This is a genomic window from Pseudomonas sp. H1_F01 (genome assembly GCF_054681425.1).
Genome location: NZ_CP162823.1, coordinates 6,368,208 through 6,424,584, shown reverse-complemented (window position 1 = coordinate 6,424,584; position 56,377 = coordinate 6,368,208). Strand labels below are relative to the sequence as shown.

At 61.0% G+C, this 56,377-nt stretch carries 50 protein-coding genes, 1 tRNA gene and 1 pseudogene (1 of these 52 running past the window's edge); 26 read left to right on the top strand and 26 right to left on the bottom strand.

Annotated elements, in window-relative coordinates; genetic code table 11:
* Positions 1–252: 252 nt before the first annotated feature.
* Positions 253–552 (bottom strand): hypothetical protein, encoded by a 300-nt coding sequence (locus tag AB4O09_RS28890; RefSeq protein ID WP_050516625.1) that lies wholly within the window; start codon positions 550–552, stop codon positions 253–255.
* A gap of 420 nt (positions 553–972) precedes the next feature.
* Between AB4O09_RS28890 and AB4O09_RS28885 the strand changes: the two genes are divergently transcribed.
* Positions 973–1,422: a carboxypeptidase regulatory-like domain-containing protein gene (locus AB4O09_RS28885; protein WP_003196797.1), complete on the top strand. Its 450-nt coding sequence runs from the start codon at positions 973–975 to the stop codon at positions 1,420–1,422.
* A 9-nt stretch (positions 1,423–1,431) separates the two neighbouring features.
* On the opposite strand, the gene AB4O09_RS28880 is transcribed toward AB4O09_RS28885, so the two are convergent.
* From AB4O09_RS28880 to panM, 11 genes and pseudogenes are all read right to left on the bottom strand, one after another.
* A complete protein-coding gene (locus AB4O09_RS28880; RefSeq protein ID WP_003196799.1) occupies positions 1,432–1,878 on the bottom strand; it encodes a hypothetical protein in 447 nt (148 codons plus the stop codon).
* A gap of 40 nt (positions 1,879–1,918) precedes the next feature.
* A complete protein-coding gene (locus AB4O09_RS28875; RefSeq protein ID WP_003196801.1) occupies positions 1,919–4,153 on the bottom strand; it encodes an ATP-binding protein in 2,235 nt (744 codons plus the stop codon).
* Positions 4,150–4,755 carry a biliverdin-producing heme oxygenase gene (locus AB4O09_RS28870; protein ID WP_003196803.1) on the bottom strand — a complete coding sequence of 202 codons (606 nt, stop codon included), beginning with the start codon at positions 4,753–4,755 and terminating at the stop codon, positions 4,150–4,152. The genes AB4O09_RS28875 and AB4O09_RS28870 overlap by 4 nt, the downstream gene beginning before the upstream one ends.
* A 161-nt stretch (positions 4,756–4,916) precedes the next feature.
* A pseudogene (locus AB4O09_RS28865) lies at positions 4,917–5,432 on the bottom strand (PDDEXK nuclease domain-containing protein); the annotation flags it as partial.
* Between the two features lie 126 nt (positions 5,433–5,558).
* Positions 5,559–5,966, bottom strand: coding sequence for a hypothetical protein (locus AB4O09_RS28860; protein WP_003196808.1), 408 nt, complete (start codon positions 5,964–5,966; stop codon positions 5,559–5,561).
* A 61-nt stretch (positions 5,967–6,027) separates the two neighbouring features.
* Positions 6,028–6,357: a DHCW motif cupin fold protein gene (locus tag AB4O09_RS28855; RefSeq protein ID WP_003196810.1), complete on the bottom strand. Its 330-nt coding sequence runs from the start codon at positions 6,355–6,357 to the stop codon at positions 6,028–6,030.
* 116 nt (positions 6,358–6,473) lie between these two features.
* Positions 6,474–6,549, bottom strand: a tRNA-Phe gene (locus AB4O09_RS28850).
* A 102-nt stretch (positions 6,550–6,651) separates the two neighbouring features.
* The gene (locus AB4O09_RS28845; RefSeq protein WP_003196814.1) at positions 6,652–6,924 is read right to left on the bottom strand and encodes an oxidative damage protection protein; all 273 of its coding nucleotides are present in this window, start codon (positions 6,922–6,924) and stop codon (positions 6,652–6,654) included.
* Positions 6,921–7,988 carry an A/G-specific adenine glycosylase gene (gene mutY / locus AB4O09_RS28840; protein WP_003196816.1) on the bottom strand — a complete coding sequence of 356 codons (1,068 nt, stop codon included), beginning with the start codon at positions 7,986–7,988 and terminating at the stop codon, positions 6,921–6,923. The genes AB4O09_RS28845 and mutY overlap by 4 nt, the downstream gene beginning before the upstream one ends.
* Positions 7,985–10,216: an AsmA family protein gene (locus tag AB4O09_RS28835; RefSeq protein WP_003196818.1), complete on the bottom strand. Its 2,232-nt coding sequence runs from the start codon at positions 10,214–10,216 to the stop codon at positions 7,985–7,987. Before AB4O09_RS28835 ends, mutY begins: the two co-directional genes overlap by 4 nt.
* Before the next feature lie 183 nt (positions 10,217–10,399).
* Entirely contained in the window at positions 10,400–10,798 is a 399-nt protein-coding gene (gene panM, locus AB4O09_RS28830) for an aspartate 1-decarboxylase autocleavage activator PanM (RefSeq protein WP_003196819.1), read from the bottom strand.
* Between the two features lie 262 nt (positions 10,799–11,060).
* Between panM and AB4O09_RS28825 the strand changes: the two genes are divergently transcribed.
* The 7 genes from AB4O09_RS28825 to AB4O09_RS28795 all read left to right on the top strand — a co-directional run bounded on the left by AB4O09_RS28825 (position 11,061) and on the right by AB4O09_RS28795 (position 16,845).
* Entirely contained in the window at positions 11,061–12,722 is a 1,662-nt protein-coding gene (locus tag AB4O09_RS28825) for an OFA family MFS transporter (protein WP_003196821.1), read from the top strand.
* A gap of 267 nt (positions 12,723–12,989) precedes the next feature.
* Positions 12,990–13,583, top strand: a complete 594-nt coding sequence (gene hisB / locus AB4O09_RS28820; protein ID WP_003186751.1) for an imidazoleglycerol-phosphate dehydratase HisB — start codon at positions 12,990–12,992, stop codon at positions 13,581–13,583.
* Positions 13,583–14,221, top strand: a complete 639-nt coding sequence (gene hisH / locus AB4O09_RS28815; protein ID WP_003196824.1) for an imidazole glycerol phosphate synthase subunit HisH — start codon at positions 13,583–13,585, stop codon at positions 14,219–14,221. Before hisB ends, hisH begins: the two co-directional genes overlap by 1 nt.
* Entirely contained in the window at positions 14,221–14,475 is a 255-nt protein-coding gene (locus AB4O09_RS28810) for a DUF2164 domain-containing protein (protein WP_003196826.1), read from the top strand. Before hisH ends, AB4O09_RS28810 begins: the two co-directional genes overlap by 1 nt.
* 42 nt (positions 14,476–14,517) lie before the next feature.
* Entirely contained in the window at positions 14,518–15,255 is a 738-nt protein-coding gene (gene hisA / locus AB4O09_RS28805; protein ID WP_003196828.1) for a 1-(5-phosphoribosyl)-5-[(5-phosphoribosylamino)methylideneamino]imidazole-4-carboxamide isomerase, read from the top strand.
* 9 nt (positions 15,256–15,264) lie between these two features.
* Entirely contained in the window at positions 15,265–16,035 is a 771-nt protein-coding gene (gene hisF / locus AB4O09_RS28800; protein ID WP_003196830.1) for an imidazole glycerol phosphate synthase subunit HisF, read from the top strand.
* Positions 16,036–16,098: 63 nt separating this feature from the next.
* Complete coding sequence (locus tag AB4O09_RS28795; protein ID WP_013692067.1) at positions 16,099–16,845, top strand: substrate-binding periplasmic protein; 747 nt, start codon at positions 16,099–16,101, stop codon at positions 16,843–16,845.
* Between the two features lie 23 nt (positions 16,846–16,868).
* Here AB4O09_RS28795 and AB4O09_RS28790 read toward each other — a convergent pair whose 3' ends face one another.
* From AB4O09_RS28790 to gpmI, 4 genes are all read right to left on the bottom strand, one after another.
* The gene (locus tag AB4O09_RS28790; protein WP_013692068.1) at positions 16,869–17,651 is read right to left on the bottom strand and encodes a divergent polysaccharide deacetylase family protein; all 783 of its coding nucleotides are present in this window, start codon (positions 17,649–17,651) and stop codon (positions 16,869–16,871) included.
* Between the two features lies 1 nt (position 17,652).
* Positions 17,653–18,969 carry a S41 family peptidase gene (locus AB4O09_RS28785; protein ID WP_003196836.1) on the bottom strand — a complete coding sequence of 439 codons (1,317 nt, stop codon included), beginning with the start codon at positions 18,967–18,969 and terminating at the stop codon, positions 17,653–17,655.
* A 32-nt stretch (positions 18,970–19,001) separates the two neighbouring features.
* Entirely contained in the window at positions 19,002–20,294 is a 1,293-nt protein-coding gene (locus AB4O09_RS28780; protein ID WP_003196837.1) for a murein hydrolase activator EnvC family protein, read from the bottom strand.
* Between the two features lie 241 nt (positions 20,295–20,535).
* Positions 20,536–22,065 (bottom strand): 2,3-bisphosphoglycerate-independent phosphoglycerate mutase, encoded by a 1,530-nt coding sequence (gene gpmI, locus AB4O09_RS28775; RefSeq protein WP_013692069.1) that lies wholly within the window; start codon positions 22,063–22,065, stop codon positions 20,536–20,538.
* A gap of 152 nt (positions 22,066–22,217) precedes the next feature.
* Between gpmI and AB4O09_RS28770 the strand changes: the two genes are divergently transcribed.
* From AB4O09_RS28770 to secB, 3 genes are read left to right on the top strand one after another with little or no spacing between them, the layout of a single operon-like run.
* Entirely contained in the window at positions 22,218–22,631 is a 414-nt protein-coding gene (locus tag AB4O09_RS28770) for a rhodanese-like domain-containing protein (RefSeq protein ID WP_003196840.1), read from the top strand.
* 1 nt (position 22,632) lies between these two features.
* Positions 22,633–22,887 (top strand): glutaredoxin 3, encoded by a 255-nt coding sequence (gene grxC, locus AB4O09_RS28765; protein WP_003196844.1) that lies wholly within the window; start codon positions 22,633–22,635, stop codon positions 22,885–22,887.
* Between the two features lie 41 nt (positions 22,888–22,928).
* Positions 22,929–23,411 carry a protein-export chaperone SecB gene (secB, locus tag AB4O09_RS28760; protein ID WP_003196846.1) on the top strand — a complete coding sequence of 161 codons (483 nt, stop codon included), beginning with the start codon at positions 22,929–22,931 and terminating at the stop codon, positions 23,409–23,411.
* 177 nt (positions 23,412–23,588) lie between these two features.
* Here secB and trmL read toward each other — a convergent pair whose 3' ends face one another.
* On the bottom strand, positions 23,589–24,044 hold the full coding sequence (trmL, locus tag AB4O09_RS28755; RefSeq protein ID WP_003196848.1) for a tRNA (uridine(34)/cytosine(34)/5-carboxymethylaminomethyluridine(34)-2'-O)-methyltransferase TrmL: 456 nt from the start codon (positions 24,042–24,044) through the stop codon (positions 23,589–23,591).
* Here trmL and AB4O09_RS28750 point away from each other — a divergent pair.
* Positions 24,043–24,483 carry a hypothetical protein gene (locus tag AB4O09_RS28750; protein WP_460107782.1) on the top strand — a complete coding sequence of 147 codons (441 nt, stop codon included), beginning with the start codon at positions 24,043–24,045 and terminating at the stop codon, positions 24,481–24,483. The genes trmL and AB4O09_RS28750 overlap by 2 nt on opposite strands.
* A 541-nt stretch (positions 24,484–25,024) precedes the next feature.
* Here the strand turns inward: AB4O09_RS28750 and ntrC are convergent.
* The 6 genes from ntrC to glnA form a co-directional block, all read right to left on the bottom strand.
* Positions 25,025–26,461, bottom strand: a complete 1,437-nt coding sequence (gene ntrC, locus AB4O09_RS28745) for a nitrogen regulation protein NR(I) (protein ID WP_013692071.1) — start codon at positions 26,459–26,461, stop codon at positions 25,025–25,027.
* Positions 26,458–27,543 carry a nitrogen regulation protein NR(II) gene (glnL, locus tag AB4O09_RS28740; RefSeq protein ID WP_003196853.1) on the bottom strand — a complete coding sequence of 362 codons (1,086 nt, stop codon included), beginning with the start codon at positions 27,541–27,543 and terminating at the stop codon, positions 26,458–26,460. Before glnL ends, ntrC begins: the two co-directional genes overlap by 4 nt.
* A gap of 253 nt (positions 27,544–27,796) precedes the next feature.
* Positions 27,797–28,420, bottom strand: coding sequence for a DUF4124 domain-containing protein (locus tag AB4O09_RS28735; RefSeq protein ID WP_003196855.1), 624 nt, complete (start codon positions 28,418–28,420; stop codon positions 27,797–27,799).
* The gene (locus tag AB4O09_RS28730) at positions 28,417–28,929 is read right to left on the bottom strand and encodes a DUF4124 domain-containing protein (protein WP_460107781.1); all 513 of its coding nucleotides are present in this window, start codon (positions 28,927–28,929) and stop codon (positions 28,417–28,419) included. The genes AB4O09_RS28735 and AB4O09_RS28730 overlap by 4 nt, the downstream gene beginning before the upstream one ends.
* Before the next feature lie 323 nt (positions 28,930–29,252).
* A complete protein-coding gene (locus AB4O09_RS28725; RefSeq protein ID WP_028237803.1) occupies positions 29,253–29,816 on the bottom strand; it encodes a chorismate mutase in 564 nt (187 codons plus the stop codon).
* A 121-nt stretch (positions 29,817–29,937) separates the two neighbouring features.
* Complete coding sequence (glnA, locus tag AB4O09_RS28720) at positions 29,938–31,344, bottom strand: type I glutamate--ammonia ligase (protein ID WP_003196860.1); 1,407 nt, start codon at positions 31,342–31,344, stop codon at positions 29,938–29,940.
* Positions 31,345–31,672: 328 nt separating this feature from the next.
* On the opposite strand from glnA, the gene thiI reads away from it, so the two are divergent.
* Positions 31,673–33,127, top strand: a complete 1,455-nt coding sequence (gene thiI, locus AB4O09_RS28715; RefSeq protein WP_003196863.1) for a tRNA uracil 4-sulfurtransferase ThiI — start codon at positions 31,673–31,675, stop codon at positions 33,125–33,127.
* 138 nt (positions 33,128–33,265) lie between these two features.
* The gene (typA, locus tag AB4O09_RS28710) at positions 33,266–35,086 is read left to right on the top strand and encodes a translational GTPase TypA (protein ID WP_003186725.1); all 1,821 of its coding nucleotides are present in this window, start codon (positions 33,266–33,268) and stop codon (positions 35,084–35,086) included.
* Positions 35,087–35,292: 206 nt separating this feature from the next.
* On the opposite strand, the gene AB4O09_RS28705 is transcribed toward typA, so the two are convergent.
* Entirely contained in the window at positions 35,293–35,730 is a 438-nt protein-coding gene (locus AB4O09_RS28705) for a YkgJ family cysteine cluster protein (protein WP_003196865.1), read from the bottom strand.
* A 253-nt stretch (positions 35,731–35,983) separates the two neighbouring features.
* Here AB4O09_RS28705 and AB4O09_RS28700 point away from each other — a divergent pair, with 253 nt between their 5' ends.
* The 5 genes from AB4O09_RS28700 (at position 35,984) to AB4O09_RS28680 (ending at position 45,609) form a co-directional block, all read left to right on the top strand.
* Positions 35,984–38,434, top strand: coding sequence for a glycogen/starch/alpha-glucan phosphorylase (locus AB4O09_RS28700; protein WP_003196867.1), 2,451 nt, complete (start codon positions 35,984–35,986; stop codon positions 38,432–38,434).
* 318 nt (positions 38,435–38,752) lie between these two features.
* Positions 38,753–42,391 (top strand): DUF2339 domain-containing protein, encoded by a 3,639-nt coding sequence (locus AB4O09_RS28695; RefSeq protein WP_460107777.1) that lies wholly within the window; start codon positions 38,753–38,755, stop codon positions 42,389–42,391.
* A complete protein-coding gene (locus AB4O09_RS28690; RefSeq protein ID WP_042956372.1) occupies positions 42,388–43,764 on the top strand; it encodes a DUF3999 domain-containing protein in 1,377 nt (458 codons plus the stop codon). Before AB4O09_RS28695 ends, AB4O09_RS28690 begins: the two co-directional genes overlap by 4 nt.
* A 234-nt stretch (positions 43,765–43,998) precedes the next feature.
* A complete protein-coding gene (locus AB4O09_RS28685) occupies positions 43,999–45,009 on the top strand; it encodes a class 1 fructose-bisphosphatase (RefSeq protein WP_003196872.1) in 1,011 nt (336 codons plus the stop codon).
* 3 nt (positions 45,010–45,012) lie between these two features.
* The gene (locus AB4O09_RS28680; protein WP_003196874.1) at positions 45,013–45,609 is read left to right on the top strand and encodes a DUF924 family protein; all 597 of its coding nucleotides are present in this window, start codon (positions 45,013–45,015) and stop codon (positions 45,607–45,609) included.
* A 132-nt stretch (positions 45,610–45,741) separates the two neighbouring features.
* Here the strand turns inward: AB4O09_RS28680 and AB4O09_RS28675 are convergent, their stop codons facing one another.
* On the bottom strand, positions 45,742–47,634 hold the full coding sequence (locus AB4O09_RS28675) for a methyl-accepting chemotaxis protein (RefSeq protein ID WP_013692077.1): 1,893 nt from the start codon (positions 47,632–47,634) through the stop codon (positions 45,742–45,744).
* A gap of 282 nt (positions 47,635–47,916) precedes the next feature.
* On the opposite strand from AB4O09_RS28675, the gene AB4O09_RS28670 reads away from it, so the two are divergent.
* Positions 47,917–48,171, top strand: coding sequence for a hypothetical protein (locus AB4O09_RS28670; RefSeq protein WP_003196877.1), 255 nt, complete (start codon positions 47,917–47,919; stop codon positions 48,169–48,171).
* A gap of 189 nt (positions 48,172–48,360) precedes the next feature.
* Entirely contained in the window at positions 48,361–48,930 is a 570-nt protein-coding gene (locus AB4O09_RS28665; RefSeq protein WP_027911769.1) for a lipocalin family protein, read from the top strand.
* Positions 48,931–49,050: 120 nt separating this feature from the next.
* Here the strand turns inward: AB4O09_RS28665 and AB4O09_RS28660 are convergent, their stop codons facing one another.
* Positions 49,051–50,415, bottom strand: coding sequence for a formimidoylglutamate deiminase (locus AB4O09_RS28660; protein WP_027911768.1), 1,365 nt, complete (start codon positions 50,413–50,415; stop codon positions 49,051–49,053).
* A gap of 143 nt (positions 50,416–50,558) precedes the next feature.
* On the opposite strand from AB4O09_RS28660, the gene hutC reads away from it, so the two are divergent.
* The 5 genes from hutC to AB4O09_RS28635 form a co-directional block, all read left to right on the top strand.
* Positions 50,559–51,269 carry a histidine utilization repressor gene (gene hutC, locus AB4O09_RS28655; protein WP_170845945.1) on the top strand — a complete coding sequence of 237 codons (711 nt, stop codon included), beginning with the start codon at positions 50,559–50,561 and terminating at the stop codon, positions 51,267–51,269.
* Positions 51,266–51,835 carry a HutD/Ves family protein gene (locus AB4O09_RS28650; RefSeq protein ID WP_038857119.1) on the top strand — a complete coding sequence of 190 codons (570 nt, stop codon included), beginning with the start codon at positions 51,266–51,268 and terminating at the stop codon, positions 51,833–51,835. The genes hutC and AB4O09_RS28650 overlap by 4 nt, the downstream gene beginning before the upstream one ends.
* A 396-nt stretch (positions 51,836–52,231) precedes the next feature.
* A complete protein-coding gene (hutU, locus tag AB4O09_RS28645; protein ID WP_003196887.1) occupies positions 52,232–53,920 on the top strand; it encodes a urocanate hydratase in 1,689 nt (562 codons plus the stop codon).
* 149 nt (positions 53,921–54,069) lie between these two features.
* Positions 54,070–55,536 carry a purine-cytosine permease family protein gene (locus AB4O09_RS28640; RefSeq protein ID WP_003196889.1) on the top strand — a complete coding sequence of 489 codons (1,467 nt, stop codon included), beginning with the start codon at positions 54,070–54,072 and terminating at the stop codon, positions 55,534–55,536.
* Positions 55,537–55,606: 70 nt separating this feature from the next.
* On the top strand, positions 55,607–56,377 hold the 5' portion of the coding sequence (locus tag AB4O09_RS28635) for an ABC transporter substrate-binding protein (protein ID WP_003196892.1). It continues 198 nt past the right edge of the window; 771 of the gene's 969 nt are visible here — the first part of the coding sequence; its start codon is at positions 55,607–55,609; its stop codon lies beyond the right edge, outside the window.

Below are 56,377 nucleotides of genomic sequence, written 5' to 3'. Positions count from 1 at the left end.
CGAGGCGGCCAAGCTAGCATGCGTCCGAATGGCCGCCAACAGCGCTACGGGCGGTAAACCGGTGATGTGCGGCAGGTTGTCGCATCGGCGCAGCAGACTGTCGCGCCATCAACAACCTAACGGCCGTTTGAACCTGGTTTACCGGTGAAAAGTCCGGGGAGTCGCGTAAAAAAAGGCGCGATGGTGCCAGCTTTGGGCGGGGGTTGGAAGGGTTAAACGGATGAGCGTTGCCGCGATCAAAAGTCTGTTGGGTTATTCGGGCGCGTCCCACAGTATTTTGAGAACCTCTCTGAAGCTGACCCATGCAATTTTGAAATCCGCCTGCACTTCAGGGCTATGAAGCCAATGCTTCGCTGCTTCCTGATCGATATCGTCAGCCCAACTTCGGTAAGCGATCAGGGTATTTTCGACCAGGTTTTGGACTGCCATGGCCTCGTTTTCGGCATTTTGACTGTCCAGAAGCTCGGGCTGTTCATCCGTCATCGCAATGAGTAATCCGAGCATCCTGACCATCATGTCGATGCGCCCCGTCTTTTCTTCGGCGTCTTGCATCTCATAAAACAGTGACAGGAAATCTCCGGGGCGTTCTTCGAATTCGTCTTGCAGGGCATCCAGGAAATACGGATCGTCGTATTCGGGAAGATCAAACGTGACAGCAGGCTTGGTACGGCTGACGCGTATTTGCTTGGCTTTTGCTTTTGCACGCTTGGCGCGTTTTTTGTTGCTTGTTCGCGGAGGCCATGGGTGTGGTCCCGTTATTTGTAGTGGAAGTTAGATATTGGCATCGAGCATGAACTCGATCCATTGGAATCAGTTAAAGGCATAGGGCAATGAAGGGGCATGTAAATGGTATATGCCGGTTGTGCGATGGGTTCGTCCTAGTCAATAGTCCCAATCGATCTAAACCTTAACCCGCTACGGTGCTCCAAAAAGAACTCATGTGAGTTGTTTCCAGAACCTGGAGTCCTCGCCATGAAGCTCATTCATTATCTTATATTACCTTTCATCGCCATCAGCATCCTGCTGTTCCCCATCGCCCTCAACGCCACCAACCTCGCGCCCATAGACAACGCAGGCGTGCAGGTCCAACCCATGCAGCAGAACGGCATCACTTATCTGTCGGGCGGTATCGGTGAGGACGAAGCCCGGGCCATTGGGCAGGCCCAGGGCTACAACCTGCACATGACATTCGCGGTCGGCCCGGAAAACAAATACATCCCGGATGTGGAGGTCGTCATCCAGAACGCGTCGGGGCAAACGCTGCTGACGCTGACTGAGGCCGGACCGCTGGTTTATGTGCAACTGCCGCCGGGCAAGTACAGCGTGGTGGCGACGCGCAAAGGTGAGGCGCGGCGCGACACTGCTGAGATAGGCAGCGGGGCCGCGCGCAACCTGGTGTTCCATTGGAACGGTGACGAATAACCGGCCGGCTTATTCGCTGGCGGGTTCTTCCATCGACTGGCGATACCGATCCAGCGCCTCGCTGAAGTCCTTGATGAACTCCGGTGTGCTGAGCCAGCGCTGGGCGGTCTCGCGGTCCATTTCATCGACCCACATGCGGTAGTCCACCAGCATGTCGGCGGCCAGGTTGGTCGCTGCCATGCTTTCGTTTTCGGCGTTTTTCAGGTCGAGCAGGCCTGGGCGTTCGATGATCATCTCGCTCAGGGACGCGAGCAGCGTGTCGAGCATTTCACTGCGGCTGATGGCCTCGGCTTCGCGCAGCTTGGCGAACAGTTCCAGCACGTAGACCGGTGGTTGGGCGGTGGCGTGGGCCGGGTCGCCATACATTGGGATCGATTTGCGCCCGGTCATGCGGATCTGCTTGGCTTTGTCTTTGGCGCGCTTGGCGCGTTTTTGCTGCTTGTTCAGTGAGGCCATTGGGCTTCGGTTTCCAATTCGTTAGGGGACGGTGCCCGGCTCAGTCGATTTTCGGCACGGTAAAGCGGAATTCGCTGCCCTGGCCTGGCTGGCTTTCGGCGTGCAGTTTACCGCCATGGGCCTGGACAATCCCCTTGGAAATGTACAACCCCAGCCCGGTGCCGTTCGGGTTGCCTTCCTTGGTCGTCCAGTAGCGCTCGAAAACATGAGGCAACTGCTCTGGCGCGATCCCTTCACCAGTGTCCCGAACGCTGAACACGATCTCATCGCCGACTGACATCGCACTGATGCCCACGGTGCCTTGTTGCGGTGTGAACTTGATGGCGTTGCCAATCAGGTTCGACAGCACTTGGAACAGCCGCTCGGGGTCGGCATTGATCCTCAGGTTGGGTTCGGCATGGAAGGAAATGTCGATGGCCTTGGCAGTGGCCAGCGGCGTCAGCAGCGAGCAGGCGTCTTCGAATATCTGGCTGACGTCCATCGGCTGGGGATTGATGGTGTAGCGTCCGGCATCGATGCGCGAGGTGTCGAGCAGGTCTTCCAGCAGCGCGTTCATGCGGCTGGTGGCCTGTTGCATGGTGTCGATGGCTGAAGAGATTCGCTTGGAACTGTGGGAACCGTCGGAGCTGAAGGCCTTTCGCATCATGCCGCAGAGCATGGAAATGACCGTCATCGGGCTGCGCAGGTCATGGGACACCACGGCCACCAGTTCATCGCGGGCCTGCACGGCCTGGCGCTCCTTGCGCACCTGTCGGGCCAGATCGTTTTCCAGGGCCGAGCGCCGCAGGTCGTTGGCGGCGAACAGATCGCCATGGGTCCATTTGGTGCTGATGCCGGCCATTTCGACTTTCCAGATCTCGAAAGACGTCCGGGGCCGCAGGCGCAGGCCGGTCTCGCTGTTTTCCAGGTCCAGGGGTTTTTGCGGGTCGCCGCTCCATTGGAGGGTTTGTTTCACCTCGGGACGGAACCACAGCACGCCGTTTTCCACTGGCTTGGGCAGGTGGATCGCCAGCACGCCGCTCGCCACGTCCTGATAAGCCTGGGCAGGCGCGAAGTCGCTGCTCAGGTTGTGGTGGGATAACACCGGTTTGCCGGTTTCCAGGATCCATTTGTGCAGCTCGCGGATCTGTTCCGGTTCCGGGCACTGGCCGTGGCGGTGCAGCTTGTTGTCTTCGAAAATCGCCACGCCGCTGGCGCCGGTCAGGTCCATGAGCCGTTGTGGCTCATGGGACAGGCCATCGAAGACGTTTTCGCTGGACTCGGCCATGACGGTGGCGAGGACCTGGAGGTCTTCCAGCTTGGCGTCCCGTTGCCGGTTCAGTTCCAGGGCCTGCATGGCGCTGATCTGCAACGACAGCACCTGGCCGATGGTCTGGCAGGCCATGCGCATCTCATGGGGGACCAGCAGCGGCTGGCGATTGCCGCAACTGATCAACCCCCACAGGCGTTCGCCTTCCATCAGCGAGATGCTCATGGAGGACAGCACGCCCATGTTTTTCATGTATTGGCGGTGGATCGGCGAGACGCTGCGCAGCGTGGCAAAACTCAGGTCCAGGGGCGCCTGGGCGTCGGGCCGCAGTTCCGGGACCAGTGGCACCGGCGCGTAGTCGGCGTTGGGGATGATCCGCAGCCAGTTGGTGCGATACAGCTCGCGGGCCTGTTCGGGAATATCCGAGGCCGGGAAAAACAGGCCCTTGTAGAGCTCCATCGACGGCGCGCTGGCCTCGGCGATCACCTGGCCGTGGCCTTCTTCCTCGAAGCGGTAGATCAGTACCCGGTCGTAACCGGTCATGGCCTGGATTTCCCGCACGCTGATTTCGTACAGGGCCTGGAGGGTTTTCGCACTTTGCAGGCGTTGCAGCATGCGGCCCAGGTTGGCCTCGCCGCTGACGCCTTCAGGGCGATAGTCGCTCAGGTGTTGCTCCAGCTCGACGATCAGGGCGCCCTGATGGCGATGCACCAAGGCGTCAAAGCGCTGCTGGTTCACGACAATGGCCACGGGCACGTTGTCGCTTTCCGGGGCGGCGCGACAGGCGACCAGGATCGCCTCGGCCTGTTCCAGCCCCAACAGTGCGTCCAGCGTCTGGCCCAACAGCCTGTGGGGATCCTGACCCATCAATTGCAAGGCGTTGGCGCTGACCTGACGGATCACGAAATCGGGTTCGGACAGCATCAACAGCACACCATGAGGCTGGATGGCCCCGGGGAAGCGAATCGGTTCATCTGCGCAATTGGCCAGCAGCTCTTCGAAGGCTTCCTGGTTTTCCGGGGTCATAACAGTACCTTTTGGCTGTCCAGCCAGTGTTCGAAATGAGTGAACGTCGCCTTGGCGGCGCTTGTGACTTCGAGCGTCTGGGTCTCGCCAAGGTTCCTGTCGTCCAGGTACTGAAGGAAATCCTTCCAGCGTCGGCCGGTGAGTTCGCCATACACATTGAGAAAGGCAGCACCGCTGCAAGCATCGAGACCGAGCTGCTCGGCCACCCTGCGCCGCAGGATCTGCCCGCCGAGAGTCGCACCTTCCAACACATAGGAAACGCCGAGGGCGGCGGCCCGGGAGTCGATACGCGGCAGCGCCTGGCAGGTGGGCAATGCCTCGATAGCGGTTTCATCCAGGCCCAGTGCCGTGAGGTCGGCCCGCAATACCGGAAGTTTGATGCGCAGGGACTGGTCCAACCCGGCCGGAATCAGTGCCAGCACATGTAGCCGTTGTTCCAGCGGTTGATAAAAACCGTAGTAGGCCGCCATCAGGCGTCGGTACAGATCCAGGTCCAACTGTGGCGAGAAAAACGGCAGGCGTTTTTCCAGTGCGACGTGCAGTTCAGCGGTTTCGGTCCGCAATGCCTGGATCAGAGAAGGGTGGGGCGCGGCCGGTGACATGCAGGATGAAGCTCGTTGACTGAAGCATTGCTGGAAAAAAAGCGCGCCAATCTTACATGGGTTTTTTGAGTGTGCGCTCATCAGGTTGGCCTTCACTTCTTCAAGTCGCGGTACCCGATTGCCGCCCCTCTTCAAGTCGCGCCTGTTCGCGATCCAGCTCGTACAAAGCACTTGAGCAGGTAGTTGTAGAAGACCAGGTCGATGTAGAAGTCTTTGCTTTCGGTGCTGATGCGCTGTTGGCGGGCGACAAAGGCGAAGCCTTTTCCCAGTTCCAGAAGGAAGCCTTGTAGCTGGTCGATCAGGGCTTGTTCGAGGTCGGTTTCCAGCGGCATGCCGGTATTGGGCAATTCTAGGAACTCAAGGACCACGGGATCCCTGACGATGTCCCTGGGACCGAAATCCAGCTTCTCAAGATTGGCGGCCGCTTCCTGCTCTACCGCAGGCCGGTCGTGGCTTGCCAGGAGACGTTCGTAATAGAACGTGCCGATCTGTCGTTCCAAGGCGCGGGTGGACCAGTTTTGAGTGACGGCTTCGTTCATGTACCAACGGCGTGCATTCGCATTTTCGACGCGTGGCAGCGTTCGATAGTGAGTCCAGCTCAATTCGTGACGCAGTGCGTCACAGATTGGAAGCGCCTGATAAAAGAGGCGCATGTAGCGCAAATTTGAGAGGAAAAATAGCTGATTGACGCGGGATGGGTATGACGCCGTCCCATGTTGGTTGACCTTGGCTTGTAGGAACTATTCCCGCAGCCTGTCAGCCACCGCGAACCCCTTCGCCACAAAGCGCTTGGCGGGTGACAGTCAGACCTTGCCTTGCGCCAGTGCCTGGGATGCAGCCACATAATCGGCCTGGAATTGCTTGCTTTCCACCCAATCCAGCGCGGTCTGTTCATCCACACCGGTGGTCAAGCGGCGGTATTCGATCAATGCGGTAAAGATGAAGTCGGTCGCTTCTTCCTCACCTTCCTGCTCCAGCACCAGCTCCAGCAGTGGATGCCCCAGGAAGGCGATGCACATGGCCTGCTGGCTGATCTTTTCGGCAGCGCCCATGAGTTGGAACATCTCCGTCAGGTCCACGGTTTCCAGATCGATGCGCTCGTCGTTCGGGTCGAGGAAATCGTTCGGCGCAGCAGCACGCTTGGTACGGTTCTGCTTGGCTTTCGCCTTGGCGCGCTGGCTGCGCTTCTGCTGTTTGTTCGCCGATGACATAGTCGGATTCCTGATGGATAAGGCTATCTATCCTACAGCTTCAGCGGGAGTGCTTCGAATCTCAATCCACTACGAAGAGCGTAGCCCCCGATGAAGTGGAGGATCGATGGGGCTCGGCCTGGTCGGCTACCTGGTAGCTCATGCCGGGTTTGAGCAAAAATTGCCGGCCATCTTCAAGTTCAGTATTGAGCTCGCCCTTGAGGCAAAACAGGATGTGGCCCTTGGTGCACCAATGGTCGGCCAGGTACCCCGGCGTATATTCCACCATCCGCACGCGAATGTTCCCGAACTGTTGGGTGCGCCAATAAGCGATTCCGGTGATGCCTGTGTGCTCGGTGGGTTCGATGGTTGACCAATCGGTGGTGCCAAAGGGGATGCCGGTGATGTCCATGTCGACTCGCTTGCTGGAGGGGAGCGGACGAATGTAGCCGAGTCGATAAGGCGGAGGAAGAAAATCCCGGACAATAAAAAACCCCGATCAATTTCTTGATCGGGGTTTTCGGTATTTGGTGCCCAGAGACGGAATCGAACCGCCGACACGGGGATTTTCAATCCCCTGCTCTACCGACTGAGCTATCTGGGCAACGGGGCGCATTAAACGGGTTTTTCAGGGGGGCGTCAAGCAAGTTTTCAAAAAATATTTAACTATTACCGTCGCTTACGATCCGCCCCCGTACTGAACAGCTTATTCGGACGGCGGTACGTAGCCTTCGGCCTTGGCGTAATCTTCGCCGGAAAAGTACTTGTCCATCTCGCCCTGAAGGTATTTGCGATCTTCAGCGTTCATCATGTTCAGGCGTTTTTCATTGATCAGCAGGGTCTGGTGTTTCTGCCAGTCGGCCCAGGCCTTGGCCGAGACGTGGTCGTAGATGTCCTGGCCCTTGGCGCCCGGGAAGGGTGCACGTTCCAGGCCTTCCAGTTCTTCTTTGTACTTGCGGCACATGATGGTGCGGGTCATTGCAACTCTCCTGCGTTCATTACGGCAGCCGCGCGTTCGAGCAAGGTTTTGACCGGGGCGGCAAGGCCCAGGCGCGGCGGGGTGGCGAGGTTATACCAGAGCCAGTCGGCCTCGGCCACGTGATGGCCGGTTTCCCGGACCCGGACCAGCCAGGGTTCGATCGCCAACTGGAAGTGGCTGAAGGTGTGCACCAGGCTTGGCATTTCCTGTTGGCTGCCCAACTCCAGCGAGTGTTGCAGGGCCAGATGCTGCAGGTCGTCGAGGTCGTCAAGTTCCGGCAGGCTCCACAGACCGCCCCACAGCCCCGTGGAAGGGCGACGGTAAAGCAGGATCGCGCCTTCGTGGTTTGCCAGCATCGGCATCAAGGTGCGCTTCTTGGGCACTTCCTTGCGAGGCTTGGGAATCGGGTAGCGGGTTTCCAGGCCCAGCATGTGGGCCTCGCAGCCTTGCTTCAGCGGGCAGAGCAGGCAACTGGGCTTGCTACGGGTACAGAGCGTGGCGCCCAGGTCCATCATCGCCTGGGTGTAGGCGTTGACGCGGTCCTGTGGCGTGAAGCGCTCGGCGGTGGCCCACAGCTGTTTCGCAACCTTGGGTTCGCCTGGGTAGCCTTCCTGGGCGGTGAAGCGCGCCAGTACCCGCTTGACGTTGCCATCGAGAATCGGCGCCCGCAGGCCCATGCTGATGCTGGCAATGGCACCGGCGGTGGACAGGCCGATCCCCGGCAACTCGGTGAGTTTTTCCACGTCCCGGGGAAATTCGCCGCCGTACTGCTCGACGACGATTTTCGCGGTTTTCTGCAAGTTGCGCGCACGGGTGTAATAGCCCAGCCCGGTCCACAGGTGCAGCACTTCGTCCTCCGGCGCGGCGGCCAGGGCTTGAACGGTGGGCAGCGAGGCCATGAACCGGTCGAAGTAGTTGAGCACGGTACTGACCTGGGTCTGCTGCAACATGATTTCCGAGACCCACACCCGATAGGGCGAGATGGCTTGTTGCCAGGGCAAATCGTGGCGCCCGTGGCGGTCGAACCAGTCCAGTACGGCGGTGGAAAACTGCTCGGCTCTCATCGCTTGAACAGCCCCTTGAGTGCATCTTTGAGTTCGGGGCTGACCTTGTCGCCCAGCTTCTCATCAATCTTGTCGCCGAGACGGTCACCGGCCAGTTTCGCCGCGACCTTGCCCAGCCCGTCGTTGTCCAGGCGGCAGGCCTTGGCGCCCAGTTCCAGCGGGCCGCGGCAGCGCAATGGCCATTCGACGTCGACGTAGCGTTCATTGACCTGGCAGGCCGGGTCGGGCATGTCGCTCTTGTCGCCTTCGACGATGACGCCGACGCGATAGTCCATGCCCAGTACCCGCAGGTCGATGTCGCCGTTGCCGTTGACGGTCATGCCGGGGATGCGGACTTTCAGGTCCGGGTTGTTGGCAACGCCATTGTTGAAGGTGAGATTGCCGTTGAGTTGCTGGAACGGCGTGTCCTTGCCCCGGGGTTCGCCGCTGAGGGTCTTGCGATTGAGGGTGGCGATGCCTTTGCACAATTGCTGTTCGAGGTTGGCATTGAGCAGCACGCCATCGTTGATGACGAACCCGGCGGTGCCGTTGAGGCTGTCGATCAGGGCTTTCTGGCTATTGCCGCTGGCGGTGATCGCGCTGTTGACGGTGACCAGGCCTTTGACCGGCGGATTCTTGCCTTGGCTTTCGATGATCTTCTCGGCAGGGACCCGGTTGATGCGCGTTTGCAGGCTCAGTTGCGGCGTAGGCTGGCGCACGTCCAGGGTGCCCTTGGTTTCGAAGTTACCGCTGTACAGGTCGCCTCGCAGGTTCTCCAGGGTCAGCAGGCCGCCCCGGCCGGTGGCCTTGAGCGCAGCGTTCTGGATCGGCAGTTTATCGAGAGTCAGTTGCCCGAAGGTCAGGTCGGCATCGAGGTCCAGCTTGCTCAGGCGTTCCACTGGAAACAGTCGATCGTTACTCCAGGCGCCCTGGGTCGGGGCGCTTGGCAGCGGTGTACTGCCGGCACCGACCATGGCGCTGGCTTCGGTGTTGCTGACTTCGGCCTCACGGGCCGCCTTGGAACTGTCGGCTTCGGCGGACTTTGGCGCCAGGTAACGGTCGACGTTGAACGTGTCGGCCTTGAGCTGCGCACGCAGGGACTGCTTGGCAAAGTCCTCCACGGCAATACGACCGCTGAAGTTGCTGTCGTCCACTTTCATGTTGATGTCGTTGAACTCGACACTGGTTGGCGTACCGGCAATGCGGCTGGACAGCTCTACTTTGCTCAGGCTGCCTTCGGCCATGGCTGGGAGTTTCTGGCCAACGCTGTCGACGAACTTCGCCAAGTCGAACTGGGCGATGGACACGCCGCCATTCAACTGCGGAGTCTTGTCGAGGTCGTTGACCTTCAGTTCACCCAGGGCGCGCAGTTGATTGAGCGACAGTTTGATGCCGGTCCATTCGGCGACGTTTGCGGCTTTGTCCAGGAACAGTTGGCCTTGGGCGGCGAAGTTCAGGGTCTTGCCCTGCAAGGGGTCGCCAGTGGCTTCGCCGGACAGTTTCAGGTCTTCGAACTTGTAGCGCTTCAAGGCACGTTCGAAGCGCAGTTCACCCGTCACTTCGGTGCGTACGCGTACGGCCGGCTGGTTGCTGGACAGGAATGCGGTCAGGGTGACCGGAATGTTGGTGGAGTCATGGACCGGGCCGGTGCTCAGTTGAATGCTCTCGGCCGTGAACAGCTTGCCGGTCTGCTCGTCGGTGTATTCGACCCGGGCGTTGTTCACGGTCAGGCTGTCGATATCCAGTCGGGTCGGCTGGGCAGGTTTTTCTGCCGGGGTGCTGACAGGTGGGGTCGGTTGTTCAGCCGGCACGGGTGCCGGCGCGTTCGCCGTCGACGCAGAGGCCGGCACCTTGCCGATGTCTTCCCAGTTGCCGTGCCCGCTCTTGTCACGGTTGAGCCGCAGGTTCAGGCCTTCGACCCGCACATCGCTCATTTGTACTTCCCGGCGCAGCAGCGGTATTACCCGGACCGAAAGGCCGAGCATCTGCAGGTCGGCGAAAGGCTGGGTCGGACTGGCCAAGGTAGCGACGCTGGCGTCGTGCAACTCAAGGCCCAGCCACGGAAACAGGCTCCAGCCGATGTCGCCATTGAGGGTCAGCTCGATGTGGGCCTTGTCGCGGGCTATCTGGCGGATCTCTTCTTTGTAGTCGTTGGGATCGAACAGGTGGGTCAGGGCAAAGCCCAGGGCCACAATGATCAGCAACAGCCCGAGAAGTACCAGACCCAGGATTTTGCCGAACGCTTTCATGGGCGAATCCTTGTAGGTTGAGTTCAAAATTTAGCCGGGAGTATAACGCTGTGGGTTGGTGGTGGTGCGTTAGGACCGCAAATCCACTGTGGGAGCGAGCTTGCTCGCGATAACGGTGTGACAATCAATGAAGGTGTTGCGTGTGCGACCGCCATCGCGAGCAAGCTCGCCCCACAGTGGTTTCTAATCCTGGACCAGCATCAGTCCCAGCTTGGCCGCCAGCGCCTGGGCTTGCAGATGCCCGGCTGGGGCCAACAAGTGCAGCTCGGCACCGTTTAGCGCGGCCATTCGCCGGGCTTCGCTCACCAGCCGTTCAGCCACGCCACGGCGACGGGTAACGTTTCGTACGCACAGGTGGGACAAGCGCCAGGCGTTCTGGTGCCGTTGCAGGCGTGCTGCACCAAGCAGTCGGTCATTGAAGCGTGCCGCGATCAGCGAGCCTTCCTCGAGGCATTGCGCGATCAATTGCTTGGCATCGCTAAACGGTTCGAACAGCCAGGCCGGGGCATCCCGGTAGATTTTCTGCAGGTCCTGCTGGTCTTGGCAGGTGGCTTCGTTCAGGTGCTCGACGACGATGGGCATACGGATTCCTGAAAAATAAACGGTTCACGGCCTACAGAAAGTCAGTAATGGCGCGATAAGACAGATGAAACGAAAAAGGTGATATCACTTTGACTCTTCTGTAACGATCAAATGGTAACCTTTGCCTGTTCGCCCGTCTTTCTGCGACGTAATGTCGCACTAATATGGAGCCTTACCAGAAAATACAGTCATGCCTGCGTGCAATGAAGGCTGACGGTGATGCGTGACTGGCGAACCATTCTAATAACTGGGGGATACACAAATGAGCACGAGCATCACGGCCGGCGGCGTCGCCGACCAGCCTGCGTTCCTCTCCAAGGAGCGCATCATCGCCAAGCCCGGTTTCAACCGGTGGCTGGTTCCACCGGCCGCACTGGCCATTCATCTCTGCATCGGCATGGCCTACGGCTTCTCGGTGTTCTGGCTGCCACTGTCCAAAGCCTTGGGTGTCACCAAGCCTGTGGCCTGTGCACCGGATATGAGCTTCATCTCGCAAGTCTTTTCGTCCCAATGTGACTGGCCGATCTCGATGCTCGGTTGGATCTACACCCTGTTCTTCATCTTTCTGGGTTGCTCGGCAGCCATCTGGGGCGGCTGGCTGGAACACGCCGGGCCACGCAAGGCCGGCGTTGTATCGGCATTGTGCTGGTGCGGTGGCCTGCTGATTTCCGCGCTGGGTATCTATACCCACCAGATCTGGCTGATGTGGGTCGGTTCCGGGGTGATCGGTGGTATCGGCCTTGGCCTGGGCTACATCTCCCCGGTGTCGACCCTGATCAAGTGGTTCCCGGACAAGCGTGGCATGGCCACCGGCATGGCGATCATGGGCTTCGGCGGCGGTGCGATGGTCGGTGCTCCGCTGGCTGCGGCGCTGATGAGCCATTTCGCTTCGCCAACCGGCGTGGGCGTATGGCAGAGCTTCCTGGTCATGGCCGCGATCTACTTCGTGTTCATGATCGGTGGCGCCTTGTCGTACCGCGTTCCGCCAACCGGCTGGAAGCCTGAAGGCTGGACCCCGGCACCGAAGAAAGCCGCGAACGCGATGATCACCCATCGCCACGTTCATGTGAACGTTGCCTGGAAAACCCCGCAGTTCCGTCTGGTATGGCTGGTGCTGTGCCTGAACGTATCCGCCGGTATCGGCATTCTCGGCATGGCTTCGCCACTGTTGCAGGAAGTGTTCGGCGGCAAGTTGCTCGGCAATGACCTGCCTTTCGGTCAGTTGGACGCCGTGCAACTGGGCCAGATCGCGGCCATCGCCGCTGGTTTCACCGGTCTGCTGAGCCTGTTCAACATCGGCGGCCGGTTCTTCTGGGCATCCTTCTCGGATTACCTGGGTCGTAAAAACACCTATTTCGTGTTCTTCGCCCTGGGCTTTGCCCTGTACGCGCTGATCCCGAACCTGGGTCACCTGGGCAGCGTCGCGCTGTTCGTGGCGGCGTTCTGCATCATCCTGTCGATGTACGGCGGCGGTTTCGCCACTGTGCCGGCCTACCTGGCGGACCTGTTCGGTACGCAAATGGTCGGCGCGATCCACGGTCGTCTGCTGACTGCCTGGGCAGCGGCGGGCGTGCTGGGTCCGGTACTGGTGAACTACCTGCGTGAATATCAACTGAGCATCGGCGTTGAACGTGCCGCGGCCTATGACATCACCTTGTACATCCTCGCCGGCCTGCTGGTGCTGGGCTTCCTGTGCAACCTGCTGGTCCGTCCGGTCGCCGACAAGTACTTCATGACCGACGCCGAACTGGCCGCCGAACAGGCGCTGGGCCATGACAAAGGCGCCGACAGCACCACTTCGCTGGAGTGGAAAGCTGCGCCGGGCACCAAGCCCCTGGCGATCGCCGCCTGGCTGGTGGTGGGCATTCCATTGGCGTGGGGTGTGTGGGTGACCCTGCAGAAGACGGCGGTGTTGTTCCACTAAGACCGTTGCCCTGACCATCAGGTGAGGGCAAACCTTGTGGGAGCGAGCTTGCTCGCGATGAGGGTGTGTCAGTCGACATCATGGTCGGCTGACCCACCGCTATCGCGAGCAAGCTCGCTCCCACATTTGTTTTATGTGTGGTGAAAGCTTGTATGGACATGTCTATCGCCGACAACCCGTCAGGGATATCACCTCCCGTGTTTCTGTTTGCCGCTCGCGCCCCTATAATGGCTGCCTTTTTCGCCCAATGATTTTGCGGAGCTGGTGATGGCCGAACGTAAGGCGTCTGTCGAGCGCGACACTCTGGAAACCCAGATCAAAGCCTCGATCAACCTGGATGGCACCGGAAAGGCCCGGTTTGATATCGGCGTGCCTTTTCTTGAGCACATGCTGGACCAGATCGCCCGTCACGGGCTGATCGACCTGGACATCGTCAGCAAGGGCGACCTGCATATCGACGACCACCACACGGTGGAAGATGTCGGTATCACCTTGGGCCAGGCCTTTACCAAAGCCATCGGCGACAAGAAGGGCATCCGTCGCTACGGCCATGCCTACGTGCCGCTTGATGAAGCGCTGTCGCGCGTGGTCATCGACTTCTCCGGCCGTCCGGGCCTGCAGATGCATGTGCCGTACACCCGTGCCACCGTCGGCGGCTTCGACGTTGACCTGTTCCAGGAATTTTTCCAGGGCTTCGTCAACCACGCCAACGTGACCCTGCACATCGACAACCTGCGCGGGCACAACACCCACCACCAGATCGAAACCGTGTTCAAGGCTTTCGGCCGCGCGCTGCGCATGGCCGTCGAGCTCGATGACCGCATGGCCGGCCAGATGCCTTCCACCAAGGGCGTCCTGTAATGCAGACGGTCGCGGTTATCGACTACGGCATGGGCAACCTGCACTCGGTGGCCAAGGCCCTCGAGCACGTGGGTGCCGGCAAGGTGCTGATCACCAGCGATGCCGACGTGATTCGCGAAGCCGACCGGGTGGTGTTTCCCGGCGTCGGTGCGATTCGTGATTGCATGGCCGAGATTCGTCGCCTGGGCTTCGACAAGCTGGTGCACGAAGTCAGCCAGGACCGTCCGTTCCTGGGCATCTGCGTGGGCATGCAAGCCTTGCTCGAGCACAGCGAAGAGAACGACGGCGTCGATTGCATTGCCATGTTTCCAGGCCAGGTGAAGTTTTTCGGCAAGGGCCTGCATGAAGACGGCGAGCACCTGAAAGTCCCGCACATGGGCTGGAACGAAGTGAAGCAGACGGTGGATCACCCGCTGTGGCACAACATCCCGGACCTGGCGCGCTTCTACTTCGTGCACAGCTACTACATCGCCGCCGGTAATGCGCGGCAGGTAGTGGGCAGCGGTCACTATGGCGTCGATTTCGCCGCGGCCCTGGCCGATGGCTCGCGCTTCGCCGTGCAGTTCCACCCCGAGAAGAGCCATACCCATGGCCTGCAACTGTTGCAGAACTTCGCAGCGTGGGACGGGCGCTGGTAATGGCCCGCAAGAAACCGCCGATCCTCACCCTCACGTCCGAGCAGGAGAGTGAAGCGAACCGCAAGATCCAGCGGTTCATGGAGGACCGTTTCGAGCTGGACCTGGGCTCGTTCGAAGCGGCGGAAATTCTTGACCTGTTTACCCGCGAAATTGCTCCGCATTATTACAACAGGGCGATTTTCGATGTGCAGACGCACCTTAAAGAAAGGTTCGAAAGCATTGAAAGCGACTTGTGGGCGCTCGAGAAAAACTGATTTTCGAGCCAAGCTGAATATTCGTATTTGAAGGTTTGCCAGATGCTGATTATCCCCGCTATCGATCTCAAGGACGGCGCTTGCGTACGTCTGCGTCAGGGCCGCATGGAAGACTCCACGGTGTTTTCCGATGACCCGGTGAGCATGGCCGCCAAGTGGGTGGAGGGCGGCTGCCGTCGCCTGCATCTGGTCGACCTGAACGGCGCCTTCGAAGGACAACCGGTCAATGGCGAAGTGGTCACGGCCATTGCCAAGCGCTACCCGAACCTGCCGATCCAGATCGGCGGCGGCATTCGTTCGCTGGAAACCATCGAGCACTACGTCAAGGCTGGCGTGAGCTACGTGATCATCGGCACCAAAGCCGTGAAGGAGCCCGAGTTCGTTGCCGAAGCCTGCCGCGCTTTCCCGGGCAAGGTCATCGTTGGCCTGGACGCAAAAGACGGTTTCGTCGCCACTGACGGTTGGGCTGAAGTCAGCACCGTACAGGTGATCGACCTGGCCAAGCGTTTCGAAGCCGACGGTGTGTCTGCCATCGTCTACACCGACATCGCCAAAGACGGCATGATGCAGGGCTGCAACGTTCCGTTCACCGCCGCCCTGGCCGCCGCGACGAAGATCCCGGTCATCGCTTCCGGTGGCATCCATAACCTGGGTGACATCAAGGCACTGCTCGACGCCAAGGCGCCGGGCATCATCGGTGCGATCACCGGTCGCGCGATCTACGAAGGCACCCTGGACGTCGCCGAGGCCCAGGCCTTCTGCGATACCTATAAAGGCTGAGGACTCACCATGGCGCTGGCCAAACGCATCATCCCTTGCCTGGACGTGGACAACGGCCGGGTGGTCAAGGGCGTCAAGTTCGAGAACATCCGTGATGCCGGCGACCCGGTGGAAATCGCCCGTCGCTACGACGAACAGGGTGCGGACGAGATCACCTTCCTCGACATCACGGCCAGCGTCGATGGCCGTGATACCACGCTCCATACCGTCGAGCGCATGGCCAGCCAGGTATTCATCCCGCTGACCGTGGGCGGTGGCGTGCGCACCGTGCAGGACATCCGCAACCTGCTCAATGCCGGTGCCGACAAGGTGTCGATCAACACTGCGGCGGTGTTCAACCCGGAATTCGTCGGTGAAGCGGCCCAGCACTTCGGTTCGCAGTGCATCGTCGTGGCCATCGACGCGAAGAAGGTCTCCGGCCCGGGCGAAACCCCGCGCTGGGAAATCTTCACCCACGGCGGCCGCAAACCCACGGGCCTCGATGCCGTGGAGTGGGCGAAGAAGATGGAAGGCCTGGGTGCCGGTGAAATCCTGCTGACCAGCATGGACCAGGACGGCATGAAAAACGGCTTCGACCTCGGTGTCACCCGCGCCATCAGCGATGCCCTGGGTATCCCGGTGATCGCTTCCGGCGGCGTCGGCAACCTGCAACACCTGGCCGACGGCATCCTGGAAGGCCATGCCAGCGCGGTGCTGGCGGCGAGCATTTTCCACTTTGGCGAATACACCGTGCCGGAAGCCAAGGCCTACATGGCGCATCGCGGTATCTGCATTCGCTGATCGCTGGACACCATGGCGGGCCCAAGGCACTCTTGGGCACACCATGGATTGCGGTAGCCAGACATGCTCAAACGCCTCGTTCTTGCCTTTGCCGGTGTCACGCTGCTGCTCGCAGGCACCGTCCGCGCCGCTGATACATCGCTGGTGTTGCTGACGGAAAATTTCCCACCGTACAACATGGCCAAGAACGGCAAGAACTTCGCTCAGGACGAGAACATCCATGGCATTGCCGTGGACATCGTCCGCGAAGTCTTCAAGCGTGCCGATATTTCCTACAGCCTGACACTGCGTTTCCCCTGGGAGCGGATCTACAAACTCGCCTTGGAAAACCCTGGCTACGGTGTTTTTGTCATGGCGCGGTTGCCGGAGCGTGAAAAGCTTTTCAAATGGGTTGGCCCCATCGGTCCGGATGATTGGATCATGCTCGCCAAGGCCGACAGCAAGATCGCCCTAGGTTCGCTGGAGCAGGCGCGCCAATACAAGGTCGGGGCCTACAAGGGCGACGCGATTGCCGAGACATTGGCCAAGCAAGGGCTGAACCCGATTGTCGTGTTGCGCGATCAGGACAACGCCAAAAAACTGGTCAACGGCCAGATCGATCTGTGGGCCACCGGCGATCCTGCCGGGCGTTACCTGGCGCGTCAGGAGGGGGTGACCGATCTCAAGACCGTGCTGCGCTTCAACAGTGCCGAGTTGTACCTGGCCTTGAACAAGGACGTGCCTGACGACGTGGTTGCCCGGCTTCAAAAGGCCCTGGATGAATTGCGCAAGGAAGGTGAAGTGGACGCGATCATGGCGCGGTATCTCTGAAGGTTGCGCCAGCCGGGTCGCCGCTACCGATAAACCCCATCCTTCCCATGCCCGACCATCGCCCGATTGCTGCGCAGGCTGATCATCGACTTGATGTCGATCCATTCGACGCCCTGTGCCTTGAGCTTGGGTAGCTCGCGTTCGAGCACGGCCAGGGTCTGTGGGTAGGGGTGGCCGATCATTACGGCCGAGCCTTGCTGGCGGGCCAGGTCGATAGCGGTCTGGAGCTGGCGGGCGATGGCCGCTTCGGTGCGCTCGTCGTCCAGGAACACGTCCCGCGACACGCTGGCGAGGCCGATCTTCTGCGCCTCGGCGGCGGCGACGGTCTGGGCGCTGGTGCGGCTGTCGACGAAAAATTTGTGTCGCTGCTGCAAGTTCGCCATCAGCCAGGCCATGGCCTGGGGTTGGGCGGTCATGCGGCTGCCCATGTGGTTGTTGATCCCGCTGGTATAAGGCACGGCAGCGAACGCGGCGTCGAGGCGCTTGCCCAGTTCTTCGATGGGCAGCTCCGGATGCCAGGCGAACGGCCCGGTGGCCGGGTCCATGGGCATGTGCAGCATGACCAGTTTGCCGGCACGATGGGCTTCGCGGGCGAATTCGGCGGCGTGGGGCGTGTCAGGCATGATCGCGGTGGTGACCGGGCCGGGGAGGGCCAGTACCCGGCGATCCCGGGGCAGGTTTTGCCCCAGGTCGTCGATGATCAGGCTCAGGTAGGCCTTGTGCGGTGGAGCGGGTGAAGCGGCGGGCGCAGCAAAGGCAGTGCCCGCCAGGCAGCACAACAGGCCGAGGATGAAGCGCCGGCCCATCTCAGCGGCCGGAAGTGATGTTCAACCCTTTGAGCAGGCTCAGGGCCTGGGCCAACTGGTAGTCGTCATCCTGTGGCATTGGCTTGGCCTTGCCACCGGAACCGGTCGGTTTGTCGGCGCCACCGTTGCCATTGCCCAGGTGACCTTGCAGGTCGGCTTCCTTGAAGTATTCGCCGTCCTGTTCGTTGGTGATCTTGGCCTTGCGCACCTCGATGTCCGGGACGATGCCCTGGGCCTGGATGGAGCGACCGTTGGGCGTGAAGTACAGCGCGGTGGTGATCTTCAGGGCGCGGTCGTTGTTCAGTGGCAATACGGTTTGCACCGAGCCTTTGCCGAAACTGGTGGTGCCCATGACCACGCCACGCTTCTGGTCCTGCAGGGCGCCGGCGACGATTTCCGATGCCGAGGCGCTGCCACCGTTGATCAGCACCACCAATGGCACGGCTTCGCTCAGGTCGTTGCCGGTGGCCGAGAAGCGCAGCTCGGAATTGGCGATGCGGCCCTTGGTGTAGACGATCAGGCCCTTGGTGATGAAGTGATCCACCACTTCCACCGCCGATTGCAGCACGCCGCCGGGGTTGTTGCGCAGGTCCAGGACCAGGCCGTTGAGCTTCTTGCCGTTGTCCTTGCGCATCTTGGCCAGGGCCTTGGCGACTTCTTCGCCGGTCTTGACCTGGAATTGGGTGATGCGGATGTAACCGTAGCCCGACTCCAGCAGCTGGCTCTTCACACTCTTGACCTGGATGACTGCCCGCGTGAGGGTCACGTCGAACGGCGTGCCACCGTCGCGCACCAGGGTCAGGGTGATCTTCTGGCCGATCTTGCCGCGCATCTTGTCCACGGCTTCGGTCATGCTCTGGCCGCGCGTCGGCTGGCCGTTGATCTTGACGATGAAGTCACCGGCCTGGATGCCGGCCTTGGAAGCAGGCGTGTCGTCGATCGGCGAAACCACTTTGACGAAACCGTCTTCGCTGCCGACCTCGATGCCCAGGCCGCCGAATTCGCCGCTGGTGCTTTCCTGCAGCTCGGCAAAATCCTCCGGCCCCAGGTAGGCCGAATGCGGATCAAGGTTGCTGAGCATGCCTTTGATGGCGTTCTCCAGCAGTACTTTGTCGTCCACCGGTTCGACATAGGCGGCCTTGATCCGGTCCATGACCTCGGCAAAGGTGCGCAGTTCGTCCAGCGGCAGCGGGGCCTTGGTGGTCGCGGCTGTGGCGGCGGGTGCCGACGGGGCCGGTTCGGCGGCGAAAGCCAGGGGCGCACCGATCACCAGGGCGATCGTCAGGGCCAGCGAGGTAAGGCGGGACAAATGCAGCATGTCGAACGAACTCCTTAATAGGATGGGCGCGCTTATCCTTGCGCACGACACCATTGGGCCGGGTCACTGGGGCGACCCTGCTGACGAATAGCGAAATACAGTGCTGGCGTATCCTGCCCGCCACTGTTGCCGACCGTGGAGATGGACTCACCGGCCTTGACCACATCCCCCGCGGACTTGAGCAGCGTCTGGTTGTGGCCGTACAGGCTCAAATAACCGTTGCCGTGATCCAGGATCACCAGCAGGCCGGCGCCGCGCAGCCAGTCGGCGAAGACCACGCGCCCGCCATGCACGGCATGCACCTGGCTGCCGGCGGAGGCGCTGATCATCACGCCGTCCCACTTGGTGCGGGTGTCGTCGCCGCGGGTTTCACCGAAGCGCGCAAGCAGTCGACCATTGACCGGCCATGGAAGTTTGCCCCGCGCCGACGCAAAAGCGCCGCCGAAGGTTTCGCCATCACTGGAAACCAGCGCGCCGGGGCTTGATTTCACCGGCTTGCGCGGCGCGTCGCCGGCATCTGCGTCGGCCTGGGCTTCACGCAAACGCTTTTTTTCGGCTTCCTGCTGGGCGATCAGCGCTTTCTGGCGCGCTTCTTCTGCCTCTCGGGCCTGGCGGGCCAGGGTTTCTTCGATGGTTTTCAATACATTGGCCAGTTCGGCCTGGTCCTGCTCGCGGGCCTTGAGCTTGCTGTCGCGAGCCTTCACGTCGTCATTGAGCTTGGCCAGGGCCACCTGGCGTTCCTTGCGTACCTTCTCGAGTTCTTCGCGCTGGGTGTCGAGGCTGCTTTTCTGCACCAGCAACTGGGCTTGCTGCAGTTCGATGTCTTTTTCGACATTGGCCAGTTGGCGCAGGGTTTCGTTGAAGTTCTTGAGCTGTTCCAGGCGGGCCTGGCTCAGGTAATCGTAATAAGTCAGGGTGCGGGCGAATTTCTCGGGATTCTGCTGGTTGAGCAGCAGCTTGAGGTATTCCTGGCGACCGTTCTGGTAGGCGGCCCGGGCCTGGATGGCGATCAGCTTTTGCTGTTCAGTGCGCGCGCTCTGGAGTTTTTTTTTCTCTCCATCGAGTCGTTGCAGCTCGGATTCGCTTTTCTTCAGCTCTTTTTGCAGGGCGTCGACCTGTTTCTCCAGATTGCCCATCTCGGTCTCGGTGCCGCGCAGGTCTTTCTGCACGCTGGATTTCTCTTCCTGCAACTTGCCCAGCAGTTTTTTCAGCTCGGCAATGTCCTGGCGCGTGGCTTCCAACTGTTGTTGGGTTTGCGCGCGCTCGTCGGCAAAGGCCGGTTGGAGCAAGCAGGTCAGAGCGAGGGCTATCAGGACGCGAAGCATAGAGGCGGGCGACACCAGGGAAAGGGACGGCCTAGTATGCCCGCCCCACGCTGCAAAAAAAACGCCCATTTGGGGCTGTGTGATAACTGGAGCGGTGCAGGGCACTTATTTCCCGCCAAACCCCTGTGGGAGCAAAGCCTGCTCGCGATGACGTCAGCACATCCAACGAAAATGTAGATTGTCAGATTGCTATCGCGAGCAAGCTTTGCTCCCACAGGGTTTGCGGTGATTGATGGATCAATCAGACCAGGATCGACGTCCCGGTCATCTCCGCCGGCTTCTCCATGCCCAGCAACATCAGCATGGTCGGTGCCACGTCAGCCAGCACGCCACCGTCACGGACCTTGAAGTTGCGCTTGCCGACATAGATGAACGGCACCGGCTCGGTAGTGTGGGCGGTGTGGGCCTGGCCGGTGGATTCGTCGGACATCTGCTCGACGTTGCCGTGGTCGGCCGTGATCAGTGCTTCGCCGCCGACCTTTTCCAGGGCCTCGACGATGCGGCCAACGCAGGTGTCCAGGCATTCCACGGCCTTGACCGCCGCCTCGAACACGCCGCTGTGGCCCACCATGTCACCGTTGGCGTAGTTGACCACGATCACGTCGTAACGCTGGTTTTCAATGGCCTCGACGATGCGGTCGGTCACTTCCGGCGCGCTCATCTCCGGTTGCAGGTCGTAGGTGGCGACTTTGGGCGAGGGGATCAGGATGCGTTCTTCGCCCGGGAAGGGTTCTTCACGGCCGCCGGAGAAAAAGAACGTCACGTGGGCGTACTTTTCGGTCTCGGCGATGCGCAGTTGGGTCTTGCCATTCTTCGCCAGGTAGTCGCCCAGCACGTTTTCCAGGCTGCCGGCGGCGAAGGCCGATGGCGCGGGGATGCTGGCGGCGTATTGGGTCAGCATCACGAAGCCGGCCAGTTTCGGCTGGCGAGCGCGTTCGAATTCCTTGAAGTCGTCTTCGACAAACACGCGGGTCAGTTCGCGAGCGCGGTCGGCGCGGAAGTTCATGAACACCACGGCATCGCCGTCCTCGACCTTGACCGGTTCGCCGATGGTGGTGGCCTTGACGAATTCGTCGCTTTCACCACGCTCGTAGGCGGCTTGCAGGCCTTCCTGGGCGGTGGCGGCATTGAATTCGGCGCTGCCGTCGACGATCAGGTTGTAGGCCTGGGACACGCGGTCCCAGCGGTTGTCACGGTCCATGGCGTAATAGCGGCCGATGAGGCTGGCGATGCGCCCCTTGCCGAGTGCCTGGAATGCTGCGTCCAGGAGTTCGATCGACGACGTGGCACTTTTCGGTGGCGTGTCGCGGCCATCGAGGAACGCGTGCAGGTAGATCTGCTCGGCGCCGCGCTTGAAGGCCAGTTCGGCCATGGCGATCAGGTGGTCCTGGTGGCTGTGCACGCCACCGTCGGACAGCAGGCCCATGAAGTGCACGGCCTTGCCGGCGGCCACGGCTTTATCCACGGCGGCGCAGATGGTCGGGTTTTCGAAGAACTCACCGTCGCGGATCGATTTGGTCACGCGGGTGAAGTCCTGATACACCACGCGGCCTGCGCCGAGGTTCATGTGGCCGACTTCGGAGTTGCCCATCTGCCCGTCCGGCAGGCCGACGTCCATGCCGCTGCCGGAGATCAGGCCGTTGGGCACGGTGGCCCACAAACGGTCCAGCACAGGCTTGTTGGCCGAATACACGGCGTTGGATTCGTGGCTTTCACTGTGACCGAAGCCGTCGAGAATCATCAGGACCAAAGGTTTAGGCGTGGTAGTCATGGAATCCACTCGTGGCGGGTTAAAAGAAGACGATGGAAAAGGGACGGGCAGTTTAAAGGTAAGTTCCGACGGCGTCACCGCCGGGCGGGGTTTGGCCGGCCTTGTGTGCTGTGTATACTGGCCGACATTTTAACGCCCTGGAACCTCCTTCGATGGTTGCTCACCTGATTGAATTTGCCACTAACCACTACATTCTCGTCGGTATCTTCGTCGTACTGCTGGCGTTGCTGGTAGCCCATACGATGCAGGGTGGCGGTCGCAGCCTCAGTACCGCCGAGCTGACGGCGCTGGTCAACAAGGATGCCGGCGTGGTGGTGGACATCCGCCCGAGCAAGGATTACGCCGCCGGCCACATTGTCGGGGCGGTGAATATTCCCCAGGACAAACTGATCGCCCGCATCGGCGAGCTGGAAAAACACAAGGCCAAGACACTGATCCTGGTAGATGCCCAAGGCCAGCACGCCGGCACCCACGCCCGCGAGCTGATGAAATCCGGTTTCACCGCCGCCAAGCTGTCCGGCGGTGTTGCGAGCTGGAAAGCCGACAATCTGCCCCTGGTGAAGTGAAATGTCCCACGTCGTTGTCTATTCCAGCGATTACTGCCCCTATTGTTCCCGAGCCAAGTTCCTGCTCCAGAACAAAGGCGTGGCCTTCGAAGAGATCAAGGTCGACGGCAAGCCGCAACTGCGCGCCCAAATGGCCCAGAAGGCCGGGCGCACGTCCGTGCCGCAGATCTGGATCGGCAGCACCCACGTGGGCGGTTGCGATGATCTGTTCGCCCTGGAGCGCGCCGGTAAGCTCGACGCACTGCTCAAGGCCTGAATTTCCCACTGACAAGAACCTGAAAGTAAGAAGGATCTGCGATGACTGACCAACAGAACACAGCTGCCAGCGAAGACGAAGCCGCACCGCAATTCTCCTTGCAGCGCATTTATGTACGTGACCTGTCCTTCGAAGCCCCGAAAAGCCCGGCGATCTTTCGCCAGCAGTGGGAGCCGAGCGTAGGCCTGGACCTGAACACTCGCCAGAAAGCCCTGGAAGATGACTTCCATGAAGTGGTGTTGACCCTGTCGGTTACCGTGAAAAACGGTGACGAAGTGGCGTTCATCGCCGAAGTGCAACAGGCCGGGATCTTCCTGATCAGGAACCTGGATGCCGCTTCGATGAGCCACACCCTCGGTGCGTTCTGCCCGAACATCCTGTTCCCTTACGCCCGCGAAACCCTGGACAGCCTGGTGACCCGCGGTTCGTTCCCGGCCCTGATGCTGGCCCCGGTGAACTTCGATGCCCTGTATGCGCAAGAACTGCAGCGCATGCAGCAAGAAGGCGGCGCGACCGTTCAGTAAGCGGCGTCGCTTCTGTTCGCAAGGCACAAAACTTGTGGGAGCGAGCCCTGTGGGAGCCGAGCTTGCTCGCGATGAACGATGACGCGGTTTTGCAGTTGAACCGTGTCGACCTCATCGCGAGCAAGCTCGGCTCCCACAGGCTCGCTCCCACAGGTGTTTCTGGCTGACAGGCAGGGCTCAGGCGAAGCCGTTCTGCCGCCACGCCTCATAAACCGCCACCGCCACGGTATTGGACAGGTTCAGGCTGCGGCAGCCTTCGCGCATCGGCAGGCGCAGGCGCTGATCGGCGGGCAGGGCGTCCAGCACCTCGGCCGGCAGGCCACGGCTTTCCGGGCCGAACAGGAACGCATCACCGGCGACGAAGCTGGCGTCATGGAACGGCCGCGAACCCTTGGTGGTAAAGGCGAACAGGCGCGGATGCCCGAGGCTTTCCAGACAGCTGGCAAGGTCGGCGTGACGCTGCAAGGTGGCATACTCGTGATAGTCGAGACCGGCACGGCGCAGGCGCTTGTCGTCCATGTCGAAGCCCAGCGGTTCGATCAAATGCAGGTGGCAGCCGCTGTTGGCGCACAACCTGATGACATTGCCGGTATTCGGCGGAATTTCCGGTTGAAAAAGGATGACGTGAAACATGCACGGCTCCGCAGATGAAGATGAGCGGCATTCTACGCTGCAAACCGACCGACGTTCGAAGCTAATGCCTCGGGTGATGGGCTCGTTGGCGATCTTCGGCATGATGGTCGGATTGATGATCGGACGCCTGACCACGCCCGAACCGAGCGTGCTGCAGCAGGTCGAGGTGATTGACGGTGGGGTGGTGACCTGGTTCAACACCGAACCCAAGCTGCACGGGGAAGTCATCGACGGCTCGGTGGCGCTGTTGTTCGAAGCGCAAGGGCGATCGCAGAACGGCCAGTTAAAGCTCAACGGCAAGGACGTGAACTGGCGGGTGCGGTTGAGTGACAAGGGGTTGTTGCTGACGCTGGTGGCGGCGCGTCCGTTGCGCGGGGCGTGGACCTCCAGCGAGGTCGATGACCGCTGGCGGCTGGAGGTCCGTCTCCAGGAGCAATAAAAGAGGGAATCCCCGGCCTGCCTGTACCAAGGTCCCCAAAACGGGAGGGCTTACCGCGAAGGTCCAGCCCTGGTGTAAAGAAGGGAAACCTTGACCTGCCTGTATCAAGGCCCCCAAAACAGTGGGCTCGATGAGCCCGGTATAAAAGAGGGGAATCCCCGGCCTGCCTGTACCAAGGTCCCCGAAACTGGGTAGTGATTGAGTTATTGCAGGGGGCGTGCCAGTTTTGAATGGCTTGTCACAAAAACACTGCTGGCGATGCTGAAAGCCCCGTATTCCGGGGCTTTTGTTTTTGTTTGTGCGGTTTTTTTCGAACTGGATCGATTGGTTTTGGCTCGTTGTGCATGCGCAATTGCGGTTCGCAGTGCATTGATGCGGTGCACACAGTCCTTTAAAAAGCATCGTCGGATCGCCGCCCGGAGCAAGCTCGCTCCCACAGGGGATCTGCGGTGAACACAAATTTTGTGCCTGATGCAGAACCATTGTGGGAGCGAGCTTGCTCGCGATTGGCCTTCAAGATCAGCGAAGGGTTAAAGGCCGATCAGCCCTCATCCCCGTCATCATCATCCCCACCGTCGACCTTCATCCCCAATTCCTTGATCTTGCGGGTCAAGGTATTACGGCCCCAACCCAGCAGCACCGCGGCGTCGCGGCGGCGGCCGGCGGTGTGCTTGAGGGCGGTTTCGATCATGATTCGCTCGAAACTCGGCACCGCGCTGTCCAGCAGGCTCGACTGGCCACGGGACAGGGCCTGGTCGGCCCACTGGCGCAGGGCTTGCTCCCAGTTGGTCACCGGAGCCGAATCCTGCGGCAGGCTCAACAGCTCTGGCGGCAGGTCGCTGATGTGCACTTCGCGACCCGAAGCCATTACCGTGATCCAGCGGCAGGTGTTCTCCAGCTGACGCACGTTGCCCGGCCACGGCAGGTTCTTGAGGTATTCCTCGGTTTCGCTCTTGAGCAGCTTGGGCTCGACCGCCAGTTCCTGGGCCGCGCGGCTGAGGAAGTGCCTGGCCAGGGTCGGGATGTCTTCGCGACGGTCCGCCAGGCGCGGGATATGAATGCGGATCACGTTCAGGCGGTGGAACAAGTCCTCACGGAATTTGCCGGCGTGAACCAGGGTTTCCAGGTTCTGGTGGGTCGCGGCGATGATGCGCACGTCCACCTTGACCGGCGTATGCCCGCCCACCCGATAGAACTCGCCATCGGCCAGTACGCGCAGCAAGCGCGTCTGGGTGTCCGCCGGCATGTCGCCGATTTCATCGAGGAACAACGTGCCGCCGTCGGCTTGCTCGAAGCGCCCGCGCCGCAGGTTGGCCGCGCCGGTGAACGCACCTTTTTCGTGGCCGAACAGCTCGGACTCCATCAGGTCCTTGGGAATCGCAGCCATGTTCAGCGCGATGAACGGCGATGCCGCCCGTGGACTGTGACGGTGCAGGGCGTGGGCCACCAATTCTTTGCCGGTGCCCGACTCGCCGTTGATCAGCACGGTGATGTTGGAGTGGCTCAGGCGCCCGATGGCGCGAAACACTTCCTGCATCGCCGGCGCTTCACCGATGATTTCCGGGGTGCGGGCCAGGGCTGGCACCTCTTCCATGCCCTGTTGTTCCTGGGCATGTTGATTGGCGCGCTTGACCAGCGACACGGCTTCATCGACGTCGAATGGCTTGGGCAGGTATTCGAAAGCGCCGCCCTGGTAGGACGCCACGGCGCTGTCCAGGTCGGAATGGGCGGTCATGATGATCACCGGCAGCCGTGGATGCTGTTCGCGAATCCGCGCCAGCAGGTCCAGGCCGCTGGCGCCAGGCATGCGGATGTCGGAGATGATGACGTCCGGTTGCTGACGCGCCAGGCGACTCATTACTCCATCGGCGCTGTCGAAGCTCTGGGTGGTCATGCCTTCCTGTTGCAAGGCTTTTTCCAGGACCCAACGGATAGAACGGTCGTCATCGACGATCCACACGGTTTCACTACGGCTCATGTCGATGTGGCTCCTTGTTCCAGTGGCAGGAAGATCGAGAAGGTGGTGTGGCCGGGGTGGCTTTCACACTCGATCAAGCCCTGATGCTGACTGATGATGTTCTGGGTAATGGCCAGGCCCAGCCCGGTACCGTCCGGACGGCCGCTGACCATGGGAAAAAAGATGGTTTCCTGCAGCTCGGCAGGGATGCCCGGGCCGTTGTCGATGATTTCGATCTTGGTCACCAGGCGATGGCGCACATGGCCGATGGTGAACTGGCGCATGGCGCGGGTACGCAGGCTGATGCGCCCCAGGCGCAGCTCGTTCTGGCTGCTGATGGCTTGCATCGCGTTACGCACAATGTTCAGCACGGCCTGGATCATCTGCTCGCGGTCGATCAAGACATCGGGAATGCTCGGGTCATAGTCGCGCACCAACGTGATGCAGCCTTGGCTTTCGGCTTCCACCAGGCTGCTGACGCGCTCCAGCACCTCATGGACGTTGCACATCGCCAGCGATGGCAGCTTGTTCGAGCCGAGCATGCGGTCCACCAGGTTCCGCAGGCGGTCGGCTTCTTCAATGATGACGTTGGTGTAGTCCTTGAGGTTTTCTTCCGGCAGTTCGCGGGCGAGCAACTGCGCCGCGCCACGAATCCCGCCGAGGGGGTTCTTGATCTCGTGGGCCAGGCCGCGCACCAGCATCTTGCTGGTTTCCTGCTTGGACAATTGCGCTTCTTCCTTGGTGATACGCAGCAAGCGATCACGCGGGTGGACTTCCAGCAACAGCAGGGTGGCGCCGTTGTTCAGGATTGGCGTAACCGCGTAGTCCACGGTCAGGGTCTGGCCGGTCAGCGCGGTCAGCATCGCTTCGCGCTTGGTGAACGGATGGGCCTGTTCCACCGCCTGGCGCAAGGAGTTGAGTGCTTCGGCGGACTCGGTGAACAACTCGCTGATGAACTGTCCGTGGCTGCGCTGGCCACTGACGGCCAGGAGCATCTCGGCCGCCGGGTTCATGTACTCGAGGCGCAGTTCGGCGTCGAGCAGGATGGTCGCGGTGGTGAGGTTGTCGAGCAGCAAGCGGTGTAGTGCGTCGCTAATGGTCATCAGGACCTCTTTTGGAGCGTAGCAACTTGGGACCGGTCCCAAATTGCGCGCGCGATTAATGCGCTGTTACGAGGAAAATGCAAAAACCAAACCAAGGCTCCGAAAAGAAGCGTTTAGAGCCTCAAAAGGGTGTTTTTCGCCCAGTTGCGTGGCGTTCTGCCAGCTTTTTCGGGTACTTTCGAACCAAAATGGGTTTGGAAACTGAGTAGCGTGCAATGGTTTGCACCAATATAGTGCGCCAACCTGAACGGCATCAGAAGAACGGCAGGATGCTGCTTTTTTCTTCTTCAGGCTTTTCGGCGAGGGGGCACTCGGGGCGTTGACCGTAATCGGTCGCGGCGCAGGGTTTGATGCGGCGCTTTTGCGCCAGGGACATGCGTTGCATATGGAAGGGCTGGTTGGCGGTGCGTTCGACGATGCGGTCCTGCTCATCGAGGATTTCTACCGCCAGTTGATGGGTGCCTCGATCGATGTTGCTCAAGGCAAACACCGGGCTCGGCCCCGGCGCGCCTGTTGGCTGGCCGTCGAGCAACAGGCGATAGCGGTGGCCTTTTTTCAGGCCGGGTTCGCTGGTGACGCTGACGATCAGTTCGCCTGCGGTGCTGCGTATCGTCGCGTCCGGCTCAGGTATCAACAGCCGGAGCATTTCGTAATGAAACAGGGGCTCGGGCCGGGCTTCGGGCATGGGCGCCGAGGTTGTGCCCGGGGGCGGCGTCGGCATCCGGTTGCCGGGTGGCAGTTGGACTTTCTTCGCATTGCCGGGGCGCGGCTGATCGGTGAAGACGCGATTACCCTGGGCATCGATGTAGGTGTAGACCTGCGCCACCCCAGGCAGCGCCGCCAGCGCCAGGCTAAGCGCGAGCAGCCAGCGGATCATGGCTGGTGCACCCGCTGCACGGTGAACGTGACGGTCTTGCTTTGTTGCACGAGGGTGTCCCCGTCGATGACTTGAACCGCCAGGCTGTGCTCGCCCCGATCGATGTTCACCAATTGCAGGCGTGGCACGTTGGACGGCTGGCCGTAGGGTTGGCCGTCCAGCAATAGCTGGAACAGATGCGGGCTCTGCAGGCGCGGTTGCGCTCGGACGCCAACGGTGAAGGTGCCATTGTTGGCGCGCAGGGCCTCGTCGGTGGGGATGTCCGTCAGTACCAATGTTTCGTAGGCATTGCGCGGCTCGTCGCTGTTGGCGGGGGCTGGCGGTGTGTTCGGGCTGGCTGGGGATTGGCGTTCGATACTGTTGAGCGGCGGCAACTCCACCGTCTGGGCTGGTACGCCTTGGGGCGGCTGGTTGCTGTAGGCGGTGTTGCCGTCGGCGTCGGTGTACTTGTAGATCTGCGCGGCGGCGGGCAGTGCCAACAACAGGATGATTGGAAAACCACGACCCATGGAAAATCGACCGAAAACTAAAAGTGATGGGTTGCAGCATAGGTCAGGGAGGGTGATTGACCCAAGTTGTTGCACATAACCCCTGTGGGAGCGAGCTTGCTCGCGATAGCGGTATGTCAGTCACTGAGATGTTGGCTGAGCCGGCCCCTTCGCGAGCAAGCCCGCTCCCACAGGGGATCAGCTGTGAACACAAATCTTGTGCCCGATGCAGAACCACTGTGGGAGCGAGCCTGCTCGCGAAAGCGGTGTGTCAGACGCTGAGATGTTGAATGTAAAGGCCTCATCGCGAGCAGGCTCGCTCCCACAAGGGGAGGTGGGGTGCCTCAGGATTTTGTGGAGATACACAGCTCTCCGGTCGCTCGGATCAGGGCGAGGCGGTGCACCGGGTGCTGCTTGTTGTGGTGGGTGGCCCGGGCCAGCCATTGCGGGCACTGCGGGTCGGTGCGGTAGGGGGCGAAATCGGCCAGTTGTTGCAGCAGGCGTTTTTGCAGTCGATCGAGTTGCGGGCGGATCTGTCCCACCAGGTCCGGGCGTGGGAGGTCCGGGGCCTTGCCTTCCAGGGCCCAGTCGGACAGGTTGATGTACTGCACCATTTTGTTGGCTTCTATCTGGGCGGCGAAAAACGCTTCCACGGTTTCGCCACTCAGCTTGTAGGCCGGTGCCTGGGCAACGGCGGCAGCAATGACTTCACGCTCGCGCTGACGGTCTTCTACCGGTTTATGGCTGTCCCATTTGCTCAACGCCACTTGATCGCCAAGGGCCAGGCGTTCGCCAATGGCGTTAAGCAACGGGGTAAGGGCCTCAGGGGCGGGAGCCGAGGCGGCTTCGGCGGTGGAGGCCAGCAGTGCGGCAGACAGGGCAAGGCAGAGCTTGAAGCGCAAAGTCATGGGCAATCTCGTCTTCTATGGGGGAGCGACGAGGCATCATGCACGTAACCTGCGCCCATAAAAAAGGCCTCCCGAAGGAGGCCTCTCTTTATTCACGCCGTGCGTGGCGGCGTTTACTGGATCAGCAGCTGTAGTACAGCTCGTATTCCAGTGGGTGTACAAAGGTGCGAACCTTGATTTCTTCTTCGCTTTTCAGTGCGATGTAAGCGTCGATGAAGTCATCGCTGAATACGCCGCCCTTGGTCAGGAAGGCACGGCCCTTGTCCAGCTCTTCCAGGGCTTCTTTCAGGCTGCCACACACCTGTGGGATTTCCTTGGCCTCTTCAGGCGGCAGGTCATACAGGTTTTTGTCAGCGGCATCGCCAGGGTGGATCTTGTTCTGGATACCGTCCAGACCGGCCATCATCAGTGCAGCGAAGGCCAGGTACGGGTTGGCAGCCGGATCCGGGAAGCGTGCTTCGATACGGCGGGCTTTAGGGCTGTTCACGTAAGGAATACGGATCGAGGCGGAACGGTTGCGAGCCGAGTAGGCCAGCATGACCGGGGCTTCGAAGCCTGGTACCAGACGCTTGTAGGAGTTGGTCGACGGGTTGGTGAAGCCGTTCAGGGCCTTACCGTGCTTGATGATACCGCCGATGAAGTACAGGGCGGTGTCCGACAGGCCGGCATAGCCTTCGCCTGCGAAGGTGTTCTTGCCGTCTTTGGAGATCGACATGTGAACGTGCATGCCCGAACCGTTGTCGCCGTACAGTGGCTTCGGCATGAAGGTCGCGGTGCGACCGTAGGCGTCGGCAACGTTGTGTACGCAGTACTTCAGGGTCTGGACTTCGTCAGCCTTCTTGACCAGCGTGTTGAACTTCACGCCGATTTCGTTCTGGCCGGCAGTTGCCACTTCGTGGTGGTGAACTTCGACGGTCTGGCCCATCTCTTCCAGTGCGTTGCACATGGAGGTACGGATCTCGTGGTCGTGGTCGAACGGTGGAACCGGGAAGTAGCCGCCCTTGATGCCTGGACGGTGGCCTTTGTTGCCGCCTTCCACGTCCTGGTCGGACATCCACGAACCTTGTTCGGAGAAGATCTTGAACATGGAGCCGGAGATATCGGACTTGAATTTGACCGAGTCGAAGATGAAGAACTCAGGCTCAGGACCGAAGAAAGCGGTATCACCGATACCGGTGGACTTCAGGTATTCCTCGGCGCGGTGGGCGATGGCGCGTGGGTCGCGGTCATAGCCTTGCATGGTCGAAGGTTCGATGATGTCGCAGACCAGGATCAGGGTCGGCTCTTCGGTGAACGGGTCCAGGACGGCAGTTTCGTCGTCCGGCATCAGGATCATGTCGGAGGCTTCGATGCCTTTCCAGCCGGAGATGGAGGAACCGTCGAACATTTTCCCGATTTCAAAGAATTCGTCGTCCAGCGCATCACGGGCCGGCATGGTCACGTGATGTTGAGTACCTTTGGTGTCAGTGAAGCGCAGATCAATCCACTTGACGTCATGATCTTTGATGAGTTGAACCGACTTCGACATATGTCCTCCGGGTGGCTTCGGGCGGGTAGTGGAGTGCCCTTAGATATGGGTGATGCCGGCGCGAATACTCTGCCATGGCAACCTGCCTCACAAGGGAGCAAATTGCATGCCAGTGCCCCAGCATGGGTTTTTTGCACCAAATCCACGCTTTTAAAGGCGTAAATCAAAGATTGTCAGACAATAACGCACTGCAATGTGGCGTCGTCAATCGATAATGACCTGTTTTGGTGCATGTAAAACCATCTGCACATAAACTGGTTAAACCTTGAGCAATTTCCGCTATAATCCGCGCCCCCCTTTTTCGGCTGGCCGTTCGCGCGCTGTTTTCATGAAACTAATCGTAAAAGTCTTCCCCGAGATCACCATCAAGAGCCGCCCGGTACGGATGCGTTTCATCCGCCAGTTGGCCAAGAACATCCGTGCCGTGCTCCGAGACCTGGACCCGGCCGTGGTGGTGAATGGCGTGTGGGACAACCTCGAGCTGGAAACCCGTGTCAGCGAACCCAAGGTCCTGAAGGAAATGACCGAGCGCCTGAGCTGCATGCCGGGCATCGCGCATTTCCTGCAAGTCGATGAATACCCGCTGGGGGATTTCGATGACATCCTCGCCAAGTGCATGCTCCATTATGGTGATGCCCTGGCCGGCAAGATTTTTTCGGTGCGCTGCAAGCGTGCCGGCAAGCACCCGTTCAGTTCGATGGATGTGGAGAAGTATGTCGGCAGCCAGTTGCGTCGACAGTGCGGCGCGGCCGGTATTTCGCTGAAAGACCCGCAGATCGAAGTGCGCATCGAAATTCGCGACCAGCGGCTGTTCGTGATCCACAGCCAGCACAACAGCATCGGCGGTTATCCGCTGGGTTCGCTGGAGCAGACCCTGGTGCTGATGTCCGGCGGTTTCGACTCCACGGTGGCCGCTTACCAGATCATGCGTCGCGGCTTGATGAGCCATTTCTGCTTCTTCAACCTCGGCGGGCGTGCCCATGAACTGGGCGTGATGGAAGTGGCGCACTTCATCTGGAAGAAGTACGGCAGCTCCCAACGCGTGTTATTTGTGAGTGTGCCGTTCGAAGAAGTCCTGGGCGAGATTCTCGGCAAAGTCGATAACAGTCATATGGGCGTCATTTTGAAGCGTATGATGTTGCGCGCCGCTTCACGAATTGCCGACCGCCTGCAAATCGATGCGCTGGTGACCGGCGAGGCGATCTCCCAGGTGTCGAGCCAGACGCTGCCGAACCTGTCGGTGATCGACTGCGTGACCGAGAAACTGGTCTTGCGGCCGCTGATTGCCAGCCACAAGCAGGACATCATCGACCAGGCCAATGAAATCGGCACCGCCGAGTTTGCCCGGCACATGCCGGAATACTGCGGCGTCATCTCGGTCAATCCGAAGACGGCGGCCAAGCGCGGGCGGGTGGAACACGAAGAGAAAGAATTCGACATGGCGGTGCTCGAGCGTGCGCTCGAAAACGCCAGGCTGGTGCCAATCGATCGAGTCATCGATGAGTTGGGCCAGGACATTCAGATTGAAGAAGTCGGCGAAGCGCTGGCCGGTCAGATCATCATCGACATCCGTCACCCGGACGACGCTGAAGACGACCCGCTGAGTATCGCCGGCATCGAGGTAAAAACGATGCCGTTCTATGCCGTGAACGCGCGTTTCAAGGAACTGGACCCTACTCGCCAGTACCTGCTGTATTGCGACAAAGGCGTGATGAGTCGCCTGCATGCCCACCATTTGCTCAGTGAGGGGCATGCCAATGTGCGCGTTTATCGACCGAGCTAAGTGCCCGGGGCTGTTTGCCTGTGGCCTGCGTCACCGGCCCCCCGACGCCGCCGACAGGCTGTAACGGCCTTGTCGGACTCAACGTAAATCGCTGCCACGACCTGTCAGCACACCGAATCCTCTGATCGAGATACACAAGTGATCGAAAATCTACGCAACATCGCCATCATTGCTCACGTTGACCATGGTAAGACCACCCTGGTAGACAAACTCTTGCGTCAATCCGGCACTCTGGAGCGCAACGAGCTCAACGACGAGCGCGTGATGGACTCCAACGACCAGGAAAAAGAGCGTGGTATTACCATCCTGGCGAAAAACACCGCCATCAACTGGAATGGCTACCACATCAACATCGTGGACACCCCGGGCCACGCCGACTTCGGTGGTGAAGTAGAGCGCGTGATGTCGATGGTTGACTCCGTGCTGCTGCTGGTTGATGCCCAGGACGGCCCTATGCCGCAAACCCGCTTCGTGACCAAGAAGGCTTTCGAAGCCGGCCTGCGTCCGATCGTGGTCATCAACAAGGTTGACCGTCCAGGCGCGCGTCCGGACTGGGTTCTGGACCAGATCTTCGACCTGTTCGACAACCTGGGTGCCACCGAAGAACAGCTGGACTTCAAAGTCGTCTACGCCTCGGCCCTGAACGGCATTGCCGGTCTGGACCACACCGCCATGGCTGAAGACATGACCCCGCTGTACCAGTCGATCGTCGACGACGTACCAGCGCCGAAAGTCGACCGTGACGGCCCGTTCCAGATGCAGATCTCGGCACTGGACTACAACAGCTTCCTGGGTGTTATCGGTGTTGGCCGTATCGCCCGTGGTCGCATCAAGCCGAACACCCCGGTGGTTGCCATCGACGCCGACGGCAAGAAGCGCAACGGTCGTATCCTCAAGCTGATGGGTCACCACGGCCTGCACCGCATCGACGTTGAAGAAGCAGCTGCCGGCGACATCGTCTGCATCAGCGGCTTCGAGCAACTGTTCATCTCCGACACCCTGTGCGACCCACTGAACGTCGAAGCGATGAAGCCGTTGACCGTCGACGAGCCAACCGTTTCCATGACCTTCCAGGTCAACGACTCGCCATTCTGCGGTAAAGAAGGCAAGTTCGTGACCAGCCGTAACATCAAGGAGCGCCTGGACAAAGAGCTGCTCTACAACGTTGCCCTGCGCGTTGAAGAAGGCGACTCGGCCGACAAGTTCAAGGTCTCCGGCCGTGGTGAGCTGCACCTCTCGGTGCTGATCGAAACCATGCGTCGCGAAGGCTTCGAAATGGGTGTGGGCCGTCCTGAAGTGATCATCCGCATGGTTGATGGCGTCAAGCACGAACCGTACGAAAACGTGACCATCGACCTGCCGGAAGAATCCCAGGGCGCGATCATGGAGCAAATGGGCCTGCGTAAGGGCGACCTGACCAACATGGTTCCGGATGGCAAGGGCCGTGTGCGCCTTGAGTACAACATCCCGGCTCGTGGCCTGATCGGTTTCCGTAACGAGTTCCTGACCCTGACCTCCGGTGGCGGCATCCTGACTTCGATCTTCGATCGTTACGACGTGATGAAGTCCGGCGACATGTCCGGCCGTCAGAACGGTGTCCTGGTATCGGTTGCGACCGGCAAGGCACTGACCTACTCGCTGGAAACCCTGCAAGCGCGCGGCAAGCTGTTCGTCGAGCACGGCCAGGATATCTACGAAGGTCAAATCGTTGGCTTGAACAGCCGCGACAACGACCTGGGCGTGAACCCAACCAAAGGCAAGAAGCTCGACAACATGCGTGCTTCGGGCAAGGACGAAACCATCGCCCTGGTTCCGCCGGTCAAGTTCACCCTGGAGCAAGCGCTGGAGTTCGTGCAGGAAGACGAACTGTGTGAAGTGACGCCTAAGTCGATTCGCCTGCGTAAGAAAATCCTTGGCGAAAGCGAGCGTACCCGCGCTGCCAAGAAAAGCGGCAACTGAGTTTCGACTTAGTTAGCAGCTAAAAAAACGCCCCCGGTCGTGAGATCGGGGGCGTTTTTTTATGCCTGGGGTTTGTGTGTCGCTTGTCAGGGCTCTATCGCGAGCAGGCTCGCTCCCACAGTGGATCTTCAGTGGATACAGACCTCGTGTGGGAGCGAGCTTGCTCGCGATAACGGTGGTTCAGACACAGCTGAACCATCAGTCGATCAGAATTTGTCCAACGTCCGTGGATTACGCTCGCGCTCCACTTCCTTGGGCTTGTAGGCGCAATACCCCGGCCGTGGTCCAACCCGCGGATGGTTGCGGCAGGTGTCCGGGCGTTTCTCGTAAATGGTGCACAACCGGCTCTTGCGGTCCAGATAAAGGCAATCGTTGTTGCTCATGCGCTGGAGCGTGAAGATTTCCGACTTCTGGTTGTAGCGCTCGACGATCCCTTCCTTTTGCAGGCGCTTGGCGATGTTCTTCGGCGGGTCGCCCAGTTCGAACTCATCGACGATGCCGATGCGGATCAGGTCCTTGATCTTGACCTCCACCGGCAGCGTGCAGCAGCTCGACACACAGGAACCGCACATCGGGGCGGAGTACTTGGCCCAGGTATCGAGTCGGTCGATCTCCGCGGCGGCGATCAGGTTGGGCTTCATCATCACGGTTTACCAGCATGCATCAGGGCGCGCGATCATACCGGGACTGGTGAAATTTTGAACGACCATCCGCCAGTTTTTTTTCATCCCGGCCAAACCCGCCCGGATCGGCACGGCCCCTGCATTCATTCGGGCATCCGGCAATTCCATGGCGACGATTCTCCGACACTCGGGGAAATCCACCGAACCAAGAGCCTGTACCGTCTGTCAGACCGTCTAGGCTCAGACAATTCCATGCTCGTTCGAGGTCTTATCAATGACTCAAGAACCACTTGTTCGCGAAGCTGAAGTTGCCGCATTTCGCGACGCCGTGTTGACCAAACTCACTTATGCCGTTGGCAAGGACCCGGATCATGCGTTTGATCACGACTGGTTCGAAGCTATCGCCCTCGCCGCCCGCGACCACATGGTCGATCACTGGATGGACCACACGCGACAGATCTACCGCAAGGGCCAGAAGCGCGTCTATTACCTCTCCCTGGAATTCCTCATCGGTCGCTTGCTCTACGACAGCCTGAGCAACCTCGGCCTGCTGGACACGGCGCGCGAGGCGCTGACCGAACTGGGCGTGGATCTGGAGCGCATTCGTCTGCTCGAGCCGGATGCAGCATTGGGCAACGGCGGTCTTGGCCGCTTGGCCGCGTGTTTCATGGAAAGCATGTCGACCCTGGGCATCGCCGGCCATGGCTATGGCATCCGTTATGAACACGGCCTGTTCCGCCAGGCGATTGTCGATGGCTGGCAGCAGGAGCAGACCGAGCACTGGCTGGACTTCGGCAATCCGTGGGAGTTCGAGCGGCCGGAAGTGGTCTACCCGATCGGCTTTGGCGGCAGCGTCGAGACCGTCACCGATGAGGCGGGTAAAACCCGGCAAGTCTGGTCCCCGGCCGAAACCGTGCGGGCGATTGCCTATGACACGCCGGTGGTAGGCTGGCGCGGTGCCAGCGTCAATACCCTGCGCCTGTGGCGCGCCCGAGCCGTGGAAGACCTTCACCTGGAACGCTTCAATGCCGGCGACCACTTGGGTGCGGTAGCGGAAGTGGCCCGGGCCGAAAGTATTTCCCGCGTGCTGTACCCGGCCGACAGCACCGAGGCTGGCCAGGAACTGCGCCTGCGCCAGGAATACTTCTTCGTGGCCGCCTCGCTCCAAGACCTGCTGCGCCGTCATCGCAACATGCACACCTCGGTGCTGACCCTGGGCGACCATGCGGCGATCCAGCTCAACGACACTCACCCGTCCATTGCCGTGGCCGAGCTGATGCGGCAACTGGTGGACGTTTACGACGTGGCTTGGGACGCGGCCTGGCAGATCACCCAGGACACGCTGTCCTACACCAACCACACGCTGCTGCCTGAAGCCCTGGAAACCTGGCCGGTGGGGCTGATGGAGCGCATGTTGCCCCGGCACATGCAGATCATTTATCTGATCAATGCCCAGCACATCGATTCGCTACGGGCCAAGGGCGTGCACGATTTCGATGTGCTGCGCTCGGTTTCGCTGATCGAAGAGGACAACGGCCGCCGGGTGCGCATGGGTAACCTGGCGTTCCTCGGTTCCCATAGCGTCAACGGCGTGTCCGGGTTGCATACCCAACTGATGCGCAGCACGGTGTTTTCCGAGCTGCACAAGCTCTATCCGGATCGGATCAACAACAAGACCAACGGCATCACCTTCCGCCGCTGGTTGTTCCAGGCCAACTCCGAATTGACCTCGATGATGGTCGATGCCCTCGGCCCAAGCGTGCTCGACAACCCCGAGGAGCGCTTGATCGAACTGGAACCGTTTGCCGACAAGCCGGCGTTTCGCAAGCAGTTCGCCGAGCAGCGCCTGCACAGCAAGAAGGCCCTTGCTTACTTGATCCACGAGCGGCTGGGGATTGCCGTGAACCCGGCGGCGATGTTCGACGTGCAGGTCAAGCGAATCCACGAGTACAAGCGCCAGTTGCTCAACCTGATGCACACCGTGGCGCTGTACCAGGCGATCCGCGCCGAGCCGGAAGTGGACTGGGTGCCGCGGGTGAAGATCTTCGCCGGCAAGGCCGCCGCCAGTTATCACCAGGCCAAGCTCATCATCAAGCTGACCAACGACATCGCCCGGGTGGTGAACAACGACCCGACCGTACGTGGCTTGCTCAAAGTGGTGTTCCTGCCCAACTACAACGTCAGCCTGGCCGAAAGCATCATTCCGGCGGCGGACCTGTCGGAGCAGATCTCCACGGCCGGTTTCGAGGCGTCGGGCACCAGCAACATGAAGTTCGGCCTCAACGGCGCGCTGACCATCGGTACCATGGACGGCGCCAACGTGGAGATGCATGAGCGCGTCGGCGGTGAGCACATGTTCATCTTCGGCCTGACCGCCGAGCAGGTGGAGGCCCGCAAGCAAAACGGTGAGTTCAGCGCCGCGCCGGACATCGCCGCGTCCCATCGGCTCAATGATGTGCTGCAGGCGATTCGTGGCGGGGTGTTCTCGCCGGATGATCCGATGCGCTACGCCGGGCTCGTGGACTCGTTGGTGGACTACGACCGCTTCCTGGTCTGCGCCGACTTCGACTCGTACTGGAACGCCCAGGCCAAGGTCGAAGAGCGTTGGCACGACTCCAAGCAATGGTGGCGTTCGGCGGTGCTCAACACCGCGCGCATGGGCTGGTTCTCTTCGGACCGGACCATCCGTGAATACGCGACCGACATCTGGAAAGCCCTGGAGTAGCATTTGCTGTAAGAAATGTGAGCGAAGCCCAACGGCGGTTGGGCTTCGTCGATATACTAGGCGCCAGTTTCGCCGGGCTGTGTGGCCGGGCTCAGCACTGGAAGTGCCAACAATCCAATGTGGGAGCGAGCTGTGTAGGAGCAAGGCTTGCCCGCGATGAAAACGCCGCGGTCTCTTGAGGACCGCAGCGCCTGGATCGCGAGCAAGCTTTGCTCCTACACAGCTCGCTCCCACAGGGTTTGGGGGTTTCCACTAGACTGAGTCAAGCACCGCATCACCCCGGTTACGCCCGCAACGGGCCGCTTAGGGATATCGACCATGCAATGGATCTTGACGCTGTTGGGCCTGGCACTCGGCTGGGTGGTGGACGAGTCGTTTGCCGATGCGCTGATAGGCGCGCTGGTGGGGCTTGGCATCGCCCAGGCGTTTCGATTGGGGCGCCTGGGTAGCCAGGCGGCCAAGCAACAGATCTTGTTGCAAGAGGCCCAGCAGAGCTTGCTCACGTTGGAAGCCCGTCTGACGGTTCTCGAACGCGGCAAGGTGGCCGAATCGAGTGATTCGGCGCCAGCGCCCGAGGTTGTCGTGCCCCAGGCTGCGAAGCCCGAGACGCGCACCGAGCCAGAGCTTGTCTGGGAATTGCCGCCAGACCTCGAACCCGTTCCCGCGATGGCCACCCAGGCCAGCCAACCGTTGCCCGATGACGTTTGGAAACCCGCGCCAACCACTTCCAGTCGGCGTGCCGAGCGCGACTTCGCGCCGCTGCCCCTGGAGCCGATGCCCTTGGAACCGAGGGTTTCGAAACCCGCGGCCCCCCGTGGCCCGAATCTGTTCGACCGCGCCGTGATTGGCGCGCGCAACTGGCTGTTCGGCGGCAACACGGTGCTGCGGGTCGGCGTGGTGCTGTTGTTTCTCGGCCTGGCGTTTTTGCTGCGCTATGCCACCGAAGGCATGGTGGTGCCGATCGAGTTGCGTTACGCCGGCGTCGCGGCCAGCGCGTTGGGCCTGTTGGGCCTGGGCTGGTGGTTGCGCCAACGCAACAGCAACTATGCGCTTATGCTCCAGGGCACCGGGATCGCGGTGCTGTACCTGACAGTGTTCGCGGCCATGCGCCTGCATCCGTTGCTCGACTCCAAGGCGGCCCTGGGCTTGCTGGTCGCGGTGACGGTGTTCTCGGCAATCCTGGCGATTACCCAGAACGCCTTGGGCCTGGCCGCGGCTGCGGCGCTGGGCGGGTTTGCCGCGCCGATCCTGACCTCCACCGGCAGTGGCAATCACGTCGCGCTGTTCAGCTATTTCATCCTGCTCAACGCCGGCATCCTCGCGATTGCCTGGTTCAAGGCCTGGCGCCTGCTCAACCTGATCGGCTTTGTCGGCACCTTCGGCATCGGTTTCGCCTGGGGCATGCGCTCCTACACACCGGAACTGCTCTGGAGCACCGAACCGTTCCTGATCCTGTTCTTCCTCATCTACCTGGCGATTGGCTTGCTGTTCACCCGGCGCAAGTTGCTGGAAATGAGCGATGCTCCCGAAGACGCCAGCCGCGATGCGCTATTGCACTGGTCGGCGCGCAAGGGCGATTACGTGGACGGCACCATGCTGTTCGGCCCGCCGCTGGTGGGCTTCGGCTTGCAGTTCGCGTTGGTGCAGCATTTTGAGTTCGCCGCTGCGTTCAGCGCCCTGGCCCTGGGCATGATCTACATGGGCCTGGCGCGGGTATTGATGGGCGGTCGCGCCCTGTTGCTGGCGGAAACCTGCCTTGCCCTGGGGGTGATTTTTGCCAGCCTGGCGATCCCCTTGGGGCTCGACGCCCGCTGGACCGCAGCGGCGTGGGCCGTGGAAGGCGCGGGGATCTTCTGGCTGGGCCTGCGCCAGCAGCGCCCATTCGCCCGGGCTTTTGCCTTGTTGCTGCAATTGGGCTCGGCACTGGCGTTCGTCAGCAAATTGCGTATCGGCGACGGCAGCCTGCTCGATGGTTCAGCGCTGGGCGCGTTGATGCTCGGCGGCGCCTTGCTGTTCACCTTCTACCAACTGCACAAGGCTGAACCTGAACACAGCGCCAATTGGGAGCGCCGAGGCCTGCCGGTGCTGGCTGTGCTGGGGTTGAGTTTCCTCTATCTGCTGGCACCGCTGTTCTTCTTCACCCACGGCACCGCCATTGCCTGGGCTCTGGCTGGATTGGCAACGCTGTTTGTTGGCCTGCGCCTGCAGTCGCGCAGTTTCCTGTTCAGCGCATTTGGGGTGCAATTGCTTGGCGGCGCGCTGTTCCTGCTGCGCTTGCAAGGCGCCGAGGGGGATTCGGCGGCGGTGTTCAGCGCGGGCTGGAGCGGCTTGCTCAGCGCCTCGCTGATCGGCCTGGCGTTGATTGGCGGCATGTTGCTGGCGGCGCGTGACGACATGGTGCGCAACGATGTCCGGTTGCTGCGCGGCTTGTCGGTGGTGTTGCTGGCGGGGCTGGTGCTGATCAACCTTGCGGTGCTGTTCGTCCTGCCGTGGCAAACGGCGAGCGGTGTGTGGGCGGCCAGCGGCTTGTTGATCATCTGGCTGAGCCTGTACCTGAAACAGCGCGTGAGTTTTGTCTTCGGCCTGCTGCTGCAACTGCTGGGCGGTGCGGCATTCCTGACGGCGGGGCCGGCGCTGTTGGGGCCGCTCAACGCCGAGGATCTGCGACCGCTGGCCCACAGCGGCTTCTGGACGCCGCTGGTGCTGGGGCTCGCAGCCCTGGTGGGCGCATGGCGCCTGCGACGGGCGCACGCGGCGCGGGAACTCGAGGTCTTGAGCTTGCAGCGCCTGTCCGAGCTGCTGCTGATCTGGGGCGCCGGTTGGTGGGCGCTGGCGTGGGTCAGCGAAGTATTGCGCTTTGCCCCGGCAAACCTGCAGGGCAGTTGGCTGCTGCTGGTTGCGGTGATCAGCGTGGCGGTGTGGACAGTCTTGGCGCAGCGCTTGAAATGGCCGGCGCTGGGGCTGCTGTGTACTTTGTTGATTCCGGCGGCGGGCTGCGTGCTGGTGGCAACAGGACACAGCCACTATCACCCGGCCGCGAATTTCGGCTGGCTAGCCTGGCTGGCGGTATTTGCCGTGCATTTCCTTTCTCTCAAGCGCCTGGCGCCGATGCTGCCGGCCCCGGCGCGCAGTACGGCCCATGTGCTCGGTTGCTGGTTGCTGATGGCGGTGTTGATGCTGGAGTTGCGTTACGGCCTGCTGTTGCTGTCCGAGCAGTACAACGCCTGGCGCTGGCTGGCCTGGGCGATCCTGCCAGGCCTTTACCTGGTGCTGATGGCCACGCCGCGTGCCTTGCCGTGGCCGGTATCGGCCCAACCGCGCGAGTACCGTGTCTACGCGGCGGCGCCGATGGCGTTGTTGATGCTCGGTTGGTTCTGGCTGACCAACACCTTCAGCGATGGCAACTCAGAGCCGCTGCCTTATGTGCCGTTGCTCAATCCCTTGGAGCTGGGCCTGCTGTTCGCCTTGTTCGGTATCTATGTGTGGGCCCGCAATGCCGTGGAGCAATCGACGAACCGTTGGAATCGCGTCGGGCACATCGCTCAGTTGATCGCCGGTGTGTCGCTGTTCGCGTTCTTCACCGCCCTGGTGATGCGCAGTGCCCACCAGTGGATGGGGGTGCCATACGAGCTGGACGCGCTGCTCGAGTCGATGTTCGTGCAGGCCGGGTTGTCCATTGTCTGGACCCTGATCGCCCTGGGGCTGATGATCGGTGGGCATTTGCGCCACCGTCGTGAAGTGTGGCTGATCGGCGCGGCGTTGATCGCGGTGGTCGTGGCCAAGCTGTTCTTTGTCGAATTGAGTAACCGTGGCGGTCTGGCGCGGATTGTTTCGTTTATCGGTGTAGGCGTGTTGCTGTTGGTAGTGGGCTATTTTGCGCCGCTGCCGCCCAAGCGCCCGGAGACGGTCGTGCAGGATGAGCCGCCTATGCCTGTCAGTGAGGGAGTGTCGTCTTGAGTCGCAAGTTGAGTCGGATCGGGCTGGGCGTGGTGGGGTTATGGGCGGCATTGTCGGCCGTGGCCCAGGAGCAACCGACGGATTTTGCCCATCAGGTGCCAATGGCCTTGAGCGGCGAGGGGCCGTGGTATCGCCTCCCGTTGCCCCTGGACGTGCAGTTGCAGGCGCGACAGACCGACCTGAGCGATCTGCGGGTCTTCAACGCGGCCGGCCAGGCCCAGGCCTACGCCCTGGTGCGCGAGTCGGCCCAGAGCCGGGAAAACCGCACCCTCACCGACGTGAAGTGGTTCCCGCTGTACAACGCCGCCGATGACAATGAGCGCGCGCCCAGTGTGCGGGTGCAATCGAATGCCAACGGCACCTTGGTGGAAGTCCAACCCTCCAGCCGGCTCGAAGCTGGGGAGGAGGAGCTGCGTGGCTGGCTGCTGGATGCCAGCGCGATCAAGGCACCGTTGCAGCAGTTGGTGCTCGACTGGACCAGTGAGCGCGACGGTTTCCAGCGGTTTACCATCGAAGCCAGTGACGACTTGCAACACTGGCAGTCGTGGGGCGAAGGCCAGGTGGCGCGCTTGACCTTTGCCGATGAGCGAGTCGAGCAGCATGAAGTGAGCTTGCCGGGGCAATCGGCGCGTTACTTGCGGTTGTTGTGGGATTCGCCGTCCTCCGCGCCGATCCTGACCTCGGCCCAGTTGCAAAGCGCCAGCCGCGAAAGCTTGCCGTTGCCACTGGCCTGGTCGCAGCCATTGGCCGGCAGCACCGTGAAGGCCGGTGAATACACCTGGCAGTTGCCCATGGGGCTGAACATCGAGCAGGTGCAGGTCGAGCTGAGCCAGGCCAACAGCCTGGCGCCGGTGACCTTGGCCGGTCGCCGTGAAAGCAGCCATCCGTGGCAGCCGCTGGGCAGTGGTTTGCTCTATCGCCTGACCCAGAACGGCCAGGATGTGTTGCAAAACCAATTGCAACTGTCCGGCCAGACCGTACAGCAATTGAAATTGACCGTGGACGAGCGTGGCGGCGGTCTGGGCAGCGAAGCCCCGGCCCTGCGCTTTGCCGTGCGTCCGACCCAGGTGGTGTTCCTGGCGCGTGGCGAAGGACCTTACAGCCTGGCCCTGGGCAGCGCGACAGTGAAAGCGGCCAGCTTGCCCTTGACCACGCTGGTGCCCGATTACAAACCGTCGCGCCTGGCAACGCTGGGTACGGCGACCGTGAACGGCGCGGCCACGTCGACCCCGGCTGCGGCCACGGCAACCACGCCTGCGACGGTCGATACCAATTGGAAGAAGATCGGCTTGTGGGCGGTGCTGCTGCTCAGCGTGCTGTTCCTCGCGGCGATGGCGTTCAGCCTGCTGCGCAAGCCGCCGGTCAAGAGTTGAGGTGATTCATCGCGAGCAAGCTCGCTCCCACAATAGGCCACGTTCGTCGCAGCAACTCGGTCAACTGTGGGAGCGAGCTTGCTCGCGATAGCGTTCTCTCAACCAACAGAAATACCCAAGCGAACCGCTACCCCGTGAACTCAATCCTCCATTCCCCGTCTCATAGGAGGAATTAAGTCCCGACTCGCGCTAAACTGCGCTGGTTTTTCCGCCCCCTATTCTTCGGAGCCGTCCATGTCCCGCGTTACCTTGAGTCGCTATTTGATTGAGCAGACCCGCAGCAACAACACCCCTGCCGATCTGCGCTTTTTGATCGAAGTGGTGGCGCGTGCATGCAAGGAAATCAGCCACGCCGTCTCCAAAGGCGCGCTGGGTGGTGTCCTGGGCAGCATGGGCACCGAAAACGTGCAGGGCGAAGTGCAGAAGAAGCTCGACGTGCTGTCCAACGAAATCCTGCTCGAAGCCAACGAATGGGGCGGTCACCTGGCCGGCATGGCGTCCGAGGAAATGGACAATGCCTACCAGATCCCGGGCAAATACCCCAAGGGTGCCTACCTGCTGGTATTCGACCCACTGGACGGTTCGTCGAACATCGACATTAACGCACCGGTTGGCACCATCTTCTCGGTACTGCGTTGCCCGAACGAATACCTGAGCCAGAACGAAGCCTTGAATGAAAAGGCCTTCCTGCAGCCAGGCACCGAGCAGGTCGCAGCCGGTTATGCCATCTACGGCCCTCAGACCATGCTGGTGCTGACCCTGGGCGACGGCGTCAAGGGCTTTACCCTGGACCGCGAGATGGGCAGCTTCGTATTGACCCACGAAGACATCACCATTCCTGAAACCACCCAGGAATTCGCCATCAACATGTCCAACCAGCGTCACTGGGAAGCTCCGGTAAAACGCTACGTCGAAGAGTTGCTGGCGGGCGAAGAAGGTCCGCTGAAGAAGAACTACAACATGCGCTGGGTCGCCGCGATGGTTGCCGATGTGCACCGTATCCTGACCCGTGGCGGTCTGTTCATGTACCCGCGCGACAGCCGTGAGCCGTCCAAGCCGGGCAAACTGCGTCTGATGTACGAAGCCAACCCGATGTCGTTCCTGGTGGAACAGGCGGGCGGCGCTTCCACCGACGGCCATCAGCGTATCCTCGATATCAAGCCCGACGGCCTGCACCAGCGCGTGGCGGTGTTCCTCGGCTCGAAGGAAGAAGTGGCGCGCGCCACGGCCTACCACAAGGAGTAAATCATGGCCGAGCCCTGGCAGCCGTTGCTCGATTGGTGGTTTGGTTCAGCCAAGACACCGGACGAGATATCGGCTGACAGAGGCAAGCTGTGGTTCGGCAAACGCCATGATCGCCAGGCCAACGAGCGCTTTGGCGATCAGGTCGAGCTGGCACTGGCCGGCGGATTGACCGACTGGGCGCAACGCCCGGAAGGTTGGCTGGCCCTGGTGCTGCTACTCGACCAACTCCCGCGAATGATCTTTCGCGACACCCCCAAGGCCTTCTCCGGCGACCTGCGTGCCCAAGCGCTGGTAGCCCAGGGCATGGCTGCGGGTTTCGACCGGCAACTCAAACCGATCCAACGCGTATTCATCTACCTCGTGCTCGAACACTGCGAAAACCTCGCGGTGCAGAACGAGGCCGTGTCGCGGTTTATCGACCTGGTGCGAGAACAACCAGAGGCGCAACGGGCGGTGTTCGAAGACAACCTGGATTATGCCGAACGGCATCAGAAGATCATTGCCCGGTTTGGGCGCTTTCCCCATCGCAATGCGGTGTTGGGGCGCGAGTCTACGGCTGAGGAAGTGGAATTCTTGAACAGGCCTGGGTCCAGGTTCTGATTTTGCTGTGAGGCTGATACCGTCTTCGCGAGCAGGCTCGCTCCCACACTGGATTTTCGTTGAGCGCAAAATGTGCGTCCGCTGAAGTTCTAATGTGGGAGCGAGCCTGCTCGCGAAGAGGCCGCAAAAGCACTAGATCCGGAAACTACCCACCAACTGCTTCAACCGCGCCGCCTGCTGCTCCAGGTCGGCACAGGCCCGCAAGGTGGCTTGCAGGTTTTCCACGCCTTCCTGGTTCAGGGTGTTGATCTCGGTGATGTCGACGTTGATCGACTCCACCACGGCGGTCTGTTCTTCGGTGGCGGTGGCCACGGACTGGTTCATGCCGTCGATTTCACCAATACGCTGGGTCACGCTGCCCAGGCGTTCGCCGGCCTGGTTGGCGATGCCGACGCTGCTTTCGCTCTGGCGCTGGCTGTCGGTCATGGTCAGTACCGCTTCCCGGGCGCCAACTTGCAGTTCTTCGATCATCTTCTGCACTTGCTGCGCCGAATCCTGGGTGCGGTGGGCCAGGTTGCGCACTTCATCGGCCACCACCGCGAAGCCGCGCCCGGCTTCACCGGCACGGGCCGCTTCGATGGCGGCGTTAAGGGCGAGCAGGTTGGTCTGCTGGGAAATGCTGGTGATCACCTCAAGAATCTGGCCGATGTTCACCGTGTTGCTGTTCAAGGTTTCGATGTTGCCGCACGAATCGCTGATCTTGGCCGACAACTGTTGCATGGCCGCGATGGTTTTATCCACCACTTGTTGGCCATCTTCAGCCAGGCTGCGCGCATCGCTGGAATGTTGCGAGGCGAGGGCGGCGTTCTGGGCGATTTCCTGGGCGGCGGCACCGAGCTGATTGATGGCCGCGGCCACGCTGCTGGTGCGCGAAGCCTGCTGGTCGGAATTGAACATCGACGAGTTGGACGCGCTGACCACGCGCAGGGCGACTTCGTTGACCTGGCCGGTGGCCGAGGCCACTTCACGGATCGAGGTATGAATGCGTTCGACAAAGCGGTTGAACGAAGTCCCCAGCGCGCCGAATTCGTCGTGGCCGTGGATGACCAGGCGCCGGGTCAGGTCGCCTTCGCCTTCGGCGATGTCGTGCATGGCGCGGCCCATGGTCAGCAGCGGCTGCATCAGCACGCGGATCAACATGCCGAGCAGGGCGATGATGAATACCACGGCAATGACCATGGCGATCAGCGCCGACGTACGGAACTCACTGAGCATCGCCAGCGCGGTGTCCTTGTCGAGCACCAGCGCCACGTACCAGTCGGCTCCCGGCACGCCGTTGACGTGGGTGAAGGAGATGAATTGGGTCTTGCCGTCGAGGTCGACTTCTTTCACGCCCGGGCTGATTTGAGGCGCGCCGTTAGGGTAGGCCTCGGCCAGGGTCTTGAGCACGCGCTTGCTGTCGGGGTGGATCAGGATCTTGCCGTCGGCACTGACGATGAACGCGTGGCCGTGGCCGCCGAAGTTCAGCGAGTTGATGATGGCGCTGACGCTGGACAGGTCGATGTCCGCACCGGCCACGCCGATCATCTGGTTCTGGTGCTGCACCGGGGTGGCGACGGTAATCACCAGCTTGCCCGACGAGGCGGCGATGTAGGGTTCGGTGACGATGGTTTGCTGTGCGCTGTTGGCGGCCTTGTACCAGCCACGGGCACGCGGGTCGTAATCGGCGGCGCGATTGCCGGCCGGTACCGAGAACATCACGCCGTCGGTGCCACCAAAATAACTGAGCTGGAAATTGCTGGTGTAGGCCGGCAGGCCTACGGCGCGCTTGAGGCTGTCGGCACTGCTGCCGTCCACGGCAATCTGCTGGGCCAGCGATTGCAGCAACTGGATGCGGCCGTCGACCCACGTCTGGATGTTGCGGCTGGTCAGGCTGCCGAGTTCCTGCATGGAGGTTTCGGTGCTGGCATTCAAGCTCTGGCGTTGACGATAGTCGTTGAACAGGATGAAACAGGCGAATGCAACGGCCACCACGAGGGCGGCAGCCAGCAGGATTTTATGGCTGAATTTCATGTTTCTGGTCATTAATAACACTACCGCGGAGGGACGGGTCAGGACGGGCTGTCAATTTGCCATAACGCATTGGTTTGCGCTGTTTCTTTTTATCGGCGTGCCAGACCGCCCCATCAGCGGTAGCGGTTCAATTCCGACGAAATGCACGACGCTGTCACAAAGTGAGTGTTTCACCGATGAAACACCTGCCCAGACCCAATAAATACCGGGGGTGTAGGGGAACCAGATAGGGGTTTTCTCTTCTAAGCTTCTGGTTGGCACCTGCCACCCCCCTTCCGTTCCAGGAGTTACACCATGTCGCTGCGATCTATCGCCTTGTTGTTTGTGTGTGTCGTATTGACTGCATGCAGCAAGGTCAACCAGGAAAACTACTCGAAGCTGTCGGCTGGCATGCCCAAGTCCGAAGTCGAAACGTTACTGGGGAAACCGACCGATTGTTCAGGCGCGCTCGGCATGTCCAGCTGCACCTGGGGCGACCAGAAAAGCTTTATCAGCGTGCAGTACGCCGGTGACAAAGTGTTGATGTTTTCCGGCCAAGGCCTGAAGTAAACCGGGGATGGTGGCCAGTATGGTTAGTTCTGTCAGTCAACTTCGGCGCCAGAAGCCCCTAGCTTGCGTTGCTGCTCCTCGCCATAGCGGGCTATGACTCGTCGCAGCGCCTTGGCTAGAGGCTTCTGGCATCCGAATTTGAACTGACGAACTAACCATGCTGGCCACAGTGCCCGCGGGAGAAAAATAATGATGCGGTTAGTTTTTGTGCTTTTGGCTGGCCTGATTTTGGCTGGCTGTGCCACTTCTGGCGAAGATCCGCTGGCACCCAAGACGGTCAACAGCGTCAATCTCAAGCGCTACCAAGGGACCTGGTATGAGTTGGCCCGCCTGCCCATGTATTTCCAGCGCAATTGCGCGCAATCGGAAGCTCACTACACCCTCAAGCCAGACGGCAACGTGGGAGTGCTCAATCGCTGCCTGACCTCGGACTGGCAGTGGGAAGAAGCCAGGGGCACCGCCACGCCGCAGGTGCCGGGCAAGACCGACAAGCTCTGGGTCGAGTTCGACAACTGGTTTTCGCGGATAGTGCCGGGCGTGGCGAAAGGGCAATACTGGGTGTTGTACGTCAGCGATGACTACAAGACCGCCATCGTCGGCGACCCAAGCCGTCGCTACATGTGGCTGCTGTCCCGTACACCGACCGTCAATAGCGTCGTGCGCGAGGAGCTGCTGAGCAAGGCACGCCAGCAGGGCTACGACACCACGCGCCTGATCTGGCGCGCGTCTGATCGACAGATGGCCAAGACCTCGAACTGACTGTCACCCGAAAACCGAAGTGGGAGCGAGCTTGCTCGCGATAGCGGACTTTCAGTCAACATGTATGTTGAAGGTAAAGGCCCTATCGCGAGCAAGCTCGCTCCCACAGGGTTGATTGGGTCAGCCTAAAAGTTCGCGCAGTACCTGGGTAAACGCCCGGGCGCTTTGCTCTTCGCCGGCATGCCGCCCATCGCGCACCACCCACCGACCGCCGACCATCACATCGCGCACCTGGCGATCGCCGCCGGCAAACAGCCAGCGATTGAGGATGCCGTCGCCCTGGGCCGTGGCCAGGTACGGGTCGCTGCCATCGAGCACCAGCCAGTCGGCGCGCTTGCCGATTTCGAGGGCACCGATCGGTTGTCCCAGGGCCTGGGCACCGCCTTCCAGCGCCGCATCGAACAAGGTGCGACCGACCATCGGCTGATCCGCCCGATACAAGCGGTTGCGCCGTTGATCCCGCAGGCGCTGGCCATATTCCAGCCAGCGCAATTCTTCGACCACGCTCAGCGATACATGGCTGTCAGAGCCGATCCCCAGGCGCCCGCCCTGGGCGAGGAAATCCACGGCCGGGAAAATCCCGTCCCCCAGGTTGGCTTCGGTGGTCAGGCACAGGCCGGCAATCGCCCGGCTCCTGGCCATGAGGCTGACTTCCTGGGCGTTGGCGTGGGTGGCGTGGACCAGGCACCAGCGCTGGTCGACTTCGGTGTTTTCGTACAGCCATTGCAGCGGACGGGCGCCGCTCCAGCTCAGGCAATCGTCGACTTCCTTCTGCTGTTCGGCAATGTGAATGTGCACCGGGCACTCGCGGTCACTGGCGGCCAGCACATCCTGGATCTGCCCGGGCGTCACGGCACGCAGCGAGTGGAAGCACAGACCCAGCGCCTGGGACGGCTGCCCGGCCAGGACCGGCTGCAAGCGCGACTGAAGCTTCAAGTAGTTTTCGGTGCTGTTGATGAACCGGCGCTGCCCGTCATTGGGCGCCTGGCCGCCAAAACCGGAGTGGCTGTAGAGCACCGGCAGCAGCGTCAGGCCGATGCCGGCGGCGCTGGCGGCGTGGCTGATGCGCAGGGCCAGCTCCGCCGGGTCGGCGTAGGGCGTGCCATCGATGTCGTGGTGCACATAGTGGAATTCGGCGACCGAGGTGTAGCCGGCCTTGAGCATTTCGATGTACAGCTGGCGGGCAATGATGCCGAGTTGGTCGGGACTGATTTTTCCGACGAGGCGGTACATCAAGTCGCGCCAGGTCCAGAAACTGTCGTTGGGATTGCCTGCCACTTCCGCCAGCCCGGCCATGGCCCGTTGGAAGGCATGGGAGTGCAGGTTCGGCATACCCGGCAACAGCGGACCGCCCAGCCGTTCGGCGCCGTCTGCGTGGGAACCGGCCTGGATATGGGTCAGGACGCCTTCGGCATCGACCTCAAGACGTACATCATGGGCCCATCCACTAGGCAGCAGCGCGCGTTCGGCAAAGAAGGCGGACATGGTTCAACCTCATCGTGCGTAATTTGTATATACATATACAGACGTTTGCCTGGCCGGTAAACTCCGGCAAGCTAGCAACCTTATCCGCAGAACAGGGAACCGCCGTGCCGACTCCGCCTGCCAAACAGCCGCTGGCCGCAAACATGGGTGACAGTCCGGCACCCCTGTACGCCCGCGTCAAACAGATGATCACCCAGCAGATCGACAGTGGAAACTGGCCGCCGCATTACCGCGTGCCGTCGGAAAGCGAACTGGTCAGCCAACTGGGCTTCAGTCGCATGACCATCAACCGTGCGCTGCGGGAAATGACCGCCGACGGCCTGTTGGTGCGCATGCAGGGTGTCGGCACCTTCGTGGCCGAGCCCAAGAGCCAGTCCGCGTTGTTCGAAGTGCATAACATCGCCGACGAAATCGCCTCCCGTGGCCATCGCCACACTTGCAAGGTCATTACCCTGGAAGAAGAGGCGGCCGGTTCCGAGCGGGCCCTGGCCCTGGATATGCGCGAAGGCCAGAAAGTGTTCCATTCGCTGATCGTGCATTTCGAGAATGACATCCCCGTGCAAATCGAGGACCGTTTCGTCAACGCGCTGGTGGCGCCGGACTACCTCAAGCAGGACTTCACCGTGCAAACGCCCTACGCCTATCTGAACCAGGTCGCGCCGCTGACCGAGGGCGAGCATGTGGTCGAGGCGATCCTGGCCGAGCCGAGTGAATGCAAGTTGTTGCAGATCGAAAGGGGCGAGCCGTGCCTGTTGATTCGCCGCCGCACCTGGTCCGGGCGCCAGCCGGTGACCGCCGCCCGTTTGATTCATCCGGGGTCCCGCCACAGTCTGGAAGGGCGCTTTCATAAATGAGCCATTTGAAGATTTTACGCGCGGCAGACTACCCACGCATGCCGTGGAAAAACGGTGGCGGCAGCACCGAAGAAATCACTCGCGATGCCGGCACCGGCCTGGAAGGTTTCGGCTGGCGCCTGTCGATTGCCGACATTGGTGAGTCGGGCGGCTTCTCCACCTTCGCCGGTTACGAGCGGGTCATCAGTGTCTTGCAGGGGAGCGGCATGACACTGAACGTCGATGGCCAAGTCACGCGGGCTTTGCATCCGCTGGACCCTTTTACGTTCAGCGGCGAGAGCCATGTGTTCTGCACACTGCTGGGCGGACCGATTCGTGATTTCAACCTGATCTACGCACCGCAGCGTTACCGCGCGCGGTTGCAGTGGTTGGGCGGCCAGCAGCGGTTTTTCAGTGACGCGCAAACGGTACTGGTGTTCAGTGCCGCCCCGGGACTGGCTATCAAGGTCGGTGAGTCCGCCGTTGATTTGGGCCTCTACGACTGTTTGCAACTGAGCAGTAACACCGGGTTGGTGGATGTCTCCACTCACGGTCAATGCTGCGTGATTGAGCTGACGGCCCGCTAATTTCAGCTTCTTGAGTACCCTGTGGGAGCAAGCCTTGCTCCCACAGATAAACACCCTCGCCACAAGGTGCCTGCCTGCTGTTTCTTCTGCGCACCAACTTGTTACCGAATGCCCCAGCGTGGCGCAACACCACGCTTCTGTGACCCTCCGATTTCCCCCTCGAAAACTCTCTTGAAAAATTTCATGCCGCTCAGCAGCCCTTAAATCACAAGGCTTTCAGCCAATTCCCCAGCCGTTTCTGAATATCGCCTCCAACAAGTTGGCCGCTTGATTGCATATGCTTGTACATACAAGTAAAGACGTATGCGTATGAGTCGCCGATATTCAACGCAACGTTCGCTAAATCGCTGCCCACTGCCCGGGCTGGTCTGGATTGATCGCTGAGGAGTTTTTGCTGTGACCGACGCTACCCGCAAACCCGAAAAATACCGTGACGTTGAAATCCGTGCCCCTCGCGGTAACACGCTGACCGCCAAGAGCTGGCTGACTGAAGCACCGCTGCGCATGTTGATGAACAACCTCGACCCGGAAGTGGCCGAGAACCCCAAGGAACTGGTGGTCTACGGTGGCATTGGCCGCGCGGCGCGCAACTGGGAGTGCTACGACAAGATCGTCGAAAGCCTGACCAACCTGAACGACGACGAAACCCTGCTGGTGCAATCCGGCAAGCCGGTGGGCGTGTTCAAGACCCACAGCAACGCTCCTCGCGTGCTGATCGCCAACTCCAACCTGGTGCCGCACTGGGCCAGTTGGGAGCACTTCAACGAACTCGACGCCAAGGGCCTGGCCATGTACGGCCAGATGACCGCCGGCAGCTGGATCTACATTGGCAGCCAGGGCATCGTGCAAGGCACTTATGAAACCTTCGTCGAGGCCGGTCGCCAGCACTACGACTCCAACCTCAAGGGTCGCTGGGTCCTGACCGCCGGCCTGGGCGGCATGGGCGGTGCGCAGCCCTTGGCCGCTACCTTGGCCGGTGCGTGCTCGCTGAACATCGAATGCCAACAGGTGAGCATCGATTTCCGCCTGAAAACCCGCTACGTCGACGAGCAAGCCAAGGACCTCGACGACGCCCTGGCGCGCATCGAGAAATACACTGCCGAAGGTAAGGCGATTTCCATCGCGCTGTGTGGGAACGCTGCCGAGATCCTGCCGGAAATGGTCCGTCGTGGTGTGCGCCCAGACATGGTCACCGACCAGACCAGCGCCCACGACCCACTCAACGGCTACCTGCCGGCCGGTTGGACCTGGGACGAATATCGTGCCCGCGCCAAGACCGAACCCGCCGCCGTGGTGAAGGCCGCCAAGCAATCGATGGCCGTCCACGTCAAAGCCATGCTGGCCTTCCAGAAAATGGGCGTGCCGACCTTCGACTACGGCAACAACATCCGCCAGATGGCCCAGGAAGAGGGCGTCGAAAATGCCTTCGACTTCCCTGGTTTCGTCCCGGCCTATATCCGTCCGCTGTTCTGCCGCGGTATCGGCCCGTTCCGCTGGGCTGCGCTGTCCGGTGATCCGCAGGACATCTACAAGACCGACGCCAAGGTCAAGGAATTGATCCCTGACGACGCCCACCTGCACAACTGGCTGGACATGGCCCGCGAGCGCATCAGCTTCCAGGGCTTGCCGGCACGTATCTGCTGGGTTGGCCTGGGCCAACGCGCCAAGCTGGGCCTGGCGTTCAACGAGATGGTGCGCAGCGGCGAATTGTCGGCCCCGATCGTGATCGGCCGCGACCACCTGGACTCTGGTTCCGTGGCCAGCCCCAACCGTGAAACCGAATCCATGCAGGACGGTTCCGATGCGGTTTCCGACTGGCCGTTGCTCAACGCCTTGCTCAACACCGCGAGCGGCGCGACCTGGGTTTCGCTGCACCACGGTGGCGGCGTCGGCATGGGCTTCTCGCAGCACTCGGGCATGGTGATCGTCTGCGACGGTACCGACGAAGCGGCCGAGCGCATTGCCCGCGTGCTGCACAACGATCCGGCCACGGGCGTGATGCGTCATGCCGATGCCGGTTACCAGATCGCCATCGATTGCGCCAAGGAACAGGGGCTGAACCTGCCGATGATTACCGGCAAATAAACCCGGGCCCCCCTGTGGGAGCGAGCTTGCTCGCGATAGCGGTGGATCAGTACCGGTTCCGTCTACTGACACGCCCTCATCGCGAGCAAGCTCGCTCCCACAGGAGTGCGGCGCAATTGAATTGCAGAACAATCCACAGAGGTTGAACCATGGCTGTCACCAGCACACGTGCAAGCAGCAAGCCGTTGATCGAGAAACGTTCGATCGACTACATCCCGGAAACGGAGAGACACGGCCGATTGTTGAGCCAGTTCACCCTCTGGATGGGGGCCAACCTGCAAATCACGGCAATTGTCACCGGCGCATTGGCGGTGGTGCTTGGCGGTGATGTGTTCTGGTCGTTGATCGGTTTGCTGATCGGCCAACTGCTCGGCGGTGGCGTCATGGCGTTGCATGCCGCGCAAGGGCCCAAGCTTGGCCTGCCGCAGATGATCTCCAGCCGGGTGCAGTTTGGTGTGTATGGCGCGGCCATCCCGATCGTGCTGGTGTGCCTGATGTACCTGGGTTTCACCGCAACGGGAACCGTGCTTTCCGGCCAGGCGCTGGGCCAGTTGTTTGGTGTCAGCGACAGTGTCGGCATCCTCATTTTCGCCAGCGTCATCGTACTGGTCACGGTGCTCGGTTATCGGGTGATTCACTTCATTGGCCGTGTCGCCAGCATCCTTGGTGTGATCGCCTTTGTTTACCTGTTCTCTCGTCTGATGAGCCAGACGGACGTTGGCGCACTCTTGCAAATCCGCCATTTCAGCTGGAGCAGTTTCCTGCTTGCGGTGTCGCTCGCGGCGTCCTGGCAGATCGCCTTCGGCCCCTACGTGGCGGACTATTCGCGTTACCTGCCGAGCAAGACTTCTTCGGTGAAAACCTTTTTTGCCGCGGGCGCCGGTTCAGTCATCGGCGCACAGGTGGCGATGATCCTCGGCGTGTTTGCCGCGGCCTCGGCCAATGGGCAATTCGCCGGTCACGAAGTGGCCTACATCGTGGGCCTGGGGGGCACCGGTGCCACCGCCGCGCTGCTGTATTTCAGCATCGCGTTCGGCAAGGTCACCATCTCCACGCTGAACTCCTACGGCAGCTTCATGTGCATCGCGACCATCATCAGCGGTTTTCGTGGTCACCTGAACGTAACGCGCTTGCAGCGTCTGGTCTTCGTGCTGGTCATCGTCGGCGCTGCGACGCTGATCGCGCTGCTCGGCCAGCACTCGTTCCTCGGCGCGTTCAAGTCCTTCATCCTGTTCTTGCTGGCGTTCTTTACGCCTTGGAGCGCGATCAACCTGGTGGACTACTACTGCATCACCCGCGAGCGCTATGACGTGCCGGCACTGGCCGACCCGAACGGTCGCTACGGTCGTTGGAACGCCCTCGGCATCAGCGTCTATGTCTTCGGCGTACTGGTTCAACTGCCGTTTATCGCCACCAAGTTCTATACCGGTCCGCTGGTGGCAGCCATGGGCGGTGTGGATATTTCCTGGATCATCGGTCTGGTGGTTCCGGCGGCGCTGTATTACGTCGTCGCCAAGAAGTGGCACAGCGCTGTACCCGATCAATTGATCCTGCCAATCGAGCAGGACACGGTTGACGCACAACCGAGCAGGGCGGGCCGCATTCAAGCGGTCTGATGGGACGTTGACAGGGCTGGATGCCTCTTGACTGCCGTAAGCCAATCCAACTGATTAGGAGCGTCACATAATGAAGTCGAACAAGACCCTGCTGACCACATTGCTTTCCATGGGCCTGCTGGCCAGCGCTGGCGCCACACAAGCGGCGGGTTGGTGCGAGTCGGGTAAACCGGTGAAGTTCGCCGGCCTGAACTGGGAAAGCGCCATGTTGCTGACCGACGTCCTGCAAGTGGTGCTGGAAAAAGGCTACGACTGCAAGACCGACAGCCTGCCAGGCAACTCCATCACCATGGAGAACGCCCTGAGCAGCAACGACATCCAGGTGTTTGCCGAAGAGTGGGTCGGCCGCAGTGAAGTCTGGAACAAGGCCGAGAAGGCCGGCAAGGTAGTCGGCGTCGGTGCCCCGGTCGTGGGTGCCATCGAAGGCTGGTACGTGCCGCGCTACGTGGTGGAAGGCGACGCCAAGCGCAAGCTCGAAGCCAAGGCACCAGGACTGAAGAACATCGCTGACCTGGGCCAGTACGCCGCCGTGTTCAAGGACCCGGAAGAACCGTCCAAGGGCCGCTTCTATAACTGCCCGGCCGGCTGGACCTGCGAGCTGGACAACAGCGAAATGCTGAAAAGCTATGGCCTGGAAAAAACCTACACCAACTTCCGTCCAGGTACCGGCCCAGCGCTGGATGCGGCGGTGCTGTCGAGCTACAAGCGAGGCGAGCCGATCCTGTTCTACTACTGGTCGCCAACGCCGCTGATGGGCCAGGTGGACCTGGTGAAACTGGAAGAAAAACCGGGCGTGGATAAAAGCGTGAGCATCAAGGTCGGCCTGTCCAAGACCTTCCAC

Excerpts from the sequence above, each read along its gene's own strand:
- AB4O09_RS28890 (WP_050516625.1), bottom strand. The coding sequence starts at position 552 with ATGCAAGACGCCGAAGAAAAGACGGGGCGCATCGACATGATGGTCAGG.
- AB4O09_RS28885 (WP_003196797.1), top strand. The coding sequence starts at position 973 with ATGAAGCTCATTCATTATCTTATATTACCTTTCATCGCCATCAGCATC.
- AB4O09_RS28880 (WP_003196799.1), bottom strand. The coding sequence starts at position 1,878 with ATGGCCTCACTGAACAAGCAGCAAAAACGCGCCAAGCGCGCCAAAGAC.
- AB4O09_RS28875 (WP_003196801.1), bottom strand. The coding sequence starts at position 4,153 with ATGACCCCGGAAAACCAGGAAGCCTTCGAAGAGCTGCTGGCCAATTGC.
- AB4O09_RS28870 (WP_003196803.1), bottom strand. The coding sequence starts at position 4,755 with ATGTCACCGGCCGCGCCCCACCCTTCTCTGATCCAGGCATTGCGGACC.
- AB4O09_RS28860 (WP_003196808.1), bottom strand. The coding sequence starts at position 5,966 with ATGTCATCGGCGAACAAACAGCAGAAGCGCAGCCAGCGCGCCAAGGCG.
- AB4O09_RS28855 (WP_003196810.1), bottom strand. The coding sequence starts at position 6,357 with ATGGACATCACCGGCATCCCCTTTGGCACCACCGATTGGTCAACCATC.
- AB4O09_RS28845 (WP_003196814.1), bottom strand. The coding sequence starts at position 6,924 with ATGACCCGCACCATCATGTGCCGCAAGTACAAAGAAGAACTGGAAGGC.
- mutY (WP_003196816.1), bottom strand. The coding sequence starts at position 7,988 with ATGAGAGCCGAGCAGTTTTCCACCGCCGTACTGGACTGGTTCGACCGC.
- AB4O09_RS28835 (WP_003196818.1), bottom strand. The coding sequence starts at position 10,216 with ATGAAAGCGTTCGGCAAAATCCTGGGTCTGGTACTTCTCGGGCTGTTG.
- panM (WP_003196819.1), bottom strand. The coding sequence starts at position 10,798 with ATGCCCATCGTCGTCGAGCACCTGAACGAAGCCACCTGCCAAGACCAG.
- AB4O09_RS28825 (WP_003196821.1), top strand. The coding sequence starts at position 11,061 with ATGAGCACGAGCATCACGGCCGGCGGCGTCGCCGACCAGCCTGCGTTC.
- hisB (WP_003186751.1), top strand. The coding sequence starts at position 12,990 with ATGGCCGAACGTAAGGCGTCTGTCGAGCGCGACACTCTGGAAACCCAG.
- hisH (WP_003196824.1), top strand. The coding sequence starts at position 13,583 with ATGCAGACGGTCGCGGTTATCGACTACGGCATGGGCAACCTGCACTCG.
- AB4O09_RS28810 (WP_003196826.1), top strand. The coding sequence starts at position 14,221 with ATGGCCCGCAAGAAACCGCCGATCCTCACCCTCACGTCCGAGCAGGAG.
- hisA (WP_003196828.1), top strand. The coding sequence starts at position 14,518 with ATGCTGATTATCCCCGCTATCGATCTCAAGGACGGCGCTTGCGTACGT.
- hisF (WP_003196830.1), top strand. The coding sequence starts at position 15,265 with ATGGCGCTGGCCAAACGCATCATCCCTTGCCTGGACGTGGACAACGGC.
- AB4O09_RS28795 (WP_013692067.1), top strand. The coding sequence starts at position 16,099 with ATGCTCAAACGCCTCGTTCTTGCCTTTGCCGGTGTCACGCTGCTGCTC.
- AB4O09_RS28790 (WP_013692068.1), bottom strand. The coding sequence starts at position 17,651 with ATGGGCCGGCGCTTCATCCTCGGCCTGTTGTGCTGCCTGGCGGGCACT.
- AB4O09_RS28785 (WP_003196836.1), bottom strand. The coding sequence starts at position 18,969 with ATGCTGCATTTGTCCCGCCTTACCTCGCTGGCCCTGACGATCGCCCTG.
- AB4O09_RS28780 (WP_003196837.1), bottom strand. The coding sequence starts at position 20,294 with ATGCTTCGCGTCCTGATAGCCCTCGCTCTGACCTGCTTGCTCCAACCG.
- gpmI (WP_013692069.1), bottom strand. The coding sequence starts at position 22,065 with ATGACTACCACGCCTAAACCTTTGGTCCTGATGATTCTCGACGGCTTC.
- AB4O09_RS28770 (WP_003196840.1), top strand. The coding sequence starts at position 22,218 with ATGGTTGCTCACCTGATTGAATTTGCCACTAACCACTACATTCTCGTC.
- grxC (WP_003196844.1), top strand. The coding sequence starts at position 22,633 with ATGTCCCACGTCGTTGTCTATTCCAGCGATTACTGCCCCTATTGTTCC.
- secB (WP_003196846.1), top strand. The coding sequence starts at position 22,929 with ATGACTGACCAACAGAACACAGCTGCCAGCGAAGACGAAGCCGCACCG.
- AB4O09_RS28750 (WP_460107782.1), top strand. The coding sequence starts at position 24,043 with ATGCACGGCTCCGCAGATGAAGATGAGCGGCATTCTACGCTGCAAACC.
- trmL (WP_003196848.1), bottom strand. The coding sequence starts at position 24,044 with ATGTTTCACGTCATCCTTTTTCAACCGGAAATTCCGCCGAATACCGGC.
- ntrC (WP_013692071.1), bottom strand. The coding sequence starts at position 26,461 with ATGAGCCGTAGTGAAACCGTGTGGATCGTCGATGACGACCGTTCTATC.
- glnL (WP_003196853.1), bottom strand. The coding sequence starts at position 27,543 with ATGACCATTAGCGACGCACTACACCGCTTGCTGCTCGACAACCTCACC.
- AB4O09_RS28735 (WP_003196855.1), bottom strand. The coding sequence starts at position 28,420 with ATGATCCGCTGGCTGCTCGCGCTTAGCCTGGCGCTGGCGGCGCTGCCT.
- AB4O09_RS28730 (WP_460107781.1), bottom strand. The coding sequence starts at position 28,929 with ATGGGTCGTGGTTTTCCAATCATCCTGTTGTTGGCACTGCCCGCCGCC.
- AB4O09_RS28725 (WP_028237803.1), bottom strand. The coding sequence starts at position 29,816 with ATGACTTTGCGCTTCAAGCTCTGCCTTGCCCTGTCTGCCGCACTGCTG.
- glnA (WP_003196860.1), bottom strand. The coding sequence starts at position 31,344 with ATGTCGAAGTCGGTTCAACTCATCAAAGATCATGACGTCAAGTGGATT.
- thiI (WP_003196863.1), top strand. The coding sequence starts at position 31,673 with ATGAAACTAATCGTAAAAGTCTTCCCCGAGATCACCATCAAGAGCCGC.
- AB4O09_RS28705 (WP_003196865.1), bottom strand. The coding sequence starts at position 35,730 with ATGATGAAGCCCAACCTGATCGCCGCCGCGGAGATCGACCGACTCGAT.
- AB4O09_RS28700 (WP_003196867.1), top strand. The coding sequence starts at position 35,984 with ATGACTCAAGAACCACTTGTTCGCGAAGCTGAAGTTGCCGCATTTCGC.
- AB4O09_RS28695 (WP_460107777.1), top strand. The coding sequence starts at position 38,753 with ATGCAATGGATCTTGACGCTGTTGGGCCTGGCACTCGGCTGGGTGGTG.
- AB4O09_RS28685 (WP_003196872.1), top strand. The coding sequence starts at position 43,999 with ATGTCCCGCGTTACCTTGAGTCGCTATTTGATTGAGCAGACCCGCAGC.
- AB4O09_RS28680 (WP_003196874.1), top strand. The coding sequence starts at position 45,013 with ATGGCCGAGCCCTGGCAGCCGTTGCTCGATTGGTGGTTTGGTTCAGCC.
- AB4O09_RS28675 (WP_013692077.1), bottom strand. The coding sequence starts at position 47,634 with ATGACCAGAAACATGAAATTCAGCCATAAAATCCTGCTGGCTGCCGCC.
- AB4O09_RS28670 (WP_003196877.1), top strand. The coding sequence starts at position 47,917 with ATGTCGCTGCGATCTATCGCCTTGTTGTTTGTGTGTGTCGTATTGACT.
- AB4O09_RS28665 (WP_027911769.1), top strand. The coding sequence starts at position 48,361 with ATGATGCGGTTAGTTTTTGTGCTTTTGGCTGGCCTGATTTTGGCTGGC.
- AB4O09_RS28660 (WP_027911768.1), bottom strand. The coding sequence starts at position 50,415 with ATGTCCGCCTTCTTTGCCGAACGCGCGCTGCTGCCTAGTGGATGGGCC.
- hutC (WP_170845945.1), top strand. The coding sequence starts at position 50,559 with ATGGGTGACAGTCCGGCACCCCTGTACGCCCGCGTCAAACAGATGATC.
- AB4O09_RS28650 (WP_038857119.1), top strand. The coding sequence starts at position 51,266 with ATGAGCCATTTGAAGATTTTACGCGCGGCAGACTACCCACGCATGCCG.
- AB4O09_RS28640 (WP_003196889.1), top strand. The coding sequence starts at position 54,070 with ATGGCTGTCACCAGCACACGTGCAAGCAGCAAGCCGTTGATCGAGAAA.